This is a genomic window from Streptococcus sp. HMSC066F10 (assembly GCF_001813805.1).
In the GTDB taxonomy this organism is placed as follows: domain Bacteria; phylum Bacillota; class Bacilli; order Lactobacillales; family Streptococcaceae; genus Streptococcus; species Streptococcus vaginalis.
In genome coordinates this window covers 116,006-173,676 of the sequence record NZ_KV813959.1, presented here as the reverse complement: position 1 = coordinate 173,676, position 57,671 = coordinate 116,006, and the positions used below count along the sequence as shown (strand labels likewise).

Annotated in this window: 52 protein-coding genes, 2 tRNA genes, 1 other RNA gene and 1 pseudogene (2 of these 56 running past the window's edge); 48 read left to right on the top strand and 8 right to left on the bottom strand. The window is 39.0% G+C overall.

Translation table 11 applies throughout. From position 1 onward, the window contains the following. The 5 genes from HMPREF2933_RS02665 to HMPREF2933_RS02645 all read left to right on the top strand — a co-directional run. On the top strand, positions 1 to 237 hold the end of the coding sequence (locus HMPREF2933_RS02665) for a DUF6261 family protein (protein ID WP_070672461.1). It extends 516 nt beyond the left edge of the window; only the last 237 of its 753 coding nucleotides appear in the window; its start codon lies off the left edge, out of view; it ends in the stop codon at positions 235 to 237. Between the two features lie 180 nt (positions 238 to 417). Beyond that, on the top strand, positions 418 to 810 hold the full coding sequence (locus HMPREF2933_RS02660) for a hypothetical protein (protein ID WP_024052160.1): 393 nt from the start codon (positions 418 to 420) through the stop codon (positions 808 to 810). Positions 811 to 1,714: 904 nt separating this feature from the next. Then, positions 1,715 to 2,629 (top strand): glycine--tRNA ligase subunit alpha, encoded by a 915-nt coding sequence (gene glyQ, locus HMPREF2933_RS02655; protein WP_024052159.1) that lies wholly within the window; start codon positions 1,715 to 1,717, stop codon positions 2,627 to 2,629. A gap of 2 nt (positions 2,630 to 2,631) precedes the next feature. Next, complete coding sequence (gene glyS, locus HMPREF2933_RS02650) at positions 2,632 to 4,671, top strand: glycine--tRNA ligase subunit beta (protein ID WP_024052158.1); 2,040 nt, start codon at positions 2,632 to 2,634, stop codon at positions 4,669 to 4,671. Between the two features lie 14 nt (positions 4,672 to 4,685). Then, positions 4,686 to 4,943, top strand: a complete 258-nt coding sequence (locus HMPREF2933_RS02645) for a DUF896 family protein (RefSeq protein WP_003025937.1) — start codon at positions 4,686 to 4,688, stop codon at positions 4,941 to 4,943. 49 nt (positions 4,944 to 4,992) lie between these two features. Here HMPREF2933_RS02645 and HMPREF2933_RS02640 read toward each other — a convergent pair whose 3' ends face one another. The 3 genes from HMPREF2933_RS02640 to HMPREF2933_RS02630 form a co-directional block, all read right to left on the bottom strand. Then, positions 4,993 to 5,658: a potassium channel family protein gene (locus HMPREF2933_RS02640; RefSeq protein ID WP_003025935.1), complete on the bottom strand. Its 666-nt coding sequence runs from the start codon at positions 5,656 to 5,658 to the stop codon at positions 4,993 to 4,995. A gap of 11 nt (positions 5,659 to 5,669) precedes the next feature. Beyond that, positions 5,670 to 7,025: a TrkH family potassium uptake protein gene (locus HMPREF2933_RS02635; protein WP_024052157.1), complete on the bottom strand. Its 1,356-nt coding sequence runs from the start codon at positions 7,023 to 7,025 to the stop codon at positions 5,670 to 5,672. A 268-nt stretch (positions 7,026 to 7,293) separates the two neighbouring features. Then, positions 7,294 to 7,482: a helix-turn-helix transcriptional regulator gene (locus HMPREF2933_RS02630; protein ID WP_024051757.1), complete on the bottom strand. Its 189-nt coding sequence runs from the start codon at positions 7,480 to 7,482 to the stop codon at positions 7,294 to 7,296. Positions 7,483 to 7,631: 149 nt separating this feature from the next. Here HMPREF2933_RS02630 and rsmH point away from each other — a divergent pair, with 149 nt between their 5' ends. The 19 genes and pseudogenes from rsmH to HMPREF2933_RS02535 all read left to right on the top strand — a co-directional run bounded on the left by rsmH (position 7,632) and on the right by HMPREF2933_RS02535 (position 24,998). Beyond that, positions 7,632 to 8,582, top strand: coding sequence for a 16S rRNA (cytosine(1402)-N(4))-methyltransferase RsmH (gene rsmH, locus HMPREF2933_RS02625; protein WP_024052155.1), 951 nt, complete (start codon positions 7,632 to 7,634; stop codon positions 8,580 to 8,582). Between the two features lie 8 nt (positions 8,583 to 8,590). Continuing rightward, positions 8,591 to 8,911 carry a cell division protein FtsL gene (gene ftsL, locus HMPREF2933_RS02620; protein WP_024052154.1) on the top strand — a complete coding sequence of 107 codons (321 nt, stop codon included), beginning with the start codon at positions 8,591 to 8,593 and terminating at the stop codon, positions 8,909 to 8,911. 3 nt (positions 8,912 to 8,914) lie between these two features. Next, the gene (pbp2X, locus tag HMPREF2933_RS02615) at positions 8,915 to 11,170 is read left to right on the top strand and encodes a penicillin-binding protein PBP2X (protein WP_070672459.1); all 2,256 of its coding nucleotides are present in this window, start codon (positions 8,915 to 8,917) and stop codon (positions 11,168 to 11,170) included. Between the two features lies 1 nt (position 11,171). After that, the gene (gene mraY / locus HMPREF2933_RS02610) at positions 11,172 to 12,155 is read left to right on the top strand and encodes a phospho-N-acetylmuramoyl-pentapeptide-transferase (RefSeq protein ID WP_070672455.1); all 984 of its coding nucleotides are present in this window, start codon (positions 11,172 to 11,174) and stop codon (positions 12,153 to 12,155) included. Positions 12,156 to 12,678: 523 nt separating this feature from the next. Next, positions 12,679 to 14,624, top strand: a pseudogene (locus HMPREF2933_RS02605) (peptide ABC transporter substrate-binding protein). A gap of 199 nt (positions 14,625 to 14,823) precedes the next feature. After that, a tRNA-Leu gene (locus HMPREF2933_RS02600) sits at positions 14,824 to 14,909 on the top strand. A gap of 183 nt (positions 14,910 to 15,092) precedes the next feature. Then, a complete protein-coding gene (locus tag HMPREF2933_RS02595) occupies positions 15,093 to 15,974 on the top strand; it encodes a class II fructose-bisphosphate aldolase (protein WP_003025917.1) in 882 nt (293 codons plus the stop codon). Between the two features lie 153 nt (positions 15,975 to 16,127). Next, positions 16,128 to 16,200: transfer RNA gene (locus tag HMPREF2933_RS02590), tRNA-Thr, on the top strand. Between the two features lie 216 nt (positions 16,201 to 16,416). Then, positions 16,417 to 16,863 carry a LytTR family DNA-binding domain-containing protein gene (locus HMPREF2933_RS02585; protein WP_003031093.1) on the top strand — a complete coding sequence of 149 codons (447 nt, stop codon included), beginning with the start codon at positions 16,417 to 16,419 and terminating at the stop codon, positions 16,861 to 16,863. Positions 16,864 to 16,868: 5 nt separating this feature from the next. After that, positions 16,869 to 17,531, top strand: a complete 663-nt coding sequence (locus tag HMPREF2933_RS02580; RefSeq protein ID WP_024052148.1) for a LiaF transmembrane domain-containing protein — start codon at positions 16,869 to 16,871, stop codon at positions 17,529 to 17,531. Between the two features lie 134 nt (positions 17,532 to 17,665). Continuing rightward, entirely contained in the window at positions 17,666 to 17,854 is a 189-nt protein-coding gene (rpmB, locus tag HMPREF2933_RS02575) for a 50S ribosomal protein L28 (RefSeq protein WP_003025909.1), read from the top strand. A 175-nt stretch (positions 17,855 to 18,029) separates the two neighbouring features. Then, the gene (locus HMPREF2933_RS02570) at positions 18,030 to 18,395 is read left to right on the top strand and encodes an Asp23/Gls24 family envelope stress response protein (RefSeq protein ID WP_003025907.1); all 366 of its coding nucleotides are present in this window, start codon (positions 18,030 to 18,032) and stop codon (positions 18,393 to 18,395) included. A 2-nt stretch (positions 18,396 to 18,397) separates the two neighbouring features. Next, positions 18,398 to 20,065, top strand: coding sequence for a DAK2 domain-containing protein (locus HMPREF2933_RS02565; protein WP_024052147.1), 1,668 nt, complete (start codon positions 18,398 to 18,400; stop codon positions 20,063 to 20,065). 284 nt (positions 20,066 to 20,349) lie between these two features. Next, complete coding sequence (locus HMPREF2933_RS02560; RefSeq protein ID WP_070672452.1) at positions 20,350 to 21,225, top strand: ABC transporter ATP-binding protein; 876 nt, start codon at positions 20,350 to 20,352, stop codon at positions 21,223 to 21,225. A gap of 13 nt (positions 21,226 to 21,238) precedes the next feature. After that, positions 21,239 to 21,970 carry an ABC transporter permease gene (locus HMPREF2933_RS02555; RefSeq protein ID WP_070672448.1) on the top strand — a complete coding sequence of 244 codons (732 nt, stop codon included), beginning with the start codon at positions 21,239 to 21,241 and terminating at the stop codon, positions 21,968 to 21,970. Between the two features lie 4 nt (positions 21,971 to 21,974). Further along, positions 21,975 to 23,072: a sensor histidine kinase gene (locus HMPREF2933_RS02550; protein WP_070672444.1), complete on the top strand. Its 1,098-nt coding sequence runs from the start codon at positions 21,975 to 21,977 to the stop codon at positions 23,070 to 23,072. Continuing rightward, the gene (locus tag HMPREF2933_RS02545; protein ID WP_070672441.1) at positions 23,069 to 23,668 is read left to right on the top strand and encodes a response regulator transcription factor; all 600 of its coding nucleotides are present in this window, start codon (positions 23,069 to 23,071) and stop codon (positions 23,666 to 23,668) included. The genes HMPREF2933_RS02550 and HMPREF2933_RS02545 overlap by 4 nt, the downstream gene beginning before the upstream one ends. Positions 23,669 to 23,785: 117 nt before the next feature. Beyond that, entirely contained in the window at positions 23,786 to 24,673 is an 888-nt protein-coding gene (locus HMPREF2933_RS02540; protein ID WP_024052142.1) for an SPFH domain-containing protein, read from the top strand. A gap of 109 nt (positions 24,674 to 24,782) precedes the next feature. Continuing rightward, complete coding sequence (locus HMPREF2933_RS02535) at positions 24,783 to 24,998, top strand: capsule biosynthesis transcriptional regulator (protein WP_003025899.1); 216 nt, start codon at positions 24,783 to 24,785, stop codon at positions 24,996 to 24,998. A 466-nt stretch (positions 24,999 to 25,464) separates the two neighbouring features. On the opposite strand, the gene HMPREF2933_RS02530 is transcribed toward HMPREF2933_RS02535, so the two are convergent. Together HMPREF2933_RS02530 and HMPREF2933_RS02525 are read right to left on the bottom strand one after the other, a co-directional pair. After that, a complete protein-coding gene (locus tag HMPREF2933_RS02530; protein ID WP_024052141.1) occupies positions 25,465 to 26,205 on the bottom strand; it encodes an amino acid ABC transporter ATP-binding protein in 741 nt (246 codons plus the stop codon). Then, on the bottom strand, positions 26,202 to 27,767 hold the full coding sequence (locus tag HMPREF2933_RS02525) for an ABC transporter substrate-binding protein/permease (RefSeq protein ID WP_024052140.1): 1,566 nt from the start codon (positions 27,765 to 27,767) through the stop codon (positions 26,202 to 26,204). Before HMPREF2933_RS02525 ends, HMPREF2933_RS02530 begins: the two co-directional genes overlap by 4 nt. Before the next feature lie 127 nt (positions 27,768 to 27,894). Between HMPREF2933_RS02525 and HMPREF2933_RS02520 the strand changes: the two genes are divergently transcribed. From HMPREF2933_RS02520 to sufU, 8 genes are all read left to right on the top strand, one after another. After that, on the top strand, positions 27,895 to 29,784 hold the full coding sequence (locus HMPREF2933_RS02520; RefSeq protein WP_024052139.1) for a DUF2207 domain-containing protein: 1,890 nt from the start codon (positions 27,895 to 27,897) through the stop codon (positions 29,782 to 29,784). 66 nt (positions 29,785 to 29,850) lie between these two features. Beyond that, positions 29,851 to 30,693 (top strand): undecaprenyl-diphosphate phosphatase, encoded by an 843-nt coding sequence (locus tag HMPREF2933_RS02515; RefSeq protein ID WP_024052138.1) that lies wholly within the window; start codon positions 29,851 to 29,853, stop codon positions 30,691 to 30,693. A gap of 123 nt (positions 30,694 to 30,816) precedes the next feature. Next, positions 30,817 to 31,572 carry an adaptor protein MecA gene (mecA, locus tag HMPREF2933_RS02510; protein WP_024052137.1) on the top strand — a complete coding sequence of 252 codons (756 nt, stop codon included), beginning with the start codon at positions 30,817 to 30,819 and terminating at the stop codon, positions 31,570 to 31,572. Beyond that, the gene (locus tag HMPREF2933_RS02505; RefSeq protein ID WP_042754018.1) at positions 31,563 to 32,729 is read left to right on the top strand and encodes a glycosyltransferase family 4 protein; all 1,167 of its coding nucleotides are present in this window, start codon (positions 31,563 to 31,565) and stop codon (positions 32,727 to 32,729) included. The genes mecA and HMPREF2933_RS02505 overlap by 10 nt, the downstream gene beginning before the upstream one ends. A gap of 90 nt (positions 32,730 to 32,819) precedes the next feature. Then, positions 32,820 to 33,590, top strand: a complete 771-nt coding sequence (gene sufC, locus HMPREF2933_RS02500; RefSeq protein ID WP_003025885.1) for a Fe-S cluster assembly ATPase SufC — start codon at positions 32,820 to 32,822, stop codon at positions 33,588 to 33,590. Positions 33,591 to 33,629: 39 nt separating this feature from the next. After that, on the top strand, positions 33,630 to 34,892 hold the full coding sequence (gene sufD / locus HMPREF2933_RS02495; protein WP_024052135.1) for a Fe-S cluster assembly protein SufD: 1,263 nt from the start codon (positions 33,630 to 33,632) through the stop codon (positions 34,890 to 34,892). A gap of 15 nt (positions 34,893 to 34,907) precedes the next feature. Continuing rightward, entirely contained in the window at positions 34,908 to 36,140 is a 1,233-nt protein-coding gene (locus HMPREF2933_RS02490; RefSeq protein ID WP_024052134.1) for a cysteine desulfurase, read from the top strand. Continuing rightward, the gene (sufU, locus tag HMPREF2933_RS02485) at positions 36,127 to 36,582 is read left to right on the top strand and encodes a Fe-S cluster assembly sulfur transfer protein SufU (RefSeq protein ID WP_024052133.1); all 456 of its coding nucleotides are present in this window, start codon (positions 36,127 to 36,129) and stop codon (positions 36,580 to 36,582) included. Before HMPREF2933_RS02490 ends, sufU begins: the two co-directional genes overlap by 14 nt. A gap of 456 nt (positions 36,583 to 37,038) precedes the next feature. Here the strand turns inward: sufU and pbp3 are convergent, their stop codons facing one another. Beyond that, positions 37,039 to 38,280 carry a D-alanyl-D-alanine carboxypeptidase PBP3 gene (pbp3, locus tag HMPREF2933_RS02480; RefSeq protein ID WP_024052132.1) on the bottom strand — a complete coding sequence of 414 codons (1,242 nt, stop codon included), beginning with the start codon at positions 38,278 to 38,280 and terminating at the stop codon, positions 37,039 to 37,041. A 157-nt stretch (positions 38,281 to 38,437) separates the two neighbouring features. Here pbp3 and HMPREF2933_RS02475 point away from each other — a divergent pair, with 157 nt between their 5' ends. The 9 genes from HMPREF2933_RS02475 (at position 38,438) to pepC (ending at position 48,556) form a co-directional block, all read left to right on the top strand. Continuing rightward, a complete protein-coding gene (locus HMPREF2933_RS02475; protein ID WP_070241546.1) occupies positions 38,438 to 39,781 on the top strand; it encodes a DEAD/DEAH box helicase in 1,344 nt (447 codons plus the stop codon). A 159-nt stretch (positions 39,782 to 39,940) separates the two neighbouring features. Continuing rightward, the gene (locus tag HMPREF2933_RS02470) at positions 39,941 to 40,750 is read left to right on the top strand and encodes an amino acid ABC transporter permease (RefSeq protein ID WP_024052130.1); all 810 of its coding nucleotides are present in this window, start codon (positions 39,941 to 39,943) and stop codon (positions 40,748 to 40,750) included. Next, positions 40,750 to 41,493: an amino acid ABC transporter ATP-binding protein gene (locus HMPREF2933_RS02465; RefSeq protein WP_024052129.1), complete on the top strand. Its 744-nt coding sequence runs from the start codon at positions 40,750 to 40,752 to the stop codon at positions 41,491 to 41,493. Before HMPREF2933_RS02470 ends, HMPREF2933_RS02465 begins: the two co-directional genes overlap by 1 nt. A 108-nt stretch (positions 41,494 to 41,601) precedes the next feature. Further along, the gene (locus HMPREF2933_RS02460) at positions 41,602 to 41,826 is read left to right on the top strand and encodes a DUF4059 family protein (protein WP_024052128.1); all 225 of its coding nucleotides are present in this window, start codon (positions 41,602 to 41,604) and stop codon (positions 41,824 to 41,826) included. A gap of 62 nt (positions 41,827 to 41,888) precedes the next feature. Beyond that, a complete protein-coding gene (trxB, locus tag HMPREF2933_RS02455; RefSeq protein WP_003025866.1) occupies positions 41,889 to 42,800 on the top strand; it encodes a thioredoxin-disulfide reductase in 912 nt (303 codons plus the stop codon). A gap of 397 nt (positions 42,801 to 43,197) precedes the next feature. Next, positions 43,198 to 44,574 carry an amino acid permease gene (locus HMPREF2933_RS02450; RefSeq protein ID WP_024052126.1) on the top strand — a complete coding sequence of 459 codons (1,377 nt, stop codon included), beginning with the start codon at positions 43,198 to 43,200 and terminating at the stop codon, positions 44,572 to 44,574. Positions 44,575 to 44,789: 215 nt separating this feature from the next. Then, positions 44,790 to 46,250, top strand: coding sequence for a nicotinate phosphoribosyltransferase (locus tag HMPREF2933_RS02445; RefSeq protein ID WP_024052125.1), 1,461 nt, complete (start codon positions 44,790 to 44,792; stop codon positions 46,248 to 46,250). After that, on the top strand, positions 46,247 to 47,071 hold the full coding sequence (nadE, locus tag HMPREF2933_RS02440; protein WP_024052124.1) for an ammonia-dependent NAD(+) synthetase: 825 nt from the start codon (positions 46,247 to 46,249) through the stop codon (positions 47,069 to 47,071). The genes HMPREF2933_RS02445 and nadE overlap by 4 nt, the downstream gene beginning before the upstream one ends. Before the next feature lie 147 nt (positions 47,072 to 47,218). Further along, the gene (gene pepC / locus HMPREF2933_RS02435) at positions 47,219 to 48,556 is read left to right on the top strand and encodes an aminopeptidase C (RefSeq protein ID WP_024052123.1); all 1,338 of its coding nucleotides are present in this window, start codon (positions 47,219 to 47,221) and stop codon (positions 48,554 to 48,556) included. 309 nt (positions 48,557 to 48,865) lie between these two features. Here the strand turns inward: pepC and pbp1a are convergent, their stop codons facing one another. Further along, positions 48,866 to 51,034, bottom strand: a complete 2,169-nt coding sequence (gene pbp1a / locus HMPREF2933_RS02430; RefSeq protein ID WP_024052122.1) for a penicillin-binding protein PBP1A — start codon at positions 51,032 to 51,034, stop codon at positions 48,866 to 48,868. After that, the gene (gene recU, locus HMPREF2933_RS02425; RefSeq protein WP_024052121.1) at positions 51,027 to 51,629 is read right to left on the bottom strand and encodes a Holliday junction resolvase RecU; all 603 of its coding nucleotides are present in this window, start codon (positions 51,627 to 51,629) and stop codon (positions 51,027 to 51,029) included. The genes pbp1a and recU overlap by 8 nt, the downstream gene beginning before the upstream one ends. Before the next feature lie 69 nt (positions 51,630 to 51,698). Here recU and HMPREF2933_RS02420 point away from each other — a divergent pair, with 69 nt between their 5' ends. The 7 genes from HMPREF2933_RS02420 to ahpF form a co-directional block, all read left to right on the top strand. After that, positions 51,699 to 52,226, top strand: a complete 528-nt coding sequence (locus tag HMPREF2933_RS02420) for an SLOG family protein (protein ID WP_024052120.1) — start codon at positions 51,699 to 51,701, stop codon at positions 52,224 to 52,226. A gap of 69 nt (positions 52,227 to 52,295) precedes the next feature. After that, positions 52,296 to 52,637: a cell division regulator GpsB gene (gpsB, locus tag HMPREF2933_RS02415; protein ID WP_024052119.1), complete on the top strand. Its 342-nt coding sequence runs from the start codon at positions 52,296 to 52,298 to the stop codon at positions 52,635 to 52,637. Between the two features lie 13 nt (positions 52,638 to 52,650). Beyond that, positions 52,651 to 53,017: RNase P RNA component class B (gene rnpB / locus HMPREF2933_RS02410), an RNA gene on the top strand. A 55-nt stretch (positions 53,018 to 53,072) separates the two neighbouring features. Then, positions 53,073 to 54,227, top strand: a complete 1,155-nt coding sequence (locus HMPREF2933_RS02405) for a THUMP domain-containing class I SAM-dependent RNA methyltransferase (RefSeq protein ID WP_042754017.1) — start codon at positions 53,073 to 53,075, stop codon at positions 54,225 to 54,227. Positions 54,228 to 54,239: 12 nt separating this feature from the next. Next, positions 54,240 to 55,736 (top strand): cell division site-positioning protein MapZ family protein, encoded by a 1,497-nt coding sequence (locus HMPREF2933_RS02400; protein ID WP_024052116.1) that lies wholly within the window; start codon positions 54,240 to 54,242, stop codon positions 55,734 to 55,736. Between the two features lie 102 nt (positions 55,737 to 55,838). Next, positions 55,839 to 56,405, top strand: coding sequence for an alkyl hydroperoxide reductase subunit C (gene ahpC, locus HMPREF2933_RS02395; RefSeq protein ID WP_024052115.1), 567 nt, complete (start codon positions 55,839 to 55,841; stop codon positions 56,403 to 56,405). Positions 56,406 to 56,415: 10 nt separating this feature from the next. Next, positions 56,416 to 57,671, top strand: the 5' portion of a protein-coding gene (gene ahpF / locus HMPREF2933_RS02390) for an alkyl hydroperoxide reductase subunit F (protein ID WP_024052114.1). Its footprint extends 277 nt past the window's final position; only the first 1,256 of its 1,533 coding nucleotides appear in the window; its start codon is at positions 56,416 to 56,418; its stop codon lies beyond the right edge, outside the window.

Here is a 57,671-nt window from a genome sequence, read left to right as displayed (position 1 = left end):
GCGCGTGCAGCCAAGTCCAGCAAAGAAGTCGGCAAAACCAAGCAGTTGCGTACCGAGCTCTCCCGTATCTATGACCTCTTTATGCGCTATACCGCAGCCTCCGCAGAAGCCTATCCCGAAAAACTCCACTTTGCTAAACTCCTCAAAGACCTCAACACCATCCGCGACAGCAAGCGCCGCCTATCCAGTCCAAGCAAGAAAGCAAAAACGGAACAAGTGGCAGAGATGGCAGGGTAAAGTTAATCCCTTAGAATGATTTCTAGGGGATTTTTGGTGGTTTCGTGGTATAATTCTATCAAAAGAAACCTACACAAACTTGATGAAACTGCAGGTGAGTGAAAAATGGGAAGCGAATTATTATGAACGAAGAAAAATTATTGGGAAATATATCATTTATACTTTCTATTACAAGAAACGATGGAAGCAAAGCAAATTTTATATATAATAACTAATTTTACCGACGATTTTGATAATTCTGAGATATTCATACCACTTTTCCCGTTTTTATCATCAATTTGTTTAGGCTGGATTGAGAAGTTTCAAGAACAAGGAATCATTTTAGAATTACCAAACATCAGAGATGTAAACCTTGTAACCATGATGAAAAAAATTAGAATTGGCGTGAAGCTCTATTCTGATAATAAATTTGCAAAAGCTTGTAATAAGTTAAGTAATAGTGCGGTTGAAAGAAAGCGCCTATTAGAGTCGAACTATAATTTTTATCAAGAATTTTTTGTTTATTGCTTTGTGCAGCACGATTTGGGAGTTTTACTATTGATGATATTCCTTATGGAAACATTAGTCAAATGAGTATATATTTTGAGGTTAAATAAATTTACAACTATAGAAAAGTGAGAACAAGAAATAGAACCAATTTTTATTGATTATTCTCGTGATCTGTCTGCTTTTATCAATTCGGTCACTTCAAATTTTGAAAAAGATTTTAATTTAGATCCAGCAATGAAACTGGATATTTCAAGTTGTAAATTAAGACATATTGATAAGTTTTTAATGGATAACAGAAGGCAAGATATTTTACTAGGGAATCTGCCACTTGAAGTTCAATTACAGTTATTCAATATTCTATGTCAGAACAATTTTCTAAATAGCTTATTCCCGAAAGTATTCTAAAATAAAGGTAATATATTCTATCGTTCAAAAATCCAATCTTATCTAGTTAGCGTCAATTCTTTAGCAAAAATTCTAAGTAAATATTCCAAAAGTATTAATTCTGGTTTAGCAGAAAAAATACAAAGGACAAGGTAAAAAATAGATTTGAAAACTTTAGTGAAGAGTGCAAGAAAGAAAAATTAGACACTTTTGTTGACTTTTTTTGATACCCAATGTAAAATAAAATATTTTCCTTTTACAAATTTCCTATTTCTTGCTATAATGTTTTGTATGAAAGAAGTCTCATGCAATTACTTGCTAGCGAGTCTGGGATGGTGGAAGCCAGATAAGAGCTGAATGAAGATGGAGCTTTCGGTAAATTTTAGTCGTTGATGTTATCTTAAGGCTATATTAACAATGAAGTAATAAACTAGGGTGGAACCGCGTTTTGACGCCCCTATGCAAAGCTGTATAGGGTGTCGTATCGAGTGCAGTTCTGCTTTTTGTTTTGTTAGTCAAATTGATTCACTTGTTGAGACTAGTATATTCCTACTATAAGCTCAAGTTACAAGAATATTATAATAAAAAGAATGGAGTAAACATTATGCCGAAGAAGTTAACCTTCCAAGAAATTATTTTAACGTTGCAACAGTTTTGGAATGATCAGGGTTGTATGCTCATGCAGGCTTACGATAATGAAAAAGGTGCTGGTACGATGAGCCCCTACACTTTCTTACGGGCTATTGGACCTGAGCCATGGAATGCGGCTTATGTAGAGCCTTCACGTCGTCCAGCAGATGGACGATATGGTGAAAATCCGAATCGCCTTTACCAACATCATCAGTTTCAGGTTGTAATGAAACCAAGTCCTAGCAACATTCAAGAGTTGTATTTACAATCATTGGAATTGTTAGGAATTAACCCGCTAGAGCACGATGTTCGCTTTGTCGAAGACAACTGGGAAAATCCTTCAACTGGTTCTGCAGGTTTGGGTTGGGAAGTATGGCTTGACGGGATGGAGATTACACAGTTTACGTATTTCCAACAGGTCGGTGGTTTATCTACCAGTCCAGTTACATCTGAAGTTACCTATGGTTTAGAACGTTTGGCATCTTATATTCAAGAAGTGGATTCTGTTTATGATATTGAATGGGCAGATGGAGTTAAGTACGGCGAAATTTTCCGTCAGCCAGAATTTGAACATTCAAAATACAGTTTTGAAGTGAGCGACCAAGCCTTGCTTTTAGAAAATTTTGATCATTTTGAAGCAGAAGCAAAACGCTGCTTGGAATATAATCTTGTGCACCCTGCTTATGATTATGTATTGAAATGCTCTCATACTTTTAATTTATTGGATGCTCGCGGAGCTGTTTCGGTGACGGAGCGGGCAGGTTACATTGCTCGGATTCGCAATTTGGCACGTATTGTTGCTAAAACTTTTGTGGCAGAGCGCAGACGACTAGGCTATCCATTATTAGATGAAGCAACACGTGAGAAATTATTGGCTGAGGAGGAATAAAAATGACAAAGAATTTATTGGTTGAGTTAGGGCTGGAAGAAATGCCGGCCTATGTCGTAACACCAAGCATGAAGCAATTACGTGATAAAATGGCAGCCTTTTTAACAGACAATCGTTTAACTTTTGATAAGATTGAAATGTTTTCAACTCCTCGTCGCTTGGCTGTGCGCGTGTCCAATCTAAGTGAAAAGCAAACAGATTTAACAGAAGATTTTAAAGGACCAAGCAAGAAGATTGCTTTGGATGCAGAGGGAAATTTCACCAAAGCCGCGCAAGGTTTTGTTCGTGGAAAAGGCTTGACTGTTGAAGATATCACATTCCGTGAAGTCAAAGGCGAAGAATATGTCTATGTGACCAAGCAAGAAATCGGAAAACCTGTTGAAGAATTGATTGACGGAGTTGTTGATGTGCTGACTTCACTAAGCTTTCCGGTCAATATGCACTGGGGGAGCAATACATTTGAATATATCCGTCCCGTTCATACCCTAACTGTGTTGTTGGACGATGAGTCCTTTTTGATGAATTTGTTCGATATTGAAAGCGGACGGACAAGTCGGGGTCATCGTTTTCTCGGTCATGAAGTGAAGATTCAGTCTGCAGATTCTTATGAAGAAGATCTGCGCGAAGTTTTTGTCATTGCTAGTCCAATGGAACGAGAAAACATGATTTTGGATCAAATCAAAGAAATCGAGAAAATGCACAACGTTCATGTGGAGATTGACGAAGATTTGCTGGACGAAGTGCTGAATTTGATTGAATACCCAACCGCTTTTATCGGACGTTTTGACGAGCGTTACCTAGATGTACCTGAGGAAGTCCTTGTGACTTCCATGAAAGTCAATCAACGCTACTTTGTTGTTCGTAACGAAAATGGCAAGCTGCTTCCATATTTTGTATCGGTACGTAACGGAAATGCAGAACATCTCGAAAATGTGGTCAAAGGGAATCAGAAAGTGTTGGTAGCTCGTTTGGAAGATGCAGAATTTTTCTGGCGCGAAGACCAACGATTGGTTATTTCTGATTTGGTTGAAAAGTTGAAAAATGTGACCTTTCATGAAAAAATCGGCTCTCTAGCAGAGCACATGGAGCGAACAGCAAAGATCGCAGCTCTTTTAGCAGAAAAAGCACACTTATCTACTCGGGAAGTGAAAGATGTAACCCGTGCCGCATCTATTTACAAATTTGATTTATTGACCGGTATGGTTGGAGAATTTGATGAATTGCAAGGTATCATGGGAGAAAAATATGCTCTACTTGCAGGAGAAAACACAGCAGTAGCTAGAGCTATTCGAGAGCATTATTTACCAACTGCCAGTGACGGTGAATTGCCAGATACGAAAGTTGGTGCTATTTTAGCCATTGCAGACAAGATAGACACAATTCTTTCGTTCTTCTCTGTTGGACTCATTCCAAGCGGTTCAAATGACCCTTATGCTCTTCGTAGGGCAACACAAGGTGTTGTGCGCATTTTGGATAAATTTGGTTGGCATATTGCCTTAGATGAATTGATAGAACAGCTCTATGCGCTGCAGTTTGATAGTCTCACATATAGTAACAAAGAGCAGGTACTTGATTTCTTCCGTTCGCGTATTGAAAAAATGATGGATAATGATATTCCAAAAGATATCGTAACAGCTGTGCTCAACAGCTCGACGTTTGTTGTACGTGATTTGGTCGAGGTGGCGGCTCTTTTGGCAGAAAAAGCACAAGAAGATTCTTTCAAATCGTCGGTCGAAAGTTTAGCACGTGTCTTTAACTTGGCAGAAAAAGCAGAAACGGCTAGTGTTGTGGACGAGAGCCTCTTTGAAAATGCCGAAGAAAAAGCCCTTCATGCAGCAATAGAAAACTTAACGTTATCTGATGACTTAGCAGATAATATTGAGCAACTCTTCGCTTTAAGTCCAGTGATTGACGCTTTCTTTGACAATACTATGGTTATGGTTGAAGATGAAGCAATCCGAGCCAATCGTTTGGCACTCATATCTGCCTTAATGACGAAAGCCAAAAAAGTGGCACAATTTAACCAAATCAATACAAAATAATCCAAGGAGGGAAAATGGAACCAAAGAAAATCGAACGCATCAACGAACTTGCCAAAAAGAAAAAAACAGTTGGTCTAACGCCAGAAGAAAAAGTAGAGCAAGCTAAATTGCGTGAAGAATACATTGAAGGCTATCGTCGTAGCGTTCGCCACCACATTGAAGGGATTAAAATTGTGGATGAAGAGGGCAATGACATCACGCCAGAAAAACTTCGCCAAGTCCAACGTGAAAAAGGCTTACACGGTCGAAGTTTAGATGATCCAAATTCGTAATAAAGGCAGCAAAAATCGCCGAGAAACATTCTCGGCGATTTTTGCTAGGCTATTTTGTAATATCTTCAAAATGGTCAAATGTTTGACTGTCAATAACTGCCATCAACAATTCGTCCTTTTTAAAGGTATAGTCAGGTGATGTATCAATGTTGAGAACGCCGTCGGGCATTTCTCGAAAACCAATGATATTGAGGTTGTAGTTTTGACGAAGTTTTAATTGGGCTAAATTCTTACCAATCCAAGACTGAGGTGGATAAAATTCGATAATAGATACATTTTTATCTAGTTCAATGACGTCAGTCGTAGCTTGATGCAGGATATTTTTTGCAAGTGAAATTCCTGTTTCACGCTCAGGGGAGATACAGCGATCTGCTCCGACCTTTAGCAGCACTTCTCTGGTTGTTTTACTTTTCACCTTGGCAATTACTTTTTCAACGCCTAACGATTTGCAGTGCATAACAGCAAGGACACTCGATTCTAGATTGTCTCCAGTAGCGACCACGACCGTATCACAGGTATCAATTCCTGCAGCTTGCAGCAAATCGTGGTCTGTAATATCGCCGACCACGCCTCGTGCTAAAATGGGTTCAAAATGGTTGATGACATCTTCATGATCGTCAACAGCGATAATATCGCAGTTGTATTTACGGAGCGTGTTAATGATACTGCGACCAAAAACTCCTAGCCCCAGTATACCGATTGTTCGTTTATCCATAAGATTCCTTCCTATCCAATAATAATATTTGCATTGGCAAATTTAATTGTGTCTTTTTTCTTCGGTTTTCGATTGGAAAGACTGACAATTAAGGTCAATGGTCCGATACGTCCGATAAACATCAAAAACATAATCACCGTTAAGGCGGCATGATTTAAAGTAGGCGTTAGATTTGCCGTTACGCCTACCGTTCCAAGAGCGGACATGGCTTCAAACATTAAGTAAATAAAACGATGTCCGTTATCAGCGATCATAGTCAAAAAAGTCAAGCCAATGATAAAGGTTGTTGTAAAGACAATCAAGACACTAAAGGCTTTTTGAATGGTAGAGGGAGAAAACGTATGGTGTCCAAAATTAGTATGAGGCAAGCCAAGGATTTCCGTTCGGGCAAAGGCTAATACGACCAAAAAAGTAGTGATTTTCAGTCCCCCTGCCGTTCCTCCGGGAGCACCCCCTAGAAACATTTGAATGATGTAAAGGAGAAGTGTCACTGGGCGAGCTTGTGTATAGTCAATTGTTGCAAAGCCGGCCGTCCGCATGGTGACGGTTTGAAAGAAGCTGACTAAAAGTTTCTTTTCAAAGGGAAGTCGACCAATAGTAGCTGTATTTTGATATTCTGTCAGAAATGTCAAGCAGGTTCCACTGATTAAGATGAAAGCTGTTAAAGCAAGAACCAATTTTGTGTGAAAGCGTAATTTCCGCTTGTGTCCTTTTGTCTGGATATTTGTTTTTAAGTCAAACCAAACTGAAAAACCCAAGCCTCCCATGATAATCAAGGCAGCAATGGTCAAATTGACCAAGGCATCTGTTTTATAAGCTAGCAAGCTAGTGCTTCCTAAGTTGTCAAATCCAGCATTACAAAATGCAGAGATAGCAAGGAAAATGGAGGTTAGAAGTCCTTTTCCCCATCCTAAAAGGGGGACAAAGCGAAAACTGAGGATAAATGATCCAAGAGCTTCAATGCTGAAAGTAATGAGAAAAATGGAGCGAAGAAAGTCGCGAATAGAATTTGTCTCATCTCGACTAAGACTTTCCTGTAAAGTAGTACGATTGGAAAAACTGAGTTTCTGATTGGAGCGGACATAAATCAGCCCAATAAAGCTAATCAGCCCCAATCCGCCAATCTGAATGAGGAGCATACAGATAATCTGTCCCCAAACATTGTAAGTATCTGCAACAGACTGCGTAAAAAGCCCCGTCACACAAACCATTGAAACTGATGTAAAGAGGTGGTCAAAATAATTAGCTTTAGAAGTTGCTGTCTGCATAAAAGGCAGATTTAAAAGAAGAGAGCCCACCACAATTACAAGGGCAAAGCTCAATAAAATGCGCCTAGCAGGAGATAATCTTGATAAAAAACGTGACATTCGTATCTTCCTTCATAGAATAATGACTTTATTTTACCACAAAGCAGCTTAAAAGACGAGAAGGAAGGCGTAAGAAGTCTAGCCCTTCTTTAAAAGTTTTCGACCGAAAAATATGCAACCAGCAATCACTGCCACATCTATCCAGAACAAGATTGGATCTGTTAAGATGAAGAAAAAATAGAGACACACAACGAGGAGAATTACTAAGAGAGCTAGGATAATTTTTTTGTATTGTTGAAGTTTCATTTGAATGTAGCCTTTCTATTTTTTACTTATTCCAAAAAAGTGTGTTTAGGTCTGTCTTTAAAGCTAGTGCTAGATTAATGCAAAGTTCTAGCGTGGGATTATATTTGTTGTTTTCAATCATGTTAATTGTCTGCCGCGAAACGCCAATTTGTTTGACAAGGCCTAGTTGCGAGAGTCCTAGATTTTTTCGGAAATCTTTCACGTGATTCATGTATTTATCCTTATCCTAGTGTCAAATATAAGTGACTTTTGTCCTTTTATTATAAATATACTTGTGAAATATATCAAATATAATTGACAAAAAACTTTACATGATTCTAAAATTCTTTTTTTAAATCTTTGTGGTATAATAGTAAAGATATGACAAATGAATTTCATCATGTAACAGTTCTTCTGCACGAAACCATTGATCAACTTGATATAAAACCAAATGGAGTCTATGTTGATGCAACATTAGGTGGAGCAGGACATAGTGAATATTTATTGAGTAAATTAGGAAAAAACGGTCATCTATATGCTTTTGATCAAGATCAGACTGCTATTGAGCATGCTCAAAAACGCTTAGCACCCTATGTGGCGCGAGGAATGGTGACTTTTATCAATGACAATTTTCGTCATTTAAAGGCTCGTTTGAATGAGCTAGGTGTTGAAGAAATTGATGGTATTTGTTATGATTTAGGAGTTTCGAGTCCGCAACTTGATGAGCGTGAGCGTGGCTTTTCCTATAAACAAGATGCTCCGCTTGATATGCGAATGAATCGTGAGGCAAAGCTAACAGCTTATGAAGTAGTTAATCAATATAGCTATCATGATTTAGTGCGGATTTTTTTTAAGTATGGGGAAGATAAGTTTTCAAAACAAATTGCTCGTAAAATTGAGCAAATGCGTGAAAAGAAACTGATTGAGACTACTACGGAGTTGGCAGAGATTATTAAATCTGCTAAGCCTGCCAAGGAATTAAAGAAAAAAGGTCACCCAGCTAAACAGATTTTTCAAGCCATTCGTATTGAGGTCAATGATGAGTTGGGAGCGGCAGACGAGTCCATTCAACAGGCGATGGATTTGTTAGCGGTTGATGGGCGGATTTCTGTGATTACTTTTCATTCGTTAGAAGACCGCTTGACCAAGCAACTTTTTAAAGAGGCATCAACAGTGGATGTGCCGAAAGGCTTACCATTTATTCCAGAGGATTTACAACCTAAAATGAAATTGGTTACTCGAAAACCTATTTTACCAAGTAAAGAAGAACTAGATAACAATAATCGCGCGCATTCAGCCAAGCTGCGTGTAGCGCAAAAAGTACATAAGTGAGGATTGAGATGGCAAATAATAGACCAAGAACGACTAGCCAGCTACTTCAGGCGCGTATTCAAAGATTTTCTCGTGTTGAAAAGGCATTTTATGGAGCTATAGTGTTGACGGCAGTTATCTTAGCGACAAGCGTTGTCTTTATGCAAACAAAATTATTGCAGGTGCAACGTGATTTAACGACTGTCAATTCAAAAATTGAGGCAAAGCGCACAGAGCTAGATGATGCTAAACAAGAAGTAAACGAATTGATTCGTAGTGAACGTTTGTCAAAATTAGCAAGTTCACAGGAAATGACTCAGAATAATGAAAATATCAGAACGGCGGAGTAGAGCATGAATGGACTCAGAAGACGAATTTTAAACCATGCTTTGAAAAATCGTAGGAATCCTGGTTACAACCGTAGACGAGTAGGGAAAAATCTAAGCGTTTTGACGGTTTTTGTCTTTTTTGTTTTCCTAATCAATTTTGCAATTATCATTGGAACGGGAAAGAAGTTTGGCGTGAATTTAGCTGAACAGGCAAGTCAAGTGCATCAAATCACAAAGATCGTCCCAGCTAAACGTGGAACCATTTATGACCGTAATGGTTTGCCAATAGCTGAAGACGCGACTTCCTATAATGTTTATGCAGTTATTGATAAAAGTTATAAGTCAGCAACAGGAGAAATTCTCTATGTAGAAGAATCTCAATACGATAAGGTAGCTGATGTATTTAACAAGTATCTTGGTATGGACAAGGACTACGTCAAAAAACAACTATCTCGAAAAAAATTACAACAAGTTTCGTTTGGTGCTCAAGGAAATGGTATCAGTTATAGTAATATGAATACCATTCGTGAGGAATTGAAAAAAGCGAAAGTAAAGGGAGTTGATTTCACAACTAGTCCAAATAGAAGCTATAACAATGGGAATTTTGCTTCTGTTTTTGTTGGATTGGCTCAGTTACAAGAAAATAAAGATGGTAGTAAAACACTTGTTGGAACAACAGGTTTAGAAGCTGCTTTAAACAAGACGTTAGCTGGAACAAATGGTGTCATCACCTATGAAAAAGATAAAAACGGAAATATAGTACCGGGATCAGACAAGGTTTCAAGGCAAACACAAGATGGAAAAGATGTTTATACAACCTTATCTTCGGATTTACAGTCTTTCCTTGAAACGCGGATGAATGCTTTTGTGGAAAAAGCTAAGGGAACTTATGCCAGTGCCACATTAGTCAGTGCAAAAACTGGAGAAATCCTTGCAACGACGCAGCGTCCAAGTTTTGATGCTGATACAAAGCAAGATTTGACAAAAGACTTTGCTTGGTCTAGTGCTCTCTATCAAAATCAGTATGAACCTGGCTCAACGATGAAGGTTATGACACTAGCTGCAGCTATAGACAATAACACTTTCCCAGAAAATGAAACGTATAATAATAGTGGTTTACAAATTGCGGATGTAACGATTCGAGACTGGAATGTCAACATGGGACTTTCTGAAGGACAGACATTAACCTATGCTCAAGGCTTTGCTCTTTCTAGTAATGTGGGAATGGCTTCTCTTGAGAAAAAAATGGGTGACGAAAAATGGCTAGACTATCTTAGCAAGTTTAAATTTGGTCTACCCACACGCTTTGGAATGAATTATGAAGATTACGGTGGTCTTCCGGCAGATAATATCGTTACTTATGCAATGAGTGCTTTTGGTCAAGGAATTTCGGTTACTCAGATACAAATGTTACGTGCTTTTTCTTCCATCGCTAATGACGGTGTAATGGTTGAACCAAAATTCATCAGTGCAATTTATGATTCCAAAAGTGGGAGTGCGCGTAAGGCTTCTACAGAAATTGTCGGGCACCCTGTTTCCAAAGATGCTGCTAAGTCAACGAGAGACCATATGGTGACTGTCGGTACAGATCCTATTTACGGAACCTTATATAGCAAGGCAGAAGGTCCGATTATCAAAGTGCCTAATCAAAATGTGGCAGTTAAATCCGGTACAGCACAAATTGCCGGAGAAAATGGCAGTGGTTATCTGACAGGGGCAAATGATTACATCTATTCTGTTGTGGCAATGACACCAGCAGAAAATCCTGATTTTATCATGTATGTAACTCTGAAACAGCCCTCAGAATCTTTCCAACCAATCTTCTGGAAAGAAGTTGTCAATCCGGTGCTAGAAGAAGCTGCAGCGATGAAGGATACTTTGAACTTGACGACGCAAACCCCTATTCTAAAGTCGGTTTCAAAAGAAATGGCTTATAAAATGCCCTCTACTAAAAATACCAGCCCTGGTGATTTAGCAGATGAGTTACGACGCAATCTTGTACAACCTATTATCCTAGGTACTAGTAAAAATATTAAGAGAGTGTCTGTAAAAACAGGTGAGACACTGAAATCCAATCAGCAAATTCTTGTCTTAACAGATGACTTTACTGAAATGCCGGATATGTACGGTTGGACCAAGAAAAATGTTGAAACATTCGGTGAATGGTTAGGCATAAAAGTGCATGTTAAGGGCAAAGGCTCTAAAGTCGTTGCCCAAAGTGTTAAAACCAACGCATCACTCAAGAAAATAAAAGAAATAACAATTACATTAGGAGATTAGCATGTTACAAGCTATCGTTGCAGGTGTTGTAACCTTTATTCTAACTCTGGTTGGAATACCTGCTTTTATTCGTTTTTATCATAAAGCCCATATTTCTGGGCAACAAATGCACGAGGATGTGAAGCAACACCAAGCAAAAGCGGGAACTCCAACCATGGGTGGGACTGTTTTCTTGCTAGCTTCCGTTTTGTCCAGTTTTGTGATTGCGCTTATATCAAGAGAACTCTCAAGCGCTGCCTTGATGATATTGTTTATTCTTGTTTTGTACGGCATTGTTGGTTTCTTAGACGACTTTTTAAAAGTTTTTCGCAAAATAAATGAAGGTTTAAATCCCAAGCAGAAACTAGCTCTTCAAATTATCGGTGGTATTGTTTTTTACTTCTTCTTTGACACCCACGGTGGAGGCGATTTGCTTAATATTTTTGGTTTCCCACTTCATTTAGGTTATCTTTATATCGCTTTTGCCCTCTTTTGGTTGGTTGGTTTTTCCAATTCAGTCAATTTGACAGATGGCATTGATGGATTAGCCAGCATTTCTGTTACAATCAGTTTGACAGCTTATGCAGTTATTGCGGTGGTTCAGCATCGTTTTGATATTTTAATTGTCATTTTGAGTATGATTGGCGGTCTGCTTGCCTTCTTCATTTTCAATCATAAACCAGCTAAAATTTTTATGGGTGATGTAGGGAGCTTAGCACTTGGTGGTATGTTAGCAGCCATTTCGATGGCGCTTCATCAAGAATGGACGCTGCTCATCATTGGAATTGTCTATGTCTTTGAAACAACTTCGGTTATGATGCAGGTTTCTTATTTCAAATTGACCGGCGGCAAACGTATTTTTCGGATGACACCAGTTCATCACCATTTTGAACTGGGAGGTCTATCAGGGCATGGTAAAGCTTGGAGTGAATGGAAGGTCGATTTCTTTTTCTGGGGAATTGGTCTTGTAGCTAGCTTACTAACACTTGCAATTTTATATTTATAAGAGAAACGAGGTGGGGACAATATTATTTCTGCCTCGCTTTTTTGTGACGAAAACTTCGTCCCTACCTCACTAGTCTTCTAGATTGCTGAATAACCCCCCTCTGAGAGAGGAGGTTAGAAACTAAAAAATGCAAATTTTATCTCTGGATGTCTCTTTTTTTGTTTTAAATAGCAGAAAATCCGAAAAATATATTAAAAAATCATGATTTTTCTTGTACTTATACGAAAAAAGTGTATAATAGGTTCAATATTTAGTTGAAGGAGGGGAGTAGTTGCTATCTTTATAAAGTAGAATGGCTTATTTTTTAGTTTTAAAAGAATGTTTATTCAATTTGAGCCAAAGGATAAAATTTGTTATTTTGTTTTTTTATGTATTTTTTGGCTTATTTTAATCATATTATGCAGAAAATAACTATTATTTTAAATAAATAATAGTTTCTGTCAAAATACAGCTCTTTACTTTTTGAAAATATTTCGGTATAATATTCAATGTAACAAGATGTGACATTAGAGGATGTTTATCTATGAAATCATCAAAATGGATTATTGCAACAGGAGTTGTGCTAAGCGCTGGAATCCTATTATCAGGTTGTGGCAAGTCAGCTTCTAGCACATCAACTTATTCATACGTGTATACACAAGATCCAGACACGCTAAATTATCTGATGGCGAACCGTGCGACAACTTCAGATGTTGTGACTAACTTAGTTGATGGATTATTGGAAAATGACCAGTACGGAAATTTAGTTCCGGCGCTTGCTAAGTCATGGACAGTCTCCAAAGATGGCTTGACATATACGTATAAATTACGTAAAGATGCTAAATGGTACACATCAGAAGGTGAAGAGTACGCAAGTGTAAAAGCGCAAGACTTTGTAACTGGCTTGAAATACGCCGCAGATAATAAATCAGAAGCCCTTTACCTCGTTCAAGATTCTGTCAAAGGTTTAGATGCTTACATCAAGGGTGAAACGAAAGATTTTTCAACGGTTGGAGTAAAAGCTCTAGATGACTATACAGTACAGTATACACTCAGCCGTGCAGAGACTTATTGGAATTCAAAAACGACCAATAATATCCTCTTCCCAGTTAATGCAGATTTCTTGAAATCACAAGGAAAAAATTTTGGTTCTGTAAAACCAACCAGCATTCTATACAATGGTCCTTATCTATTGAAGTCTCTGGCAGCCAAGTCTTCTATGGAATTTGCTAAAAATCCTCATTACTATGATAAAAAGAATGTTCATTTGGATAACATTAAATTGACATATTATGATGGCTCTGACCAAGAAGCCCTTATCCGTAACTTCACAGATGGTGCCTATAGTGCAGCTCGTCTTTATCCAAATAGCTCTAGTTTTGCTTCTGTTAAGAAACAATATGCTAACAATATCATCTATAGTTTGCAAGATGCGACCAGCTACTATTATAACTTTAATTTAAATCGTCAGTCCTATAACCATACATCGAAGAAAACAGATGCTCAAAAGGCTGCGACCCAAGAAGCGGTGCTAAATAAAGCTTTCCGTCAAGCTATCAATTTTGCCTATAATCGTACTTCTTATGGTGCACAAAGTAATGGGAAAGACGGAGCGACAAAGGTATTGCGGAACACACTCGTGCCACCAACATTTGTTTCTATCGGTGATAAAACGTTTGGTGATGTTGTGTCTTCTAAGCTGGTAAACTATGGCTCAGAATGGTCAAACATGAATTTGGCCGATGCACAAGATGCTTATTACAATCCAGAAAAAGCTAAAGCAAAGTTTGCTCAAGCTAAAGCAGAACTGCAAGCAAAGGGTGTTCAGTTTCCTATCCACTTAGATGTACCAGCTGATCAGACAAGTAAAATTGGTGCTCAATGGGAAAGTTCCATGAAACAATCTGTTGAGTCTGTCTTAGGCACAGAAAATGTTGTCATTGATATTCAACAAATGAGTTCAGATGAATTAAATAATATCAGTTATTTTGCTAATACAGCTGCTCAAAAGGACTATGATTTGTATAATGGTGGTTGGTCTGGTGACTATCAAGGCCCATCTACTTATCTAGATACTTTGAATATAAAAAATGGTGGTAGTTTACAAAACTTTGGTCTGGAACTAGGTCAAGAAAATGATAAGATCAAGGCAGTTGGACTGGACACATATACAGAGATGCTAGCAGAAGCAAATGCTGAAACCAACGAAGCTACACGCTATGAAAAATATGCCGAGGCGCAAGCATGGTTAATTGATAGTGGCTTGACAATGCCAAACCTCTCTCTTGGAGGAACACCATCTGTGACGAAAACAGTTCCATTTAGCCGTTCTTATTCATTAGTTGGAATCAAAGGTGCTTCAAGCAGTTATTTCAAATATGTCAAACTGCAAGACAAAATTGTAACAACAAAAGAATACGAAAGTGCTAAAAAGAAAAAGAAACCTCTAATAAAAAAGCGCAAGATGACTACGAAAATCATGTGAAATAAAACAAATGTAAGAAACTTCTATGAACGATAAGCTTCGTAGGAGTTTCTTTTTGTTGTTCCTATCTAAAGAACCTATATTGAAGAAGTCTCAAATAAGAGTTGGCTTTAGGGAGTGATTTTAAGTGCTGACAGATACATTTTTTCAAAAAAATTCTTGACAAGGAGTTTCTATTCTGTTATACTAATAAGGTACCCAATCGCGGGGATGGCGGAATTGGCAGACGCGCAGGACTAAGGATCCTGTGACCGCTTTAGGTCGTGAGGGTTCAAGTCCCTCTCTCCGCATCAGGTAAGCTGGCTTCGGCCGGTTTTTTGTTTCATTATTTTTGAAATGTGAGGAAAGAAAAACAGTTTTATAAGAGAAAGCGCTTAAAAGATTAGGAAATGCTGGTATTTTTTCCTAAAAAGTGATAAAATAAACAATGTAAATGGGAAAACCCATAAAAATAAATAGGAGGCCTAATACTAATGGCAATCGTTTCAGCAGAAAAATTTGTCCAAGCAGCTCGTGACAATGGTTATGCAGTTGGTGGATTTAATACAAACAACCTTGAGTGGACTCAAGCTATCTTGCGTGCAGCAGAAGCTAAAAAAGCTCCAGTTCTTATCCAAACTTCTATGGGTGCTGCTAAATATATGGGTGGTTACAAAGTATGTAAACTTCTCATCGAAAACCTTGTAGAATCAATGGGAATTACTGTACCAGTTGCTATTCATCTTGACCATGGTCATTATGAAGATGCACTTGAATGTATCAAAGTTGGTTACACTTCAGTTATGTTTGATGGTTCTCATCTTCCAGTTGAAGAAAATCTTGAAAAAGCTCGCAAAGTTGTTGAATTTGCGCATGCAAATGGCGTGTCAGTAGAAGCTGAAGTTGGTACAATCGGTGGTGAAGAAGATGGTATCATCGGTGATGGTGAATTGGCTCCAATCGAAGATGCAAAAGCAATGGTTGAAACTGGAATTGACTTCCTTGCAGCAGGTATTGGTAACATTCATGGACCATACCCAGCTAACTGGAAAGGTCTTCACCTTGACCACTTGCAAAAATTGACAGAAGCTGTTCCTGGATTCCCAATCGTACTTCACGGTGGTTCAGGTATTCCTGACGACCAAATCCAAGCAGCTATCAAATTGGGTGTTGCTAAGGTAAATGTAAACACTGAATGTCAAATTGCATTTGCAAAAGCTACTCGTAAATTCGTTGCTGAATACGAAGCAAACGAAGCTGAATACGATAAGAAGAAACTCTTTGACCCACGTAAATTCTTGAAACCAGGTTTCGAAGCAATTACAGAAGCTGTTGAAGAACGTATTGACGTATTTGGTTCAGAAGGTAAAGCTTAATCGCTTACTAAATAAACAAGAAAATCTCGCCTTGTGCGGGATTTTTGTTTTTCTTTGAGTTATTTGATTGAATGTAGTGTGGGATTTATTATTTTTTCTTTTCCTCTTGACAAATCAAATTTGCATGCTAGAATAGATTTATACGTTTATTTCGCCGATTTAGCTCAGTTGGTAGAGCAACGCACTCGTAACGCGTAGGTCGTAGGTTCAAGCCCTATAATCGGCATTATTGAAGGTCTTCATTGAATTGAAGGCTTTTTTTGTTATTTATAAAGTGTTGTTGCGTAAAAAGGTGCTAGAATCTGGTCAACTTATGAAAAAGCAAGGAAGTTATTCAGATTTCACGACCATTTGCGTCTCGAAATGAACCACTTACTGAAAACCGCTTGAATTTCACGAACCAATTGTTATAATAAAATAAAGAAAAACGAGGGGAGCGTTTATGAAAATTCGAGTTGAGCTAGATTCTAATCTGGAAGAAGCAGAAATTGTCATTAAGGCACCTCGCTTTGATGAACAGATAGAGCGCATTCAGCGTTCTCTGGAAGAAGTTGCTAAGCCGTCTATTCTTTTTTACAAAGATACGAGCGAATATTATGTTGATTTAGCAGATATTCTCTTTTTTGAGACAGAGGGAAATAAGATTTTTGCGCATGCTCGAAATAATGCTTATGAAGTCAAACTGAAATTGTATGAGCTGGAAGAATGCTTGCCGCGGTATTTCTGCCGTATTTCTAAGTCAACGATTACGAACATTAAAGCAATTTATTCATTAGAGAAGTCTTTTTCAGGGACCAGCAGTATTCGCTTTTATGATACCCATAAGCAAGTGCATGTGTCTCGGCATTATTTTCAATTCTTAAAAGAAAAATTAAGTGAAATGAGGTAAATATTATGAGAAAAACATTGTTTGGAGTGGGGCTTTTGGTATTGGCAGGTTGGGTGCTACTACAAGGAAATTTTGGTATTCCAGTTATGGATTTCAATTTTTGGCCCATTCTCGTGGTGCTGGGCTTCGCTTACTTTGCGATTGAAAATTTTTGGAGAGGAAATTTATCTGGTGGGGTTATTTTAGCCATTATTTCCTTAATCGTTGCAAATAGTAGCTATCACTTTTTGCCAATCTCATCTGGAACGATTTTTTTAGCAGGGATTCTGGCTTCTATTGGTATTGGCTTAATTTTCAAACCAAAACGGATTTGGGGTGTTTATCGTGGTTCAAATGCTCATCGCACTATAAATGGGGATATTAATTTTGGAAGTGGTACGCGCTACATCAATTCGGAAGATTTTACCTATGAAACGCTAGATTGTACCTTTGGGAATGCCACAGTTTATTTTGACAATGCCACGATAAAAGGCGATTCCGCTACCTTTGATGTTGATGTATCTTTTGGGAATGCAACGTTATATGTGCCTAGTAATTGGCGTGTGGAGTTGGATGTAGACAATGCTTTCGGCACAGTTACCAATCCCCGTAACATCAATGAGAAAGACAAGACCCTCTATGTAAAGGGAGATGTATCTTTCGGTCGTTTGGGAATTATCTATATTTAAGACTGATGGATTGGGCTGTCTTGGCTAAATTTTGAAATATAGAGAAAATAGTCTTGCAAAATCTTAAAAATTGTGATAAAATTTTACGGTATGTGGTATAAAGCCCGTGAAACTAATCAGGAGGACAAGTATAAATGGCAAAAGTATGTTACTTTACAGGTCGTAAAACTGTATCAGGAAACAACCGCTCTCACGCAATGAACCAAACAAAACGTACCGTGAAACCAAATCTTCAAAAGGTGACAATCTTAGTTGATGGTAAACCTAAGAAAGTTTGGGCTTCAGCACGTGCCCTTAAATCAGGCAAAGTTGAACGCGTTTAATTTATGAAGAATCGGACCTCTGGGGTCCCTTTTCTTTTTGTACAAGAAAATAGATTTTTTAGGACAAGGAAACCCCCAAACATTGACTGAATACTTTCTAATTATGTACTCTCTCTTTTACAGTCCGCGTAAAATATGGTAAAATAAACTATAAAATACTTTTGAGGTAGAAACTATGACTGTAAAAATCAATACAAAAGATGGTCAAATCGAACTGACAGATGATGTCATTGCGACAATTGTTGGTGGGGCAGCAACTGAAATTTTTGGTGTTGTTGGAATGGCCAGTAAAAATGCCATTAAAGATAATTTCCAAGCTTTATTAGGCAAAGAAAATTATGCGAAAGGCGTTGTAGTAAAAACAACGGAAGAAGGTAGCATTGCTGTTGATGTTTATACAGTTTTGAGCTATGGTACCAAGATTAGTGAAGTGTCTAAAAATATTCAAGAGCGTGTGAAATTCAGTCTTGAAAATCAGCTTGGAATTACTGCTGAAACAGTAAATGTCTATATCCAAAATATTAAAGTTGTAGGAGAATAATCGTGTCAAATATTACTACTAGTTTATTTCAAGAAATGGTGCAGTCTGCATCTACTCGTTTGAATAAACAAGCTGAATATGTCAATTCTTTAAATGTTTTTCCTGTGCCAGACGGTGACACAGGTACCAATATGGGAATGACCATTGAAAATGGTGCAAAGGAAGTTGCGGACAAATCTGCTTCTACTGTTGGTGAAGTGGCTGGAATTTTTGCAAAAGGTCTCTTAATGGGTGCGCGTGGGAATTCGGGTGTTATCACGTCTCAGCTTTTCCGCGGCTTCTCTCAAAGTGTGAAAGAGAAGGAAGAATTAACGGGACAAGATTTAGCCCTTGCTTTTCAGTCTGGAGTGGAAGTAGCCTACAAAGCTGTGATGAAGCCGGTTGAGGGAACGATTTTGACCGTTTCTCGCGGAGCTGCAATTGGTGCCAAGAAAAAAGCAGAAGAGACAGATGATGCTGTCGAGGTCATGAAAGCAGCTCTTGATAGTGCTAAGGTGGCTCTTGCTAAAACACCAGACATGTTGCCAGTCTTAAAAGAAGTCGGTGTTGTGGACTCTGGTGGTCAAGGTCTTGTTTTCATTTATGAAGGCTTTTTGTCAGCATTGACAGGCGAATACATTGCGTCTGAAGAATTTCAAGCAACGCCTGCAACTATGACAGAAATGATCAATGCAGAACACCATAAGTCAGTAGCTAGTCATGTGGCAACAGAAGACATCAAATATGGTTATTGTACGGAAATCATGGTAGCCTTGAAAAAAGGTCCAACGTATGTTAAAGAATTTGACTATGATGAATTTCGCAACTACTTGAATGAACTGGGCGACTCACTTCTTGTCGTAAATGATGATGAAATCGTAAAAGTTCATGTTCACACGGAAGACCCAGGTTTGGTCATGCAAGAAGGCTTGAAATACGGAAGTCTTGTCAAGGTCAAAGTAGATAATATGCGCAATCAACACGAAGCGCAGGTTGAAAAAGAAGAGCGTGAAAATAGCCAGCCAACAGAAGAAAAAGAATATGCAATCATTGCTGTCGTTGCAGGAGAAGGATTGTCAGACATCTTTAAAGCGCAAGGTGTGGACTACATCATCTCTGGCGGGCAAACGATGAATCCTTCAACAGAAGATTTCATCAAGGCAGTTGAACATGTGAATGCTCGTCATATCATTATCCTGCCAAACAACAAGAATATCTTCATGGCGGCGCAATCAGCGGCTGAAGTGATTGAACAATCTGCTGCAGTGATTGAAACAAGAACAATTCCGCAAGGTTTGACTAGTTTGTTAGCTTTTGACCCAAGCAAATCTATTGAGGAAAATCATGATCGGATGACTGCTGCACTTGCAGATGTTGTCAGTGGTAGTGTGACGACAGCTGTCCGTGATACAACGATTGACGGTCTTGAAATTCATGAAAATGATAATTTAGGTATGGTAGACGGAAAAATTGTTGTTTCCAATCCAGATATGCTGACGACATTGAATGAAACGTTCAGTAAAATGTTAGATATGGATAGTGAAATTGTGACGATTTACATCGGTGAAGATGGAAGTGAAGACTTGGCCAATGAATTAGCGCAAGACATTACTGAAAAATTTGAAGATGTAGAAGTAGAAATTCACAATGGCGGACAGCCAGTTTATCCATATCTCTTTAGTGTTGAATAAATAGAATAACTGATGAAAAGGACGACTTGAGAGAGTCGTCTTTTTTATGACATTTGTCATGTTGAGCGATGACAAAATCATCTAGTGGCGATAAAAGAGTTGAGCTATAATGAAAGTAACAAGAGGAAATGTAGAGTTAGAAACCAAGTCTACAACCTGTTTTATTCTTCTTGCTGCAAGTAACTCTGTGGTAATTCAATCGTTGACCAGAAACTTTCCTGAGCCAATTGCTAGGAGTTCTGCATGGGTTGTATTTCCACCAAAGAAATAATGAGGAGAAAAAGATGAAGCTGATTGAGGTGAACCATTTATCTAAAAAGATTCATGGAAAAGATATTTTGAAGGATATTTCTTTTACGATTAACGATGGAGAATGTGTGGCGTTGATTGGTCCGAATGGAGCTGGGAAAACGACTCTCATGGATTGTTTGCTAGGAGATAAATTTCTTACGAGTGGACAGGCTAGTGTTCGAGGATTAAAGCCAACAGATGAGCAATTACAGCAGATGGTTGCTATTTTGCCACAAGAAAATACAGTAGTGGAAGATCTGAAAGTGAAAGAACTATTGAACTTTTTTCAAAATATTTACCCAAACAGTCTAACCAATCAGGAAATTGATGCTCTTTTAAAATTTACGGATAAGCAAAAAGAACAGTTGGCTTCTAAATTATCAGGTGGTCAAAAACGCTTATTTTCCTTTATTTTAGCTCTTATTGGTCGTCCGAAGATACTTTTTTTAGATGAACCAACTTCTGCTATGGATACGTCAACTCGCCAGCATTTTTGGGAAATTGTGGATGAATTGAAGAAAAAGGGTGTGACTATTATTTATTCTTCTCACTATATTGAGGAAGTGGAGCATACAGCAGATCGTATTTTGGTTTTGCATAAGGGCGAATTGATTCGTGATACGACGCCTTATGCCATGCGCAGCGAAGAACAAGAAAAACACTTTACTATTCCGCTTTCTTACCAAACTATTTTGGAAGGGTTATCTGAAGTGACCGAAGTTGAAATCAAGCAAAATGCTCTGTCCTTGGCAACTAGAAAGGCTGGTCAAGTGTGGCAAGTCTTGGTAGATAATGGCTGTACGATTGAGGAAGTAGAAGTACGCAACCGGACACTATTAGATAGTATTTTTGAGACAACGCAAGAGTAAAAGGAGATGTATCATGAAAAATATGACCAGTTTAATGAAGGTTGAATTGATTTTAATGAAGCGGCAGGCCGCTTATTACCTCTTGTCTATTGGTTTGCCTAGTGTCTTTTATCTGATTTTTTCAGGCGTGATGTCAATCGACACACCAACCAGTGTACTTCGACTATATCTCTTTTCAATGACGGTTTTCAGTATCATGTCTAGTGCTTTCTTTAGTATTCCCAGCTCCTTGCAATCTGATAAAACCAATAATTGGCAAAAAATGATTCAGCACTCACCTGTTTCTATGGTAGAATATTATATATCCAAACTTTTCAGTGCCTTACTGACTTTCCTTCTTTCCATAGTCGTTGTTTTTTCTGTTGGGTATTTTGTTCGTGGAGTCAGTCTTCCTACAATGGATTGGTTAATCATCGCCCTAATTATCCTATTCGGAAGTTTGGTTTTCATCGCCATGGGAGTATTAGTGAGTTTGCTTCCCAGCGCTCAGCTTATGTCTGTTGTGGGGAATATTGCCTATATGGCTTTGGCAGTCCTAGGTGGTCTTTGGTTTCCTTTGAGCATGTTCCCAGCCTGGCTTCGCTCTATCGGTAAATTGATGCCTAGTTATCAACTCATGCAGGTTGTATCTTCTTATTTGGAACATCGTGAGTTTAATGCCATTGCAGCACTGATTGTTCTGGTTTACACAGTTGGTGTCAGTCTGGTGGTTCTTCAACTTAAAAAACGGATTGAGGTAAAATAAATTTATGTGGAAAAAACTAAAAAATATTCACTATATGTTTCATATTGCTTTAGTTTTTATTGTATTTCCAATAGCGGGTGTCATCGGTGGGGACTACTCGCTTTTGCTCTTGTTGTGGACAGTATTTTTTATCGGAGCTTATTACAATCTTCTACTCGATAATCATCCGTTTCATCAGTGGCTGTCTTGGTGGATAATGATTGCCTACATTTTTTATAGTTCTATTTGGCTAAATCCAAGTTTTGTTTGGTACATCTTTTATCTATCAAATCTACTAATCTATCACTTTAATGAAATTCCATTTAAATCTTGGCGCTTTTGGACCTTTTTTACCTTACAGCCAATCATTCTGTTTTCTATTTTTCTGAAAAATCCGAGTGATTTATCCTATCTGATATTTTTGATTGCGACCTTTTTATTTGCTGATTTATTGACCTTCGGATTGTATCGCATGCAGGTGGCTGAATTGCTTCAGGAGGAAAAAAGAAAGCAGAATGCTCAACTCAATCTGTTCCTAGCTGAAAATGAGCGCAATCGTATTGGACGAGACCTACATGATAGTCTAGGACATACATTTGCTATGCTCAGTGTCAAGACAGAATTAGCACAACAGTTTCTTCAAATGAAATCCTATGAGAAAGCTGGTAAAGAATTGCAGGAAGTGCATGAAATTAGCAAGCAGTCTATGGCAGATGTGCGACGGATTATTGATAATCTAAAAACACGAACCTTGGATGAGGAGTTAGTGACTATTCAGGCTATGCTGGAAATGAGTGGGATTCAGGTACAAGTACAGCGTCAACTCAATATTGCTAGTATCGCACCAAATATTCAATCAAGTTTAAGTATGGTTTTACTAGAATTAGCAACGAATATCATCAAGCATGCTCATGCAAGCAGTTGCCAAATTCATTTGTATTCTGAAAAAAATCGGTTAATTACAGATGTTGAGGATAATGGGAAAGGTTTCAAAATTGTCACAGGAAAAGAGTTGCATTCCATTCGGGAGCGTGTGGAAGCATTGTCTGGACAAGTAGAGGTTTTAAGTTATAAACAGCCAACTATGATTCGAGTAAACTTACTAATGGAGGGATACAAATGAAATTGTTAGTAGCTGAAGATCAAAGCATGCTACGGGATGCTTTGTGCCAATTGCTAGAAATGCAATCAGATGTGGAAACAGTTCATCAGGCTTCTAATGGGCAGGAGGCAATGGCCTTGCTGCAATCTCAAAAGATAGATGTAGCTATTTTAGATGTGGAAATGCCTAAGCAAACAGGGCTGGATGTGTTGGAATGGGTCAAGGTGCAGCAGTCAACCGTCAAAGTCGTTATTGTCACCACATTTAAACGTCCTGGTTACTTTGAGCGAGCGGTCAAAGCAGATGTAGATGCCTATGTTTTAAAGGAACGCAGTATTGCTGACCTCATGAAAACAATTCATACAGTATTAAAAGGGCAAAAAGAATATTCTCCTGAACTAATGGAAGCCATGATGACGAGTAAAAATCCCTTGTCCAATCAGGAAATTTTGGCTTTGCAAGCAGCAGCAAGAGGTCTGTCTAGTAAAGAAATTGCTCAAAAGCTTTATCTATCAAATGGCACTATCCGCAATTACATGTCAAGCATTCTAACGAAATTAGCAGCGGAAAATCGATTAGAAGCAGTTCGAATTGCGCAAGAAAATGGCTGGATTTAGTAAAGAGATTTAAAAAAACTTAAGCAAACTTATGGAGTGTTGCAACTATCGTTTCTGTTTGATAAACACTTATAAGTATGCTATAATCTTGGAAAAAGAAGATAGGAGTTTCATATCATGTTATTTTTAGTAGTACCAATTGTTGTTGTCGTACTCATTGTTATTCTTTTTAGTTCCTTATATGTTGTTCGTCAACAGTCTGTCGCGATTATAGAACGTTTTGGGAAATATCAAAAACTCAGTAATAGCGGGATTCATTTGCGTTTGCCGTTTGGTATTGACCATATCGCAGCGCGTGTACAATTGCGCCTCTTGCAAAGTGAGATTGTGGTTGAAACTAAGACACAAGACAATGTATTTGTCATGATGAACGTTGCGACACAATACCGTGTCAATGAAAATAACGTAACAGATGCTTACTATAAATTGATTCGCCCAGAAGCTCAAATCAAGTCTTATATTGAAGATGCATTGCGTTCATCTGTTCCTAAATTGACCTTGGATGAATTGTTTGAAAAGAAAGATGAAATTGCGCTTGAAGTCCAAAAGCAAGTGGCAGAAGAAATGTCTACTTACGGTTATATCATCGTAAAAACCTTGATTACAAAAGTTGAGCCAGATGCAGAAGTCAAGCAATCAATGAATGAAATCAACGCTGCCCAACGGAAACGTGTTGCTGCGCAAGAATTAGCTGAAGCTGACAAGATTAAAATTGTGACAGCCGCAGAAGCAGAAGCTGAAAAAGATCGCCTTCATGGGGTTGGTATCGCCGAACAACGGAAAGCAATTGTAGATGGATTGGCAGACTCAATTAAGGAATTAAAAGGTGCGAATGTTGAAATGAAGGAAGAACAAATCATGTCCATTCTTTTAACCAACCAATATCTTGATACATTGAATAATTTTGCAGATAATAAGGGAAATAATACAATTTTCTTACCAGCCAATCCTGACGGAGTAGAAAGTATCCGAACGCAAATTTTATCAGCTCTTAAAGCAAAATAAAGAATATTCTGAATTGTTTTATTCATCAAAATAGACAGCCTTTTCCATTGACAAAACAAACAAAAACCTTTACAATATTTAGTTAGAAATAATAAAATAGGAGAAGGAAATGGCTAAATCTAACTTTGAAAAAGTAGAATCAGTTGTTAGCTGGGTTCGTGATAAAAAAATCACGGGTTATCGCATCAGTAAAGAAACGAACGCTCGTGAAATGTCTATCATTGCCCTTGCTCAAGGCCGTGCTAAAGTGAAAAATATTTCATTTGAAACCGCTCTTGGATTGATTGATTTTTACGATAAAAACCACGAAAAGTTTGAAAACTAATAGTTGTATTTTTAGCAGGCTATCAGCCTGCTTTTTTTGTTTACAATTGTAAAATATTATAATTTTATATGGAAATAACAAATAATTATAAAGCAGAAAGTTTATTTATTCGATTCCTATCTAATTCTTTAGAATGAATATTTTTACAGAAAAATGATAAACCGCTTTCTACAATACAATCTATTTTAAAAAATATTCTTAAAAATTAGAGTTTTATTTTTAACAAGAAAATGTTCTAATGAATGTGTATTCAAACATTCTGTTTTGTTTGAATAAAAATTAGTTTTTCAATTGACTTCTTAAAGATTTTGAAGAGAAAATAAAGACGAGACTGGGACAAAAGTCCTTAACCTCGTCAGATTTGTATGAGTTTCTTGCAAGTCGCAGTGGTTGAGTGGGTTCTATGCGGTTGATAAATCAACCTTTACAGCCCTACTCAACTGTGTGGGGCTGTAAAGGTTGTGGATTATCGTAAGTAACGTTGTAAAAATTCTTTTGTGCGTTCTTTCTTAGGGTGAGTGAAAATGTCTTCAGGTTTGCCTTCTTCAGCAATGATGCCTTGGTCCATGAAAATGACACGATTGGAGACATCACGCGCAAACTCCATTTCGTGCGTGACAACAATCATGGTTAAGCCTTCTTGAGCAAGGCCTTTCATAATTTTAAGTACTTCACCGACCATTTCAGGGTCAAGCGCTGAGGTTGGCTCGTCAAATAAAATAGCATCTGGGTTCATGGATAAGGCGCGTGCAATAGCAACCCGTTGCTTTTGTCCGCCAGAGAGTTGTTTTGGTTTGGCTTGCCAGTAAGGTTGCCCCATACCAACTTTTTCAAGATTTTCTTTGGCGATTTTTTCGGCCTCTGCTCGTTCTCGCTTGAGAACAGTTTTTTGTGCGACAATGGTATTTTCAAGAACATTAAGGTTTTCAAAAAGGTTAAAGCTTTGGAACACCATACCGAGTTTTTCACGGTAATGAGTGAGGTTATAGTTTTCTTCTAGTACATTTTCACCACGGTAAAGGATTTCTCCGCCACTTGGCTCTTCAAGGAGATTGATAGAGCGTAAGAAAGTAGATTTTCCACTACCAGAGCTTCCGATGATAGAGATGACTTCTCCGGAGTGGACGGTAAGGGAAATATCTTTTAAGACTTCATTTTGTCCGTAGGATTTTTTAAGATGCTTGATTTCTAAAATGGTATCACTCATGCCTTTACTCCTTTCGTTTGCATTTGATTAGCGCCCGTTGTGTAATCATCTGTGTCAAAACGCCGTTCTACATAGCGGAGAATGCGTGTTACCGTAAATGTTAGGACAAAGTAGATAACGGCAATAATCGTAAAGGTTTGGAAATATTGGTAAGTTTGGGTGGCAATCGTATTTCCTGAGAAATAAAGTTCAACAACGGAGATAACATTCAGTACGGAAGTATCTTTGATATTGATGACAAATTCATTCCCTGTAGCAGGTAGAATATTGCGCACGACTTGAGGAAGGACAACTTTGCGCATGGTTTGGTTATGTGTCATTCCCAGAGCAGTTGCGGCTTCAAATTGCCCCTTATCAACAGCAAAGATTCCTCCGCGGACAATTTCACTCATATAAGCACCCGTGTTAATGGAAACGATAAAGATGGCTGCGATTGTACGATCAATGGAAACTCCAAATGCCTGTGCTGTTCCGTAGTAAATAACCATAGATTGAACAATCATAGGTGTTCCACGGAAAATTTCGATGTAGACATTCAGGAACCAACCGAATAAAGTTTGTAAAAGAGCGAGAGCTTTATTTTTGGCTGTAGGAGCGGTGCGGTAAACACCGATTAAGAGACCAATGATGAGCCCTGCAATTGTACCAGTAATGGAAATGAGAAGGGTTAAGCCAGCTCCGCGCAGAAATTGGGGCCAGTTGTCTTTCAGAATCTTTGTCACTTGTCCAAAGAAAGTAGTTTTATCTTTGCTGGTGTCAGTTTCAACAGGTTGGTTTTGAATCATCTTGTCCATTAAAGCGACTTGGTCTTTGTCACTGATTTTAGCGATAGCAGCATTGACTTGTTTTAGGCGATTGTCGTTTTTGCGCATTCCAATTGCAATCGTAGCATCCTCTTCATTAACTTCAAAACCTTTTTTGAACTGAATCATTTTAAATTTTGAATTAGCGGATTCTGCTGTGAGGGCTTCGGGACGTTCAGAAATGTAGCCGTCTATCACTCCTGACTCAAGTGCTTGGCGCATTTGAGCGAAGTCGCCCATTGCAGTTTCTTGCTTAGCACCTGTCAGTTGGGAAATCAAATTGTAGAGGTAGACACCTTGTTGAGAGGTGATTTTTGCTCCTTTGAAGTCCTTCAACGTTTTTGCATTAGCATAAGCTCCGTCTTTGTTGACCAATACCACAGGCTCACTGGTATAATAACTATTGGAAAATGCGATTTCCTTTTTCCGCTCAGCGGTTGGACTCATTCCAGCGACAATCATATCTAATTTACCTGATGTCAATGCAGGAATCAATCCATTCCAAGAAGTTTTGACCACTAACGGTTTTTTGTCCAATGCTTTTGCGACTTGTTTGGCGATTTGGACATCGTAACCGTTAGCATATTGATTGGTGCCTTCGATTTTGACGGCACCATTTTTATCGTCATCTTGCGTCCAGTTGAACGGTGCATAAGCCGCTTCCATTCCGATTCGCAAGTATTCATCGGCTTGAGCTCTATTTGCAAATCCGAAACTAAGCAGCAGAAGTGCAAATAGAGATAAGAATAATTTCTTCATATTTTCTCCTCATCTAAAAATAGCTTCTTTTTATTGTACCGAAAAATGACATGCTTTTCAATATTGGGGAAACCCTTGCTTAAAAAAAATGGTATAATAAAGGCAATCAGTATAAGGAGATTACTAGATGAAAAAGTTTTTTTGGAGTATCATAATTTTTTTCTCATGTTTGTTCTTCAGTCAACGAGTCTTGGCGGTGAGTTATGATATTGAATCCTATAAAGGCAATTTACAGATTCATTCTGATAATACAGCGACATTTGTTGAAACAGTCACTTACCATTTTTCAAGCGACTACAGAGGACAAATCATTACTTTGGGGACGTCTGGTAAAGTTCCTCTGGGCTTTGACGTGGAAGGAAAGCCGACGATTCTAGCTTTAAGAAATGGACAACCAAAAACGGATATTACTGCTGTTCAGGAATACATTGCGGGTGGTTATAAATATAAAATTTATAATGCCGGTAATAAAGGAGACCGTGTAACCATTACGGTTACTTGGAAGTTGAAGAATATGTTGTTTGTCTACAATGATATTGTAGAATTGCACTGGATTCCAATTAGTGATTGGGATAAAAAGTTAAACAATGTAGAATTTCGGATTACTCCTCCAGCTACTTCACAACAGACCGAATTGTATGCTCACACGGGTTATTTTATGAAGCCAGCTCAAGTGACACGAGAGGGAGATAGCTATCTGATCCGTGTCGCTAGTATTGCTAAAAATAGAAATTTAGAATTTCATGCATATTGGGATCGATCGCTAGTAACTGTTCCTGAAAATAGTTTAGCTGTTACAAAACGCAATCGGTTGCAAGAGTTTCGTCAAGTTGAAAAGGAAGTTGCCACCAGTACAAAAAAATACCAGAGATTAGTAGACTGGGACTTACCACTTGCTTTGGTATTGGTTGGTCTAATTAGTTTGGTTTTTTACATTATTTTTCATCTTAGAACAAAATCCCGTGTAACGTTTCCTAAGCGTGCTCGTTTGTATGAAATACCGCAAGATTTGCCACCAATGGTCATTGCTTCCAATGTTTATTCGGTAGATTTGACAGAATTGGATCCGACTGAGCGACAAGCTACATCTCTGAAATTTGAAAATCTTGTCCAAGCTACTTTATTAGATTTGATTGATCGAGGCAATCTTGTTTTTACAGACGATACGAAGCAACCAAGGCTGCAAAGAGTGACGGATAAAGGTTTATCGGGTTTTGAAAAAGAATTTTTAAAAATGGCTATGGGCAACAACCAGCAGCTTCTTGTAAAAGAGCTATTTTCAGACTTTAAAATTGATAAGAAAGTGTATAACAGAGGTGAGGAAGCTGTCCGTAAAGCGGGCAACAGGGTAAAAAATCTCTTAAAATGTTATTTGAAGAATATTACAGAAAATGTGCATGAGATTATTGAGCGGGAGCAATTGCCAAATAATTACCGCCCAGTTGCTAAAAAGGAAATCTTGTATTTATATCTTTCAATCTCCTTGATGGCACTTATTATGGTTGCTTCTCTTGGCGTTTTGGCTTGGATTTTCTTGGAGTATGGACTCGTATTTTATCAATTTGTAGTTAGCATCTTCATTTCTGGCAGAATGCTGTATTACCTTTTGAGAAAATGCAAAATGGTGAAACGTGATGGAGTCCTAAATGAAGAAGGTGCTGAAAACTATTATTATTGGAAGAGTTTTGCCAATATGCTGCGTGATATTGCTCATTTAAAGGACACAGAAGTTGACGGAGTCATTTTATGGAACCGATTATTGGTTTATGCTACTATGTTTAATTGTGCTGATAAGGTGACCAAGGCTATGAAGCTACGTAAAATCACAATTGACAATCCGTCTATGAATGCTTTTGTTTATCAGGATATGTCGTATACCTTTCATACTAGCTCCCACGCTTTTGTTAGTTATGGCTCAGAAGCCAATTCAGCTAGTAGCTTCACTGTTTCATCAGGTGGTAGCAGCGGAGGCGGCTTCACTGGTGGAGGTGGTGGAGGTGGAGGCGGTGCTTTTTAAAAAGTGCCTCTATTCTCTCACTTGAAATTATGCTATAATGAAACAAATCAACCTTAGGAGAAGAACATGTTTATCATTGAAATTTTAAAATCCATCATCTTTGGGATTGTGGAAGGAATTACAGAGTGGTTGCCTATTTCTAGCACAGGTCACTTGATTTTGATACAGGAGTTTATCAAGTATAAAAATCAGAATACTGCCTTTATGGAAATGTTCAATGTCGTTATCCAATTAGGAGCAATTTTAGCAGTTGTAGTGATTTATTTTGATAAATTAAATCCGTTTAAACCGGGAAAGACAGCGCATGAAGTGCAGAAAACATGGCAATTATGGGCAAAAGTAGTGGTTGCGGCTGCACCTGCTGCTATTATTGGTTTGCCTTTAGATAGTTGGTTTGATGCTCATTTTTATAACTTCATTTCTGTTGCTTGTATGTTGATTATCTATGGTGTTGCTTTTATTTTACTGGAAAAACGTAATAACAACGTAGAACCGACAATTACCAGCTTAGATCGCTTGCCTTATAAAACTGCTCTCTACATTGGGTTATTTCAAGTATTGTCGCTTTTCCCAGGAACAAGTCGTTCAGGAGCAACCATTGTAGGTGGGCTTTTGAATGGGACCAGTCGTTCTGTGGTGACAGAGTTCACTTTCTTTTTGGGAATTCCTGTCATGTTTGGTGCCAGTGGTTGGAAGATTTTGAAATTTATTATCAAAGGAAACACACTTGGATTTGGGCAGTTCTTCTTGCTGCTTGTAGCAATGGGTGTTGCATTTGGGGTTAGTCTCTATGTCATTCGCTTCTTGACAGACTATGTGAAAAAGCACGACTTTACGATCTTTGGGAAATATCGTATCGGACTCGGTGTTTTGCTTATCGTGTACGGAATCTTTAAAGCTATTTTTTAAGTATTCAAAACTCAACAGTTTTTGTTGAGTTTTTTATTGGTAAAAGAAAATGAGGTTGTCTATTTTTTGTAAAAAAACCGAAATTTTAGTATAATGAAAAGACTAGAAGTATGAGGTAATGCGATGGAAATGAAGCAAATTAGTGATACAACGATTAAGATCACAATAAAATTAGAAGATTTAGAAGAACGTGGAATGGAGATGGCAGATTTTCTCGTTCCGCAAGAAAAAACAGAGGAATTTTTCTATGCGATTTTAGATGAGTTGGAAATGCCAGAGAGCTTTTTAGATAGCGGTATGCTCAGTTTTCGTGTAACTCCTAAACCAGACCGACTGGATGTTTTTGTCACCAAGTCTAAGATTGATAAGAATTTGAACTTCGATGATTTGGCAGATTTACCAGATGTAGAAGAGCTGTCTCAAATGTCTCCAGATGAATTTTTAAAGACATTAGAAAAAAATATTTTTGAGAAAAGTAAAGACGATATGGAGGCTGTTCGTTCTTTGGAAACGGCGGAAGCAGACGATAACACAAGCACTTCTGATATGGAAGAGTCAGAGGAAAATAGTGATGAGCTTACTCAAAAATATATCTATTACATTTTGAAATTTTCCAGCCTGAAAGAAGCAATTGTTTTTTCTAAGACAGTAGATTATGCTGTCAATACTTCGGAGTTGTACAAAATGGACGATCACTATTATTTGACAATTCTGGTTGATATTGAGGGACACCCGAAGCGTTATCCAGCTTGGCTCCTTGCCTCTATGCGTGAACATGCAGAAGACACAGATGTGACGAGAGCTGTTTTGCAAGAACACGGTTACTTATTGCTTGTCAACGAGGCGGTTGCCAGTCTTCAAAAGGTTAAATGCTTATGATTCCCTTCCCTTTAAAATTCATTTTGGTGTTGCTTGGAACCTTTTTCATCGGTGTGATTCTCACGCCTTTGGTGCGTCTATTGGCATTTAAGATAGGTGCGGTTGATTATCCAAATGCACGAAGAATCAACAAAAAGCCGATGCCAAGCAGCGGCGGTTTAGCTATTGTCATTGCTTTTTCGGTTGCTACACTTGTTTTTATGCCGATGATTGTGCAAGCGACCTTTCATGGAAAGGGTTATTTTGATTATATTTGGCCGGTTGTCTTAGGAGGCGGCATCATTGCTTTAACAGGGCTTATTGATGATGTGAAAGAGTTGAAGCCTTTAGCAAAGATGTCAGGAATTGTGTTAGCTGCTAGTTTGATTTGGCTATTGACGGATTTCCGTTTGAATCATTTTAAAATTCCTTTTGGCGGGCCGCTACTACACTTTGCTCCTTGGCTATCTTTCATTTTGACGGTTATCTGGATTATTTCGATTACTAATGCCGTCAATTTGATTGACGGGTTGGACGGATTAGTGAGTGGTGTATCCATTATTTCGCTGGTGACAATGGGGATTGTTTCCTACTTTTTCTTGCCAGATCACAATGTCTTTCTAACCTTAACTATTTTTGTCTTGGTCATGTCTATTGCAGGCTTTTTCCCTTATAATTATCATCCAGCTATTATTTATCTAGGAGATACAGGAGCGCTGTTTATCGGTTTTATGATTGCAGTTTTATCACTTCAAGGTTTGAAGAATGCGACAGCTGTCGCTGTGATTACTCCGATGATTATTCTGGGTGTGCCGATTACAGATACCTTTTTAGCGATTGTCCGTCGAACTTTATCTGGGCAAAAGTTTTACACACCAGACAAGCGACATCTTCATCATCGGCTGTTATCCTTGGGCTTAACACATCGTGGGACAGTCTTGGTTATTTATGGCATTTCTATGATTTTTGCCATGATTTCTCTTTTGCTAAATGTTTCGAGCCGTATCGGTGGGACGCTGTTAATTATTGGACTACTTTTTGGAGTGGAACTTTTGGTAGAACTAATTGGTGTTCTGGGTCAAAATCGGACACCACTCCTTAATGTTCTTCGGTTCATTGGAAATTCTGCTTATCGAGAAGAAATCAGAACAAAGTTCAGAAATAGAAAAAAGAAGTAGACTCGCACTTAAACAAAATCAAAGCCTTTTTGGCTTTTTTTTGCTATACTGGTAAGGTAGATTATGGATATGAAGAAAGGAAAGTTTGCCATGTCTGTGTTAGAAATCAAAGACCTCCATGTAGAAATTGAAGGAAAGAAAATCTTAAAAGGAGTCAATCTGACTCTTAAAACAGGAGAAATTGCAGCCATTATGGGACCAAACGGTACGGGGAAATCCACCTTATCAGCAGCGATTATGGGAAATCCAAATTACGAGGTAACCGAGGGAGAAGTTCTCTTTGACGGTGTCAATATCTTAGAATTGGATGTGGACGAACGAGCTCGCATGGGGCTTTTTCTGGCTATGCAGTATCCAAGTGAAATTCCAGGCATTACCAATGCAGAATTTCTGCGTGCAGCTATGAATGCAGGTAAAGAAGACGACGAAAAAATTTCTGTTCGTGATTTCATCATGAAATTGGACGAAAAAATGGAACTACTCAATATGAAAGAAGAAATGGCAGAACGTTATCTAAACGAAGGTTTTTCTGGCGGTGAAAAGAAACGTAATGAAATCTTGCAGTTGCTCATGCTAGAGCCGACTTTTGCACTACTGGATGAAATTGACTCTGGACTAGATATTGATGCACTGAAAGTGGTGTCTAAGGGCGTCAATGCTATGCGTGGTGAACATTTTGGTGCTATGATTATTACGCACTATCAACGTCTGTTGAATTATATTACGCCTGATGTGGTCCATATCATGATGGATGGGCGTGTAGTTGCTTCTGGTGGTCCGGAATTAGCTGTTCGTTTGGAGCAGGAAGGTTATGCCAAATTGGCTGAAGAACTTGGTTTTGATTACCAAGAAGAAGTCTAGTCAACCTTTCTTTTTACTTAGAAAAGATAGGAGAATGAAATGACAAAAGAAACCATTAAACATTTTTCACAAATGCATGCGGAGCCTGAGTGGTTGGCAAATCTCCGTCAAGCTGCCTTTGATAAAATAGAAGAGTTGAAATTACCAGTTATTGAGCGGGTGAAATTTCACCGCTGGAACTTGGGAGACGGCACGCTGTCAGAAAGTGAAACTCTTACAAATGTACCTGATTTCACAGCGCTGAATGACCATTTGACATTGGTTCAGGTTGGAACACAGACTGTTTTAGAGCAATTGCCGACTGAACTAGCGGAGCAAGGAGTTATCTTTACAGACTTTTACACTGCTCTTGAGGAAATTCCAGAAATCATGGAAAAGTATTTTATGTCTTCAGTTAAATATGATGAAGATAAGCTGGCAGCCTACCATACAGCTTATTTCAATAGTGGAGCGGTGCTCTATATTCCAGATAATGTTGAAATCAATCAGCCCATTGAAGGCATTTTTTACCAAGACAGTGAAAGTGATGTACCATTTAATAAGCACATTCTAATTATTGCAGGGAAACACTCCAAGTTTACCTATTTAGAGCGCCTGGAGACCTATGGTTCTGGGACTGTTCCCGTGACTGCTAATATTACGGTGGAAGTGATTGCACAGGATGGTGCTCAGATTAAGTTCTCAGCTATTGACCGTCTGGGGGAAAATGTGACAGCTTATATCAGTCGTCGGGGCAAGTTGGACGATGATTCAATGATTGACTGGGCAATCGGAGTCATGAATGAAGGCAATGTGATTGCTGATTTTGACAGTGATTTATTTGGGCGCGGAAGTCATGCAGATATGAAAGTGGTGGCTCTCTCTCGTGGTAAGCAGATTCAGGGGATTGACAGTCGCGTCACCAATTACGGCTGCAATTCGATCGGCAATATCCTCCAACATGGAGTGATTTTGGAAAAGGGAACGTTGACTTTTAACGGAATTGGTCACATTATCAAGGGAGCTAAGGGGGCAGATGCGCAACAGGAAAGTCGAGTGCTCATGTTGTCTGACAAAGCACGTTCAGATGCTAATCCTATTCTTTTGATTGATGAAAATGATGTCACAGCAGGGCATGCGGCTTCTATCGGTCAGGTAGATCCAGAAGATATGTACTATCTTATGAGTCGAGGGCTAGATCAGGCAACGGCAGAACGGTTAGTCGTGCGTGGTTTCTTAGGTTCTGTTATCGTTGAAATTCCAGTCAAAGAAGTCCGTGCTGAGATGATTGAAACTATTGATGAAATTTTGGCTAAGAAATAAAAGATAGGAAAAGAAATGTCTAAACTTGATGTAGAAATCCTTCAGAGGGATTTTCCAATTTTGGATCAAATCGTCAATGATGAGCCCTTGGTTTATTTGGACAATGCGGCTACAACCCAAAAGCCTACGCAGGTATTAGAGGCGATTGCAGCTTATTACGAGAAAGACAATGCCAATGTTCATCGTGGTGTTCACACACTAGCAGAACGGGCAACGGCAGCTTATGAAGCTGCGCGGGAACGAGTGTGCTCCTTTATCCATGCCGCTTCAACGAAAGAAGTTCTCTTTACGAGAGGAACGACGACTGGGCTTAATTGGGTGGCGCGTTATGCCGAAAGTGTCTTGCAGCGAGGCGACGAAGTGCTGATTTCCGTTATGGAGCACCATTCCAATATCATTCCTTGGCAGGAAGCCTGTAAGAAAACAGGTGCTAGATTGATTTATGCTTATCTGAAAGACGGTATGTTAGATCTCGCTGACTTTCGGTCGAAATTGACTGAAAAGACGCGATTTGTTGCTTTGGCGCATGTTTCTAATGTACTAGGTGTGGTGAATCCCATAAAAGAAATAGCAGAGTTAGTGCACCAGGCAAATGCTCTTTTAGTGGTGGACGGAGCTCAATCAGTTCCTCACATGAAGATTGATGTACAAGACTTGGACGTTGATTTCTTTGCATTTTCAGGTCATAAGATGCTAGGTCCGACTGGTATCGGTGTTCTCTATGGCAAAGAAGAGCTACTTGAGCAAATGTCGCCTGTCGAATTTGGTGGGGAAATGATTGATTTTGTCTATGAACAAGAAGCGACATGGAAAGAACTACCTTGGAAGTTTGAAGCAGGCACACCCAATATAGCTGGTGCTATAGGTCTAGCTGTCGCCATTGACTATCTGGACAAGATTGGAATGGAAACAGTTCATCAGTATGAGCAGGAATTGATAGCTTACGTATTTCCAAAATTACAGGCTGTTGAGGGGCTTACCATTTATGGTTCGGAGGACTTGACTCAGCGGTCGGGTGTTATTTCTTTTAATCTAGCTGGGCTTCACCCTCATGATGTAGCAACAGCTCTGGACTATGAAGGCGTGGCTGTACGGGCTGGACATCACTGTGCTCAACCTTTGTTGAGTTACCTAGGAGTGGCAGCAACTGTTCGGGCTAGCTTTTATCTGTATAATACCAAAGCCGATTGCGATAAGCTCGTTGAAGCTTTACAGAAAACAAAGGAGTTTTTCGATGGCACTTTCTAAATTAAATAGTCTTTATAAAGCAGTTGTGACGGACCATTCAGCTCACCCTCATCATCAAGGTCGTTTGGATGGAGTGGAGCAAGTGAATCTCAACAATCCTACGTGCGGTGATGTCATCAGCCTGTCGGTTCAATTTGATGAGCAGGGCATGATTGAAGATATTGCGTTTGTGAATTCTGGTTGCAGTATTTCTACAGCTTCAGCCAGTATGATGACGGATGTAGTCCTAGGGAAGACAAAGGAAGAAGCGCTAGCTTTGGCAGAAATCTTCTCCCAAATGGTGCAAGGTAAGGACGATGAGCAGCAAAAGGAACTAGGAGACGCAGCTTTTTTGGCTAGTGTTGCTAAATTTCCTCAGCGTATTAAATGCTCAACCTTAGGCTGGAATGCTCTTAAAAAGGCAATTGAGGAAGCTGGAAATTCTGAAAAGTTGAGTAAATGAAGCTAAAATAAATAAGCTGAGACAAAAGTGCTCAGCTTTCTTTGTTTATATCGTTAGCATTACAGACGCAGTAGCTAATTGCTAAAAGCACTGCGTTGAGGTTACGGATAGAGCTTGAAAAGCAAGTCTCAAGGCGATTTGCTTTTCAAGCTTGGAAGAGTACTTTTGACGAAAACTTTGTTTTCTTTATCTGCCACCTCAACAGTCTCTCAGGCTATTGAGCAACCTTGTGGGAATGAGACTACAAACTAAAAATTTTTGATTTTGAGTTTTGTCACATTCCCAATTACTATTGAATGAGCTATAATATGTTCTATATCAACTTTTACAGCCTATTTGTCATCAAGTTACATTTGCTTATTTCCAACCTCAAAAGGTTCCTCAAGTCTTTCGAGCTATGTGGAGATGAACGATGAAATCAAGCTTCTACGAAATACTGATTTCTATTTCGCTCGTTTATAATTTTTCATTGACATATTGTACGAATTCATTCCACCATGATTTGAGGAAGAAAGGACGACCAATTTTCTCCGCTGAAAGCATGGAAATAGTTGGTGGCTTCTTGTCAAGATAGCCTTTTCCAATCAAATCATTATCAGTATAGGTCAATTTCCCAACAACGACACCCTTTTTTAAAGGAGTGGGATAACCGTTTTTATCAGTTGTAAAATGAACAGTCGGTTTTTTATGATTGTATCTCCGCACAATGGTGAGTTTTTCACTAGCAACAGCAGTGACTTCATCTTTTTGCCCGTTAATGATGCGGGCAGAGCTTTTATTGTAGGCTTCACCTTTTTTCACAAGAGTTTGGACTGTGAATTGTTGATAAATATAGGTCATAAATCTAGTGGTAGCCGTAAAGCGGGCATTCTCATCCTCATCTGCATGATCAACATTGAGGAGAACCGTAATCAAACGCATCCCTCTTTGCTGGATTGTTCCGACAAAGGAAGAGCCCCCTTTATCAGAAGTTCCAGTCTTGAGGCCATCTACTCCGGCTCGAAAGGTGGGCATGTTTTCGAGCATGTGGTTGGACGATGTAAGCGTCATGCCTGCAAAGTTAGACGTAGCTTTTTGGGTGATTTCTAGAACTTCTGGGTAATCAAGGATTAAACGCCGAGCAATAATGGCAACATCATGGGCACTCATTTTATTTTCGTCTTCTTTTTCCGAACCAGGATAAATATGTTCTTCTCCTAAAACAGAATTATTCAGCCCAGAAGCATTGACGATAGTAGCATCTTTGATTCCCCATTGTTGCAATTTAGCTTTCATCAAATCCACAAATTTTTTCTCACTGCCAGCGACTTTTTCAGCCAAGGCAATTGCTGAGCTGTTGGCACTTACTATTAAAGAAGTTTCTAACAATTCTTCGACAGTATATTTTCTAGCTTCCAAAGGAACGTTACTGGTGTCCGGATTAACGGTTAGTTGATAAGGGTAGTCAGAAATATCTACGGAAGTTTGTAAAGTGAATTTTCCTTGATGAATTGCTTCATAGACTAAATAGGCTGTTAGTAGTTTAGTAATAGAAGCAATTTCAACTGGCTGATTAGCATCTTTTTCATATAAGATTTTTCCAGTTGCAGCATCAACTGCAATAGCATGCTTAGCACCTACTTCAAAGTTGTCCGCTAAAACTGTAGGAGCTAGGAAGATCAAGAGAGTCGTTACAAGAGTAATAATAAATTTTTTCATGGTCATCCCTTTTTTGTAAACTTATTATTATTGTATCATAAAATAAAGAGAGCTTCATAGAAAAGGGAGGAAATAATAAGAGAAAAATATGATTCATTTTTATTTTTAAAGCAAGTTCTGGTATAATAGATAGGATAAGAGACGAATAGAGGAAAACATGAAATTTACAGAATTTAAGTTTAAAGATTACATTCAAGAGGCACTCAAGGATTTGAACTTTGTTGAGGCGACAGAAGTACAGGAAAAACTGATTCCAGTTGTCCTTGCTGGTCGGGACTTGGTGGGAGAGTCCAAGACAGGTTCAGGGAAAACACACACTTTCTTACTGCCGATTTTTCAAAAACTAGATGAAGGCACAGATAGTGTTCAGGTCGTTATTACAGCTCCTAGTCGTGAGTTAGCTAGGCAGATTTATCAGGCTGCACGCCAAATTGCTGCTTTTTCTGATAAGGAAATTCGAGTTGCTAACTATGTCGGTGGAACTGATAAAAATCGTCAGATTGGGAAATTGAGTTCCAGTCAACCACATATTGTCATTGGCACACCAGGACGCATTTATGATTTGGTCGAATCAGGTGACTTAGCCATTCATAAGGCGAATACCTTTGTAGTAGATGAAGCAGATATGACCTTGGATATGGGCTTTTTAGAAACAGTGGATAAGATTGCGTCCAGTTTGCCGAAGGATTTGCAATTTCTGGTCTTCTCTGCGACCATTCCGCAAAAATTGCAGCCATTTTTAAAAAAATATCTATCCAACCCGGTCATTGAGCAAATCAAAACCAAAACGGTTATTTCAGATACTATTGAAAATTGGCTGATTTCAACAAAAGGACGTGATAAGAATGCGCAGATTTATGAAATCACACAGCTCCTACAGCCTTATCTAGCTATGATTTTTGTCAATACTAAGACACGAGCGGATGAATTGCATAGCTATTTGACAGCGCAAGGTCTCAAGGTGGCAAAGATTCATGGGGATATTGCACCGCGGGAGCGAAAACGGATTATGAATCAGGTGAAGAACCTAGATTTTGAATACATTGTTGCGACAGATTTAGCTGCGCGGGGAATTGATATTGAAGGCGTTAGTCATGTCATTAATGATGCGATTCCGCAAGATTTGTCCTTCTTCGTTCACCGAGTGGGACGAACTGGCAGAAATGGTCTATCGGGAACAGCCATTACACTTTATCAACCGAGCGATGATTCAGATATTCGTGAGCTGGAAAAATTGGGCATTCACTTCATTCCTAAGATGATCAAAAACGGAGAATTTCAAGATACCTATGACCGCGATCGTCGTGTCAATCGTGAAAAAACGCAGGAAAAATTGGACACGGAAATGATTGGTCTGGTTAAAAAGAAAAAGAAGAAAATCAAACCGGGCTATAAGAAAAAAATCCAGTGGGCTGTCAATGAAAAACGCCGTAAGACAAAAAGAGCTGAAAATCGCGCACGCGGTCGTGCAGAAAGAAAAGCGAAACGTCAAAGTTTTTAGTCTTAAAATTTCTTTATCACTCTCATAAATAAAAACAATTATTCTTTATAGAACGAATGTGATAGACTAGTCTTGCTAGTCTATTTTTATCGTAGCAAATAATTGGTGAAATAAAAAAATTGTGATAGAATTAGACATTATCGAGAAAGGGAAGTTACTATGATTGTTACAACAGCGATTTTAACCTCTAATTGGTATCAAGAATTGGTTCAGAAGATTCCAGACGGACAGCTTTTTAGCTGGCGCTCTGTGTTTGACGGACTACCAAGAATTATCGAAAAATTACCAACAACACTACTATTGACCTTGGGAGGAGCTTTTTTTGGATTGATGTTGGCTCTCATTTTTGCTGTTGTCAAAATCAACCGTGTGAAAATTTTGTATCCTCTGCAGGCCTTTTTTGTTAGTTTTTTGCGAGGGACACCAGTGCTTGTTCAGCTCATGCTGACTTATTATGGGATTCCTTTGCTTCTGAAGGCCATCAACTTGCGATTCGGTACGGGTCTGAATATCAATGCTATTCCAGCCTATCTATTTGCCATTGTAGCTTTTGCTTTTAATGAAGCGGCTTACGCTAGTGAAACCATTCGAGCGGCGATTTTGTCTGTTGATGCTGGAGAAATTGAAGCGGCTCGTAGTTTGGGAATGACAAACAGACAAGTTTACCGCCGTGTTATTATTCCCAATGCAGCTGTGGTTGCCACACCGACCTTGATTAACTCTTTGATTGGCTTGACCAAGGGAACTTCTCTGGCTTTTAGTGCAGGAGTTGTTGAGATTTTTGCTCAAGCGCAGATTTTGGGTGGTGCGGATTACCGTTACTTTGAGCGCTTTATCTCGGTTGCTCTTGTCTATTGGGGCGTGAATATTGTGATTGAAGCATTTGGGCGGTTTATCGAAAAGAAAATGGCGATTGAAGCGCCTGATAATCTCAATCCACAAATACAGGCGAAAGGAGATGTTCGATAATGATTCGTATTTCAAATCTCAGCAAATCCTTTTCTGGACAAATGGTTTTAAACAATCTTAGTTTAGAGATTCAAAAAGGAGAAGTGGTTGCTTTAATTGGTTCATCTGGTGCGGGGAAATCCACTTTCTTACGCAGTTTGAATTATCTGGAACAGCCAGACAGCGGCACGATTGCCATTGATGATTTTACTGTTGATTTTTCTACGATTAGCAAGGAAGAAATCCTAACCTTGCGACGAAAGTTAGCTATGGTGTTTCAGCAGTTTAATTTATTTGAGCGTCGGACGGCTTTGGACAATGTCAAAGAAGGTTTATTGGTTGTAAAAAAATTCTCAGACCAAGAAGCGACGAATCTTGCCAAAGAAGAACTGGCAAAAGTTGGTCTGTCAGACCGTGAAAATCACTATCCACGTCATCTGTCAGGTGGACAAAAACAACGTGTCGCTTTGGCGCGTGCGCTTGCGATGAAGCCAGATGTTTTGCTTTTAGACGAGCCAACATCAGCGCTTGATCCTGAACTAGTAGGGGAAGTTGAAAAATCCATTGCAGATGCAGCCAAGGCTGGTCAGACCATGATTTTAGTCAGCCATGACATGTCTTTTGTGTCTCAAGTGGCAGACAAGGTACTCTTTTTAGATAAGGGACACATCATTGAAATGGGTACTCCAGATGAAATAATGAACCATCCTAAAGAAGAACGCACAAAAGAATTTTTTGCCAGTTACAAACGGACATACATTTGATATAATAGAAAAAGAAGCCCAGTTGGCCTTGCTAGCTGGGTTTATTTTCAAGTTTGCGGCATTTGTTTTGAATGCCTTTAACAAAAATTAGGGAATAGAGGAGTGACTATGCTGTCTCGAGTTTTTTTACTCTATTTAGAGAGTTTGTTGATTACGGCACTATTGGTAGGGAGTTTTCTAGGATTATGGATTGGGCTTCGTGCTGTTCGGCGTGTTGATAAAACAATCAAAGATCGACAAGCTCATCTGTATGATATGCTATTGATTGCAGTGATGACGGTTCCGATTTTATCCTTTGCAATGATGGGGATTCTGCTTATCTTCAGAGCATAATGTTTGAAAAAAGAGCTTAATAACGTTAGAATAACAGTGATTACAATAAAGGAAGTAAATTTATGTACGACACAATTATTATTGGGGCTGGACCAGCAGGCATGACAGCTGCGCTTTATGCTGCTAGAAGTAATCTTAAAGTGGCTCTTTTGGAACGTGGCATTCCAGGCGGACAAATGAACAATACCTCAGATATTGAAAATTATCCTGGATATGCTAATATCAGTGGTCCAGAACTAGCCGAAAAAATGTTTGAACCGCTCGAAAATTTGGGAGTGGAGCATTTGTTTGGCTCTGTTGAAAAAATCGAACACCAAGGAGCAATAAAAAAAGTCTTTACAGAAGATGAGATTTTTGAAACCAAGACGCTTATTATTGCGACTGGAGCTGTTCATCGTCATCTAGGAGTTCCGGGTGAAGAAGAATTAAACAGCCGCGGGGTGTCTTACTGTGCAGTCTGTGACGGCGCCTTTTTTCGAGATGAAGATTTGCTTGTGGTCGGTGGAGGCGACTCTGCGGTGGAAGAGGCTGTATTTTTGACTCGTTTTGCAAAAACGGTGACGATTATTCATCGGCGCGATGAATTGCGAGCCCAAAAGTTACTGCAAGAACGTGCATTTGCCAATGAAAAAATTCATTTTATCTGGGATTCAGTTGTGAAGGAAATCAAAGGTGACAAGCGCGTTAGCAGCGTTATGGTAGAGAATGTCAAAACGGGTGAAATATCTGAACATGAATTTGGCGGTGTCTTTATCTATGTTGGTTTAGATCCAGTTAGTGAGTTTGCCAAAGATTTGGGCATTACCAATGAAGCAGGCTGGATTGTAACCGATAATCATATGAAAACGGCTATTTCTGGCATCTATGCTATTGGAGATGTTCGCGAAAAAGATCTTCGCCAAGTAACGACAGCTGTCGGTGACGGAGCGGTTGCAGGGCAAGAAGTCTACAAGTATATCACAGAGAATTTTTAGAGCGAAAGACCAAAATCATCTTGGTTCGTAGTCTCAGCCACGCAAGGCTTCTCAGCAGTCTCTCAGACTGTTTAGGTAGTGGATAAAAAACGAAGTGTTTGACAAAGGTATTCTTTCAAACTTGTAAAGCGAATGCCTTTAGACTTTCGTATCAGCCTCAATTGTACTCTAAATTGCCTAAGGGTAATAGAGTTTCTCCAAACGCACGATATAAACAAAGGAAGTTGAGCACTTGTCCCAGCTTCTTTTTGCTTAATAAAAACCCAGTAATGCATTGGAGGATTGGAAATGAAAGGGTTTCTTTTGATTTGTTCAATTCTCGTGCCCTCATAAATGACTAGTGAAATTGTCAGAATTGTGGTACAATAGAAAAGTTCATGTGAAAAGGAGGCTTCGTATGAGTGAAAAGAATTCTGAAAATAATAAAAATAAAATGGAACGTGGCTTAAAAAATCGTCATGTCCAAATCATTGCTATTGCTGGGACAATTGGAACGGGTCTCTTTTTGGGAGCAGGACGTTCGATTAGTCTGACAGGGCCGTCAATTATTCTCATTTACATGTTGACTGGCGTCTTTATGTATTTGATGATGCGGGCGATTGGAGAGATGTTGTATTATGATCCAGACCAGCACACATTTATCAACTTCATTACCAAGTATCTTGGGAATGGCTGGGGCTATTTTTCCGGTTGGTCCTATTGGATTTCTCTCATTTTTATCGGTATGGCAGAAATCACGGCAGTTGCACAATATGTCCAATTTTGGTTTCCGACTTGGCCGGCATGGCTGATTCAAATCGTCTTCCTTGCTGTTTTGAGTATGGTCAATCTGATTGCAGTCCGAGTTTTTGGTGAAGTTGAATTTTGGTTTGCCATGGTCAAGATTGTAGCGATTATTGCTTTGATTGTGACAGCGATTTTTATGGTGTTGACAGGCTTTAAAACGCCCAATGGTGTAGCCAGCATCAGCAATATCAGTCAAAATTTCCAATTATTTCCTAATGGTTTTATGAGTTTTGTCATGGGCTTTCAAATGGTCTTCTTTGCTTATCAAGCTATTGAATTTATTGGAATCACAACGTCTGAAACGGCAAATCCTCGGCAGGTATTGCCAAAGGCTATTAAAGAAATCCCCTTGCGGATCGTTCTTTTCTACGGTGGCTCTTTGCTTGCAATTATGGCGATTATCCCTTGGCGGGATTTAGCAACCACAGATTCTCCCTTTGTGATTGTTTTCAAGTTGGCAGGCCTTAAATGGGCTGCAGCTTTGATTAACTTTGTCGTATTGACTTCAGCTGCTTCAGCTTTGAACTCTACCTTGTATTCGACTGGGCGTAATTTGTATCAAATCGCACATGATTCACCTAATCGCTTTTTGAATGGAATCGGTGCTGGGAAATTATCCAGACAAAATGTTCCGCAAAACGCTATTTTGACCTCAGCGGTAGTGATTGCATTAGCTGCTTTTATTCAGGTGTTACCAGGAGTATCAGACTCCTTTGCTTTGATTACTGCTTCTTCATCAGGAGTTTATATTGCTATCTATGCACTCACTATGATTGCTCACCTGAAATACAGAAAATCAAAAGAATTTATGGCAGATGGCTATCTAATGCCAGCCTATAAGTTTCTCAATCCTCTTACTTTGCTCTTCTTTGCCTTTGTATTTATAACCCTCTTTTTACAAAAATCAACCGTTGTAGGAGCAATCGGTTCAGCTATTTGGATACTTGTATTTGGTATTTATAGCCAATTGAAATTTAAAGATAAATAATAATATAATAAAACCAAGGATAAATTTGCGACTTTTTTAAAGTTGTTCCAAATGCACCTTGGTTTTTAAGATGTTTTAAAACTGAAAATTTAAACAGCGCAATACAACAGAAAACTTGAGAATAGTTATTTAAACACCTAAAGTTGAACAAGATTTCCTCTTGCTCTTTTGATTTGTGGTATAATAAGTAAAAATATATCTTACAAGGAGTCGTTATGTATCCAGATGATAGTTTAACCTTGCATACGGATTTGTATCAAATCAACATGATGCAAGTCTATTTTAGAAGAAATATTCATAATAAACGAGCTGTTTTTGAAGTTTATTTTCGGAAAGAGCCCTTTCATAGTGGCTATGCGGTTTTTGCTGGTTTGGAGCGGATGGTTCATTATTTAAATCATTTGACATTTTCAGATAGTGATATTGCCTATCTTCGTTCTCTTGGCTATGATGAAAAATTTTTAGACTATTTAGCAAATTTGAAATTGGAATTAACAGTACGTTCTGCACAAGAGGGAGACTTGGTCTTTGCGAATGAACCCATTGTTCAAGTAGAAGGTCCTCTTGCTCAATGTCAATTAGTGGAAACTGCCTTATTAAACATTGTCAACTATCAAACCCTGGTAGCGACAAAAGCAGCTCGGATTCGCTCAGTCATCGAAGATGAGCCTTTAATGGAATTTGGTACACGCCGAGCACAGGAAATGGATGCGGCTATCTGGGGAACTCGTGCGGCAGTGATTGGTGGAGCAAATGGAACCAGTAATGTTCGTGCTGGAAAGCTCTTTGATATTCCAGTATTAGGAACGCATGCTCATGCTCTCGTCCAAGTCTATGGAAATGACTATGAAGCTTTTAAGGCGTATGCTGAAACGCACCATGACTGTGTTTTCTTGGTGGATACCTGTGATACATTCCGCCTCGGTGTTCCTGCAGCGATTCAAGTAGCGCGTGAAATGGGGGATAAAATCAATTTCCTTGGAGTGCGGATTGATTCAGGGGATTTGGCTTATATTTCTAAAAAAGTTCGCCAGCAGTTGGATGAAGCTGGTTTTCCAAATGCTAAAATCTACGCCTCTAACGACTTGGATGAAAATACAATCCTCAACTTAAAAATGCAAAAGGCAAAGATTGATGTGTGGGGCGTTGGAACTAAGCTCATCACGGCTTATGACCAACCAGCACTGGGAGCCGTTTATAAGATTGTGGCTATTGAAGATGAACATGGCAATTTGCGTAATACGATTAAGCTCTCTAATAATGTGGAAAAAGTATCAACACCAGGTAAAAAACAAGTTTGGCGGATTACTAGCCGTGCAAAAGGTAAGTCAGAAGGAGACTATATCACTTATGATGGCGTAGATGTGAATGCTATTGCCGAATTAGAAATGTTTCACCCAACTTACACCTACATCAATAAAACAGTGACAAATTTTGACGCAGTGCCTCTTTTGATTGATATCTTTAAACAAGGACAACTCGTCTATGAATTGCCAACCTTAACAGAAATCCAACAATATGCTCGCAAGGAGTTTGATAAGTTATGGGACGAGTACAAACGTGTCCTCAATCCGCAAGATTACCCTGTGGATTTAGCGCGTGATGTATGGCAAGACAAGGTTGATTTGATTGATCAAATGCGTAAAAAAGCGAACCAAATGGGAGAAACAAAATGACCTTACAAGAAACGATTATCCAGCAATTAGGCGTGAAACCTATAATTGACCCAGAGGAAGAAATTTGTAAATCCATTGATTTTTTAAAGGATTATCTTAAAAAACATTCTTTTTTGAAAACCTATGTTTTGGGAATTTCGGGCGGACAAGATTCTACTTTAGCAGGACGTTTGGCGCAATTGGCAATAGAGGAAATGCGTGCGGAAACTGGCGATGCTAGCTATCAATTTATCGCAGTGCGTTTGCCATATGGGGTGCAGGCTGATGAAGAGGATGCACAGCGAGCTCTTGCTTTTATCCAGCCGGATGTCAGTCTTGTGGTCAACATCAAAAAAAGTGCAGATGCTATGACAAAGGCGGTTGAGGCTACGGGAGCAACGGTCTCAGACTTCAATAAAGGCAATATTAAGGCTCGCAGTCGCATGATTGCGCAGTATGCTTTAGCAGGCTCTTATAAAGGAGCAGTGGTTGGAACGGATCATGCTGCAGAAAACGTTACAGGATTCTTTACGAAATTTGGTGATGGTGGTGCAGACATTCTGCCACTTTATCGTCTCAATAAACGGCAAGGTAAGCAACTGTTGGCTGCCTTGGGCGCTGATTCTGCCCTCTATGAAAAAGTACCAACAGCAGACCTGGAAGAAGAAAAGCCAGGCATTGCAGATGAAGTCGCTCTCGGTGTCACTTACAACGAAATTGATGACTATTTGGAAGGTAAAACCATTTCTGACCAAGCGAAAGCAAGGATTGAATCTTGGTGGCACAAAGGGGAGCACAAGCGTCATTTGCCGATTACAATCTTCGATGATTTTTGGAAATAAGCAGGAGAATTGTTCTGACTTATGTTTTTTAAAATACGTCGGTTACTAAAATCAGCTGTATAACAAAAAGTTAGGTGCGCCTAACTTTTTGTTTGAAGAATTTTGAAAATAAGATATAATAGTGTTTAGAATTAGAAGGAGGTATCTATGAATTCTATAGATCAACAATTTACAGATAAATTATATGCAAATTATGAAGCAACTGCTAAGTATGCTGCAATTGAAAATGCAGTTAGCCACAATGGTTTATTAACATCGCTTGAAAAGCGCAGCAGTGCAATTGAAAACAATCCTGTGTTTTCCATTGATTTAACTAAAGATAAAGTCAGCAATCAAAAAGCGTCTGGACGTTGCTGGATGTTTGCAGCGCTCAATACATTCCGTCATAAAATGATTGCAGGCTTTCAATTGGAAGAATTTGAATTGTCTCAAGCGCACACATTCTTTTGGGATAAATATGAAAAATCCAACTGGTTTTTAGAGCAAGTCTTAGCAACAGCTGACCAAGACTTAACCAGTCGCAAAGTGAAATTCCTCTTAGATACGCCTCAACAAGACGGCGGACAATGGGATATGGTTGTGGCACTTTTTGAAAAATATGGAGTTGTTCCAAAATCAGTTTACCCAGAATCCATTTCATCTAGCAATAGCCGTGAGCTCAACCAATATCTTAATAAATTACTCCGTCAAGATGCACAAATCTTGCGTGATTTGGTTACTAGTGGAGCAGATGCGACAGCTATTCAAGCTAAAAAAGAAGAGTTCTTACAAGAAATCTTTAATTTCTTAGCAATGTCATTTGGACTCCCACCTCGTACTTTTGATTTTGCTTATCGTGATAAAGATAACAATTTCCACAGTGAAACTGGACTAACACCACAAGCATTTTACAAAAAATACGTGGATTTTCAATTAGATGACTACGTTTCAATCATCAATGCTCCTACAGCTGACAAACCATACGGTAAATCTTATACAGTTGAGATGTTAGGAAATGTCGTAGGAGCACGTGATGTCCGTTATTTGAATGTTAATATGGAGCGTTTGAAAGAGCTGGCTATTGCTCAAATGCAGGCTGGAGAAACTGTTTGGTTTGGTTCTGATGTCGGTCAATCTAGCAACCGTAAAGCGGGCGTTATGGTTAACGACATGTACGATTTCACATCCAGCATGGATATTGAATTGACACAAGATAAGGCAGGACGTTTGGATTACAGCGAAAGTCTCATGACCCATGCTATGGTCTTGACAGGTGTTGATTTGGATGAAAATGGAAAATCAACAAAATGGAAAGTGGAAAATTCTTGGGGCGATAAGGTTGGAGACAAAGGTTATTTTGTTGCCAGCGACGACTGGATGGACGAGTACACTTATCAAATCGTTGTCCGTAAAGAATTTTTAACAGCAGAAGAACTAGCTGCTTATGAAGCAGAACCAAAAGTACTTGCCCCATGGGATCCAATGGGAGCTTTGGCTAGCAAATAAGAATAAAAAAGAAGCAGGATAAAGCTTTGAGACTTAATGAAAATCAAATTGCAAACTAAGAGATGAGTCGTAAGTAGATCAAAAGAGGAGCTTTTGAGATCGCAGATGAAACTGACGAAGTTTGAAGAGATTTTCATAAGGTATAAGACTGCTTCATGGTGATTTCATCAGGAATTGAAATATTAAAAACACGAACAATCTTATAGTCAGTTATTTACTAGTCTTGATTGTTCGTGTTTTTTAATTTTTACAAAACTCTGATTTGAAGGTGTTAACTTTTAAACGGCTTGGCTTTCAGGAACTTGTTCATTATCGGTTTCGTGAAGGAGGAGTTTCTGACTTTCCACCGCCATTAGGAGAACTTGCAGACGTAGAAGCACTCGGTTCTATACTTGATGAAGCAGAGCTGCTTGGTGACTCTTGGGTAGAACTTTCTTGGCTGCTTGAAGAAGATGATGATTCTTCAAGGCTCGAACTGGAAGTAGAATTATAATAATTTCCTTGGTATCTATTAGTGGAATTGGCTAAAAAGACATAATTTCCTCTACGATAAAGGCTGCTAGGCATTTCCCAGTCTTCTGTCCCGCTTTCAGACAAGTAAGACATCATCGCACGGTAAACATCTGTTGCGACTTTCACACCATCATCCAGAACGGGAGTAAGACGATTAGTGTAACCTGTCCATACCGCCATTGAATATTTCTGCGTATAACCAACAAAGAGTTCATCAGGAGTCACAACACTAGAGCCACCATAAGGCTTCGTTAGTTTCGCTAGTTCATCATCGGAATAGTTGGAGGTCCCTGTCTTACCGGCTTGGTAGACACCTGATATAGCTGCGTTGGTTCCTGTACCTGAAGTGAGAACTGTTTTCAGCATATTTGTCATCATGTACGCAGTTGTTTCTTTCATTGCGGTTGTGCCTTGATTAGAGAAATCTTTTGAGGTTCCATCGCTAAAGACAACACGGCTGACGTATTGAGGTTTATAATAAGTTCCTCCATTTGCAAAAGCAGCATAGGCAGCAGCCATTTTTTCACTGCTGGCACCATATTTCTTATCTGATTTTGTGGTATTACTTGAAATGGCATTTGCATAGACCATATCTGGATAATCAATGCCAAGTCCATTAAGGAATTTCTTTGATTTGCTGAGACCAACAGCTTCTAATGTTTTGACAGCTGGGACGTTCCGAGATTCCTGAAGTGCATACTGAATGGTGATGTTTCCGAAATACCGCATATCCCAGTTGTAAACCGGAGTAGTTGTTCCAGGATAATGATAAGGAGCATCACTAATATAAGCAGCCGTAGAAGTGTAAATGCCATTTTCAATGGCTGGAGCGTAATCCGTGATCGGTTTCATGGTTGATCCCCAGTCGCGATTGGTTTCAACCGCTTGGTTAGTACCAAAAGAGACATTTGAAACTTGATTTCGGACTCCTAGTTGAGCAATTACCTTACCAGTTGTAGCATCTATAATGGTAGAAGCTACTTGTAATTCATCATCTGGATAAGCAACATATTCATTGCTATTATAAATGTTCCAAAGGCGTTCTTGAGCTGCTCTGTTTACGTTTGTATACACTTCCATTCCCGTCGTCAGCAAGTTATAGCCTGTTTCTTCTTGGACTTGCTCAATAACTTGCTTTAAGTAGTTATCCATGTAAGCAGGATAAGAAGCCGAATTTTTCAAGCTTTGCAGACCATCTGTGACGGGCGTATTGACTGCTTTTTCATATTGCTCAGCAGAGATGTATTTGAGTTTATACATTTCTGACAATACAAGATTGCGACGATTTTTAGCAGCTTCTGGTTTTGTATAAGGATCGTATTGATTCGGTGCCTGGGGCATCCCTGCCAATAAAGCAGTTTGAGCTAAGCTCAAATCTTTCAAACCTTTGCCGTAATAACTTTGAGCAGCTGTTTGCATACCGTAGTTACCATTTGACATATAGACCTTGTTTACATAATACGTAATAATTTCTTGCTTAGTGGCTTTGCGCTCTAATTGAATAGCTAACCAGGCTTCTTGAATTTTCCGTGATAGTGTTTGGTCGGCGCTTGAAGTGGAGAAGTAGGTCAGTTTAATCAACTGTTGCGTCAACGTTGACCCTCCTTGTCGATTTCCTCTGCGCAGATTATTCAAGAAAGCACCCAAAATACGAACAGAGTCCACGCCGCGATGATTGAAGAAACGGTGGTCTTCAATTGCAACGATAGCTCGTACTAAGTCAGTTGGAATATCACTTGTTGCCGCATTGACCCTTTTTTCAGAACCTAAGTCGGCAATAAGATTGTTTTCACTATCATAGATTTTACTGGAAGTTGTGGCGACTAGTTTCTTTTCTGACAAGGCAGGTGCCTTGTGAACTTGATAGAGAAAAATTCCTCCACCAGCTACAACTCCAAGCATAAATAATGTAATGAGACCGATAGTTACATATTTTGCAGCTGTCAGTAAAGATTGCTTATTCATTTATTTTACCACCTAGTAAATTTTGTTGAATGATTTCAAGATACGGAATGCTAGGAAGACCATTCTGTGAGATAGAATATCCATGCTTTTGAATGTAGTCAAGTGGCATGGACTTTTTCCCCTTGTCAATCTTGAAGAAGTTAATTAAATAAGGAGCAGGAAGCAGATATGTCAATTTTAAGGCTGAAAAGTGCAATAAAACGAAACAAATTCCTCCTTGTTTGACGACTTGTTCCATGTGCTTGATTTGATGAGCATGAAAATTTTTCATCGGCATGGAAGCCTTTTGATGTGTTTCTTTTGCTTCAAAATCTATATAATGTCCTTGATAGACACCAGAATAGTCTGTTGTAGAGGCTTGTCGAAAGTAGGCTTCAACAATTTTTGCCCGACTACGTCTGGGATAATCCACTTTTACAATCTGAATAGGGGTTGGTTTCTTGTGAATGACCGCTAAATCGTGACTAAGATAATAATCATTCGTTTCATTGATCATTTTTTCAAACGACATTCCCCGATTCGCAAAGTCAACGGACTTCTTTTTGGGAAGTCTTAATGAATTTCGAGAGGGAACTTTATGTGGATAGTTGACCATATATCTCCTTATTGGTACAATAACATCACTCTATTATAACATAAAAAAGGAAATAAAGGGATAATTTAAGTGGTTAGCGTATTAATAGTAGGTTATCGGAATTTTGATTTGGGAATTTTTAATGACAAAGACCCTCGAATCAAGATTATTAAAAAAGCCATTCAGCGAGATTTGATGCGTTTATTGGAAGAAGGTGCGGAGTGGCTGATTTTTACTGGGAACTTAGGTTTTGAAGTTTGGGCACTAGAGGTTGCAAAAGAATTGCAGAAAGATTACGATTTTCAAATTGCGACGATTTTTACTTTTGAGAATCAAGGTGAAATCTGGAATGAAGCCAATCAAGAAAAATTAAGTTGTTTTAAACAGGTGGATTTTGTTAAATACGCCTATTCTCATTATGAAAATCCCAGCCAATTTCGTGATTACAATCACTTTCTACTCAGTAATACAGACGGGGCTTATATTTTTTACGATGAAGAAAATGAAACAAATTTAAAGTATCTTTACCAAATGATGAAGAAACAAGAACAATATTTTATCAAACAATTAACATTTGATGACTTGAATGAGGTCGCAGAAAATTTTTCCGAAAATTAGATGTTTAACCTTGATTTTTGCGGTTCATTTTTTATATAATTAAAGTAATGAACGAGAATGGAGAGAGAAATGGCTAGTATTATTTACACACCGAAAGATATTTTTGATCAAGATTTTAAAGTTGGCGTCCGTGGATATAGCAAGGTTGAAGTGGACGAATTTTTAGATGATGTCATTAAAGATTACGAAACGTATGCTGCTTTGGTAAAGGAACTGCGTGAAGAAAATGCTCGTTTGAAAGCAGAACTCGCTAAAAAGTCAAATGAGGCGGCAACTTCACCTTTGACGCAATCTATCATGGAACCCCCTCAAGTGGCATCTGCTACGCTGACAAATTTTGATATTTTAAAACGCTTAAATCGTTTGGAAAAAGAAGTATTCGGCAAGCAAATCTTAAATAACAAAATTTAATAAGTAATGTGCAATTTTTGGATAATCGCGTGAGAATATTTTATTTTCATGAGGAAAGTCCATGCTAGCACGGGCTGTGATGCCCGTAGTGTTTGTGCTAGGTGAAACAATAAGCCTAGGGACGGAAGTATCCGTTACGGCGACTGAAATGGCTAAGTCTTTGATAAGTCAAAATAGGTCTGAAAGTGCCACAGTGACGTAGTTTTTGTGGAAACACAAGAAGTGGAACGCGGTAAACCCCTCAAGCTAGCAACCCAAACTTTGGTCGGGGCACGGAATGCGTGGAAACGAACGCAGCATTCTGACTGGAAACAGTAGACAGATGATTATCGAAGGAAATGATACCTAGTTATTTCTGGAACAAAACATGGCTTATAGAAAGTTGCATATAGGTTTAGCTAGCGTATTATGCTAGCTTTTATTTTGAGAGGACGAATGAAAACGAAATTTAAGTTGATTGCGACTGCTGCGGCTGGTTTAGAGGCTGTGGTTGGTCGTGAAATCAGAAATCTTGGCTTAGAATGTCAAGTGGAAAATGGGCGTGTGCGTTTTGACGGAACTGTTGAAACCATTATTGAAACTAATCTCTGGTTGCGTGCAGCAGACCGCATTAAGATTGTTGTTGGCAGTTTTTCGGCTAAAACCTTTGAGGAATTATTTCAGGGGATTTTTGCTTTGGATTGGGAAAACTATTTGCCACTTGGAGCAAAATTTCCAATTGCTAAGGCAAAATGTGTCAAATCAAAACTCCACAATGAACCAAGTGTGCAAGCTATTTCTAAAAAAGCAGTAGTCAAAAAGTTGCAAAAGCACTATGCTCGACCAGAGGGTGTTCCCCTAATGGAAAATGGAGCTGAGTTTAGAATAGAGGTTACTATTCTGAAAGATATAGTGACGGTGATGATTGACACAACAGGATTCAGCCTCTTCAAACGTGGTTATCGGGCCGATAAGGGTGGCGCTCCAATTAAAGAAAATATGGCGGCTGCGATTCTGCTCTTATCCAATTGGTATCCAGATAAACCCTTGGTTGATCCGACCTGTGGTTCAGGAACTTTCTGTATTGAAGCAGCTATGATTGGCATGAATATGGCACCGGGACTTCATCGCCATTTTGCGTTTGAAGAATGGAATTGGGTTGACTCAGACTTGGTTGGGCGTGTTCGTGCTAGAGCTTTAGGACAGATTAAGCAAGACATTCAGCTTGATATTTTAGGGACTGATATTGATGCACGTATGGTGGAGATTGCCAAACGAAATGCCGAAGAAGCAGGTGTTTCTGAGCAGATTGTTTTTAAGCAAATGCGTTTGCAAGATTTGCACACCGACAAGATAAATGGTGTCATCGTTTCCAATCCGCCTTATGGCGAGCGATTGTTGAATGATGATGCTGTGACCAAGCTTTATCAAGAAATGGGACAGACTTTTGCACCACTAAAGACGTGGAGCAAGTTTATCTTGACGAGTGATGAAGCATTTGAAACAAAATTTGGCAGCCAAGCCGATAAAAAACGCAAACTCTATAATGGAACTTTAAAAGTTGATTTGTATCAATATTTTGGTCAGAGAGTCAAACGTCAGATAGATTAGAAAGGATTTGCCGTGAGTAAAGACGAAAAACATTTGCCAGAACAAGAAGAAAAAGAATCAATTCTTGATTTTGAAACAGCTAAAGAAATGACAGTTGGTCAAGCTGCTAGAAAAAGCGAAGAACTTGAAGCAGGGGTGACGGAAGAGGACAATGTGCTGGATAAATACATTAAACAGCATCGTCAAGAAATTGAAGCAGGAAAATTTTCGGCTCAATCTGCAGAAGAAATGTCTGAAGCAGAAGATAAAGAACAACTGAGCCAGTTAGACTTGGCAGAATTTATCCAGGAGATGCACGATGAGGTTCAAGAGGAAGCCCCCCTAGAATCTGCAGAGGTAGCGTCTGAGGAGTCTGCCTTTGATGAAACAGTAGCTGCACTTGCAGCCAGAGAAGCAGAACCGCAAGAAAATTCGGAAGAAAACAGTACACAAACTCCAGAGGAGTTAGAGGCTGAGACAAAAATAATGGAACCAATTCAGCCTGAAATGGATGATATTCCTGTGAGTTCAACTGAGTCAACGGAAAGCTATCCGACTTTTACAGCGTTAGATGAAGAAATGGAAACGGAGAAAGTTCCATTTTATAAAAATAAGAAAGTCCTCTATTCTGCAGCGAGTGTTATTTTACTGGCTTTAATCGGCGGAACAGCTTATCTGTCTTTGAACAAAAAGCAAGCGAAAACAACCACAACTTCAACGAGCCAAACAAATAAATCTTCTACCGCTTCTAGCTCTGAAAATAAGAATTTGAAAGCTTTCAACAGCCTTTATGATTCATTCTTTACAGATGCCAATAAATTGGCTTTGAAAAACAGCAGTTTCGGAAACTTAAACAAACTAAAAGCAGCATTGGAAAAATTAAAAAACACCAACGAGTACAATGTTGCCAAAGCAAAATACGATAGCTTGGTCAAACAAGTTGAGGCTGTTCAAAATGTGAATGCGCAATTCACTTCAGCAGCTATTACAGATGGTGTTTTGGATACTAAAGCAAAGGTTAAGGCTGATGCCAAATTTACAGATGTCACAACTGGAAATACGGACTTGGATAAGGTGTTGAAATCTGCGATTAGCTTAGGAAAGAGTCAACAAACCTCTGCTCCTCAATCTGAGGCTGCCGCTGCACCGTCACAAAGCTCCGCTCAAGCACCTGTAGCAGAACAACCAGCTTCTGTACCAGCGCAAACAACTGCTCCAGCAGCAACAGCGTCAGGCACGAATTTACAGCGTCATTTAAGTCGAGTACCATACGACCAAACTAAAATTAACGACAGTAATAATCCAGCTTGGAATTTCAATCCTGGTGTGTTAGAAAAAATTTTAGCAACCTCACGGGAACGTGGCTATTTCACAGGAGATAATTATATTCTTGAACGTGTGAATATTATCAACGGAAATGGTTATTACAATTTATTTAGAACAGATGGAACCTACCTCTTTAGTATTAACTGTAAAACGGGTTATTTTGTAGGAAACGGCGCGGGTTACGCAGATGCTTTGGATTATTAGGAAACGTTTTCAAGCAAGATATTAGACACTAAAGATCTTATAGGCTATAATGGGCTTATAAGATTTTTATTTTATTATAAAACTAATTTTGGAGGTAATCTTATGTCACTTATTGGTAAGGAAATTGTCGAGTTTACAGCAGATGCTTATCACGCTGGAAACGGGAAATTTATCACAGTTTCTAGTGAAAATTTAAAAGGTCATTGGAGCGTCGTTTGCTTCTATCCTGCTGATTTTTCATTTGTTTGTCCGACTGAATTGGAGGATTTGCAAGAGCAGTATGCAGATCTTAAAGAACTAGGTGTGGAAGTTTATTCTGTTTCAACAGATACGCATTTTACACATAAAGCTTGGCATGATCATTCAGATGCCATCGGAAAACTTGAATATATCATGATTGGCGATCCATCTCATACCATTTCACTTGGTTTTGATGTGTTAGATGAAAGTGGATTGTCTCAACGTGGTACTTTTATCATTGACCCAGATGGAGTTGTACAAGCACTTGAAATCAATGCAGACGGTGTTGGGCGCGATGCGTCTGTCTTGATTGACAAAATCCATGCTGCACAATATGTACGGAGCCATCCAGGTGAAGTTTGCCCAGCTAAATGGAAAGAAGGAATTGAAACACTTACTCCAAGTCTTGATTTAGTTGGTAAAATTTAAGGAGGCTTATATGGCCTTAGATGAAACAATTAAAGCACAACTGAAGCAATACTTGGAACTTTTAGAATCTGATGTTGTATTTCAAGCTTCTTTAGGTCAAGATGAGCGTTCTGAGCAGGTGCGGGCTTTTATAGAGGAAATTGTAGCAATGTCTCCACGTTTATCACTGGAAAATATAGAGACTAACCGCAAGCCAAGTTTTACCGTTACACAAGTGGGGCAAGCAGGGCGTGTGCAGTTTGCAGGACTTCCCTTAGGGCATGAATTTACATCTTTTGTGCTGGCTTTGCTGCAAGTCTCTGGTCGCGCACCAAAAGTAGAAGATGCTGTTATAAAACGAATTCAAGCTATTAAGCAGCTGCTTCATTTTGAAACTTATGTCAGCTTAACCTGTCATAATTGTCCAGACGTTGTTCAAGCACTGAATACAATGGCTGTGCTGAATCCAACTATCAGCCACACAATGGTTGAAGGGGGCATGTTTAGACAAGAAGTTGAAGACAAAAAGATCATGGCTGTCCCAACGGTTTTTCTAAATGGTGAAGAATTTGCAAATGGTCGTATGACCATTGAGCAACTGCTCGACAAGATTTCTGGACCTGCTTCAAGTGAAGAATTTGACAAAAAAGAACCATTTGATGTGTTGGTTGTTGGGGGCGGACCTGCAGGAAGCAGCGCAGCTATTTATGCTGCTCGTAAGGGAATTCGTACAGGTATGGTCGTTGAAACTTTCGGTGGACAAGTTATGGAGACTGTCGGTATCGAAAATATGATTGGTACGCCTTATACAGAAGGACCTAAGCTGATGGCGCAGGTAGAAGAACATGCCAAGAAATATCCAATTGATATCATGAAGAATCAACGTGTGAAAAACATCGAGAAAAAGGATTTGATTGAAGTGGAGCTTGAAAATGGAGCTGTTCTGAAAGCGAAAACAGCAGTTCTTTCTGTTGGTGCTCGCTGGCGAAATGTTAATGTTCCTGGTGAAGAAGAATTTCGGACGAAAGGTGTAACCAATTGTCCACATTGTGACGGTCCTATTTTCACAGGTAAAAAAGTGGCTGTTATCGGTGGAGGCAATTCTGGAATTGAAGCAGCAATTGACTTAGCTGGTCTGGCAGATCATGTTTATGTACTAGAATTTCTACCAACTTTGAAAGCTGATCAAGTGTTGCAAGACCGTGTGCATCAACTTGAAAACGTGACGGTTCTAACCAATGTGGCTACAAAAGAAATTCATGGTTCCGATCAAGTTGAAGCCATTAC

Coding starts and splice junctions, on each gene's coding strand:
- mraY (WP_070672455.1), top strand. CDS start 11,172: ATGTTACAAGCTATCGTTGCAGGTGTTGTAACCTTTATTCTAACTCTG.
- recU (WP_024052121.1), bottom strand. CDS start 51,629: ATGGTCAACTATCCACATAAAGTTCCCTCTCGAAATTCATTAAGACTT.
- pepC (WP_024052123.1), top strand. CDS start 47,219: ATGAATTCTATAGATCAACAATTTACAGATAAATTATATGCAAATTAT.
- HMPREF2933_RS02540 (WP_024052142.1), top strand. CDS start 23,786: ATGTTATTTTTAGTAGTACCAATTGTTGTTGTCGTACTCATTGTTATT.
- HMPREF2933_RS02555 (WP_070672448.1), top strand. CDS start 21,239: ATGAAAAATATGACCAGTTTAATGAAGGTTGAATTGATTTTAATGAAG.
- rpmB (WP_003025909.1), top strand. CDS start 17,666: ATGGCAAAAGTATGTTACTTTACAGGTCGTAAAACTGTATCAGGAAAC.
- nadE (WP_024052124.1), top strand. CDS start 46,247: ATGACCTTACAAGAAACGATTATCCAGCAATTAGGCGTGAAACCTATA.
- HMPREF2933_RS02595 (WP_003025917.1), top strand. CDS start 15,093: ATGGCAATCGTTTCAGCAGAAAAATTTGTCCAAGCAGCTCGTGACAAT.
- HMPREF2933_RS02470 (WP_024052130.1), top strand. CDS start 39,941: ATGATTGTTACAACAGCGATTTTAACCTCTAATTGGTATCAAGAATTG.
- HMPREF2933_RS02560 (WP_070672452.1), top strand. CDS start 20,350: ATGAAGCTGATTGAGGTGAACCATTTATCTAAAAAGATTCATGGAAAA.
- HMPREF2933_RS02520 (WP_024052139.1), top strand. CDS start 27,895: ATGAAAAAGTTTTTTTGGAGTATCATAATTTTTTTCTCATGTTTGTTC.
- HMPREF2933_RS02515 (WP_024052138.1), top strand. CDS start 29,851: ATGTTTATCATTGAAATTTTAAAATCCATCATCTTTGGGATTGTGGAA.
- HMPREF2933_RS02505 (WP_042754018.1), top strand. CDS start 31,563: ATGCTTATGATTCCCTTCCCTTTAAAATTCATTTTGGTGTTGCTTGGA.
- rsmH (WP_024052155.1), top strand. CDS start 7,632: ATGACAAATGAATTTCATCATGTAACAGTTCTTCTGCACGAAACCATT.
- gpsB (WP_024052119.1), top strand. CDS start 52,296: ATGGCTAGTATTATTTACACACCGAAAGATATTTTTGATCAAGATTTT.
- glyQ (WP_024052159.1), top strand. CDS start 1,715: ATGCCGAAGAAGTTAACCTTCCAAGAAATTATTTTAACGTTGCAACAG.
- HMPREF2933_RS02635 (WP_024052157.1), bottom strand. CDS start 7,025: ATGTCACGTTTTTTATCAAGATTATCTCCTGCTAGGCGCATTTTATTG.
- HMPREF2933_RS02475 (WP_070241546.1), top strand. CDS start 38,438: ATGAAATTTACAGAATTTAAGTTTAAAGATTACATTCAAGAGGCACTC.
- sufC (WP_003025885.1), top strand. CDS start 32,820: ATGTCTGTGTTAGAAATCAAAGACCTCCATGTAGAAATTGAAGGAAAG.
- sufU (WP_024052133.1), top strand. CDS start 36,127: ATGGCACTTTCTAAATTAAATAGTCTTTATAAAGCAGTTGTGACGGAC.
- pbp2X (WP_070672459.1), top strand. CDS start 8,915: ATGAATGGACTCAGAAGACGAATTTTAAACCATGCTTTGAAAAATCGT.
- HMPREF2933_RS02630 (WP_024051757.1), bottom strand. CDS start 7,482: ATGAATCACGTGAAAGATTTCCGAAAAAATCTAGGACTCTCGCAACTA.
- pbp1a (WP_024052122.1), bottom strand. CDS start 51,034: ATGAATAAGCAATCTTTACTGACAGCTGCAAAATATGTAACTATCGGT.
- HMPREF2933_RS02460 (WP_024052128.1), top strand. CDS start 41,602: ATGCTGTCTCGAGTTTTTTTACTCTATTTAGAGAGTTTGTTGATTACG.
- ahpC (WP_024052115.1), top strand. CDS start 55,839: ATGTCACTTATTGGTAAGGAAATTGTCGAGTTTACAGCAGATGCTTAT.
- trxB (WP_003025866.1), top strand. CDS start 41,889: ATGTACGACACAATTATTATTGGGGCTGGACCAGCAGGCATGACAGCT.
- HMPREF2933_RS02550 (WP_070672444.1), top strand. CDS start 21,975: ATGTGGAAAAAACTAAAAAATATTCACTATATGTTTCATATTGCTTTA.
- sufD (WP_024052135.1), top strand. CDS start 33,630: ATGACAAAAGAAACCATTAAACATTTTTCACAAATGCATGCGGAGCCT.
- HMPREF2933_RS02450 (WP_024052126.1), top strand. CDS start 43,198: ATGAGTGAAAAGAATTCTGAAAATAATAAAAATAAAATGGAACGTGGC.
- mecA (WP_024052137.1), top strand. CDS start 30,817: ATGGAAATGAAGCAAATTAGTGATACAACGATTAAGATCACAATAAAA.
- HMPREF2933_RS02405 (WP_042754017.1), top strand. CDS start 53,073: ATGAAAACGAAATTTAAGTTGATTGCGACTGCTGCGGCTGGTTTAGAG.
- HMPREF2933_RS02465 (WP_024052129.1), top strand. CDS start 40,750: ATGATTCGTATTTCAAATCTCAGCAAATCCTTTTCTGGACAAATGGTT.
- ftsL (WP_024052154.1), top strand. CDS start 8,591: ATGGCAAATAATAGACCAAGAACGACTAGCCAGCTACTTCAGGCGCGT.
- HMPREF2933_RS02645 (WP_003025937.1), top strand. CDS start 4,686: ATGGAACCAAAGAAAATCGAACGCATCAACGAACTTGCCAAAAAGAAA.
- HMPREF2933_RS02660 (WP_024052160.1), top strand. CDS start 418: ATGGAAGCAAAGCAAATTTTATATATAATAACTAATTTTACCGACGAT.
- HMPREF2933_RS02585 (WP_003031093.1), top strand. CDS start 16,417: ATGAAAATTCGAGTTGAGCTAGATTCTAATCTGGAAGAAGCAGAAATT.
- HMPREF2933_RS02535 (WP_003025899.1), top strand. CDS start 24,783: ATGGCTAAATCTAACTTTGAAAAAGTAGAATCAGTTGTTAGCTGGGTT.
- HMPREF2933_RS02530 (WP_024052141.1), bottom strand. CDS start 26,205: ATGAGTGATACCATTTTAGAAATCAAGCATCTTAAAAAATCCTACGGA.
- glyS (WP_024052158.1), top strand. CDS start 2,632: ATGACAAAGAATTTATTGGTTGAGTTAGGGCTGGAAGAAATGCCGGCC.
- pbp3 (WP_024052132.1), bottom strand. CDS start 38,280: ATGAAAAAATTTATTATTACTCTTGTAACGACTCTCTTGATCTTCCTA.
- HMPREF2933_RS02570 (WP_003025907.1), top strand. CDS start 18,030: ATGACTGTAAAAATCAATACAAAAGATGGTCAAATCGAACTGACAGAT.
- HMPREF2933_RS02490 (WP_024052134.1), top strand. CDS start 34,908: ATGTCTAAACTTGATGTAGAAATCCTTCAGAGGGATTTTCCAATTTTG.
- HMPREF2933_RS02525 (WP_024052140.1), bottom strand. CDS start 27,767: ATGAAGAAATTATTCTTATCTCTATTTGCACTTCTGCTGCTTAGTTTC.
- HMPREF2933_RS02445 (WP_024052125.1), top strand. CDS start 44,790: ATGTATCCAGATGATAGTTTAACCTTGCATACGGATTTGTATCAAATC.
- HMPREF2933_RS02640 (WP_003025935.1), bottom strand. CDS start 5,658: ATGGATAAACGAACAATCGGTATACTGGGGCTAGGAGTTTTTGGTCGC.
- HMPREF2933_RS02545 (WP_070672441.1), top strand. CDS start 23,069: ATGAAATTGTTAGTAGCTGAAGATCAAAGCATGCTACGGGATGCTTTG.
- HMPREF2933_RS02580 (WP_024052148.1), top strand. CDS start 16,869: ATGAGAAAAACATTGTTTGGAGTGGGGCTTTTGGTATTGGCAGGTTGG.